Raw genomic sequence first — 43,239 nt, forward strand, 5'->3', positions numbered from 1 at the left:
TTCCTCGCCATGGTGATGCGCCGCCGCAAACGCGCGGCCTGGGCGTTCAACCTGCTGCTCGCCGGCCCCCTGTTCGCCCTCTACCTCGCCGCACTGACCCAGGACCGGTTCCAGGACCACCTCTTCAACTGGCTCTCCGCCGCGCTCACCGGCCTGTTCGTCGCCGCGCTGCTGGTCGGCCGGCGCGAGTTCAACGCCATCGGCGACCGCTCCAACCCCAAGCTGGCCCTCGCCGTCGGAGCCGTCGGCATCCTCGTCAGCTGCGGCCTCGGCACCTGGCTGGTCGACGCCACCAACAAGGCACCGGCCGGCGCCGCCCTCACCGACAAGATCGCCTACACCCTGCTGCGCGGCATCAGCGTGGGCCCGCTCGCCGACCACGTCCCCGCCGTGCACGCGCCCCGCTGGGTGGACATCGCCATCAACGTCCTGATGGCGGCCACCTTCCTCCTCGTCCTGTACGCCTGCTTCCGCTCGCCCCGAGGCCGCGCCCTGCTCACCGACGAGGACGAGAAGCGGCTGCGCGAACTGCTCGACCGGCACGGGGAGCGCGACTCCCTCGGCTACTTCGCGCTCCGCCGCGACAAGGCCGCCATCTTCTCCCCCACCGGCAAGGCCGCCGTCACCTACCGCGTCGTAGGCGGTGTCAGCCTCGCCTCGGGCGACCCGATCGGCGACCCCGAGGCCTGGCCCGGCGCGATCGACGCCTGGCTGGACGAGGCCCGCCGGCACGCCTGGACGCCCGCCGTCATGGGTGCGAGCGAGGAGGCCGGAACCATCTACGCCCGGCACGGCCTGGACGCCCTCGAACTGGGCGACGAAGCCATCGTCGACGTCGCCGACTTCAGCCTGGAGGGGCGCGCCATGCGCGTCGTACGGCAGGCCCACAACCGGGTCCGCCGGGCCGGTTACACCGTCACCGTCCGCCGTCACGAGGACATCCCCGACGACGAGATGGCCCTGCTCGTCGACCGTGCCGACCGCTGGCGCGACGGCGCCACCGAGCGCGGCTTCTCCATGGCGCTGGGCCGGCTCGGCGAGCCCGCCGACGGCCGCTGCGTGATGCTGGAGTGCCGGGACGCCGACGGCGTGCCGCGCGCGCTGCTCAGCTTCGTGCCGTGGGGCGAGCGGGGGCTCTCCCTGGACCTGATGCGCCGCGACCGGGACTGCGAGAACGGGCTGATGGAGTTCATGGTCGTCGAGCTGCTGCTGCGCGCCGGTGAGATCGGGGTCCGGCGGGTCTCGCTGAACTTCGCGATGTTCCGTTCGGTCTTCGAGCGCGGGGCCCGGCTCGGCGCCGGACCGGTGCTGCGGCTGTGGCGTTCGGTGCTCACCTTCTTCTCCCGCTGGTGGCAGATCGAGTCCCTCTACCGCGCCAACGCCAAGTACCGGCCGGTCTGGGAGCCGCGCTTCCTGCTGTTCGCCAAGAGCGCCGACATCCCGCGCATCGGCATCGCCAGCGCCCGCGCCGAGGGCTTCCTCACCCCACCGGCGCTGCCCTCGTTCGCCCGCCGCAAGGAGTCGCGCCCGGCGGACAGCGGGGTCGGCGCCACCGGCTGACCGGCTTCCCCCATCCCCACCGCGCATCGTCGTCCGGCCTGGTCCGATCGGCCTGCTCGGACTGATCGGCCTGCTCGGACTGACCGGACTGACCGGACTGACCGGACTGACCGGACTGATCGGACTGATCGGCCGAGCGGGGGGGATCAGGCCCGCTCGCAGGTCATGGTCCAGGCGACGCCGGCCGGACCCGGACCCGTACCGCCGGGACGCCCGCGCCCCCTGCCGTACCTTGCGGCCGGGGCGCTTCCCCCGCCGCACCTTCCGCATCGGCGGTTCAAGCCCCGCCACGGGTCCCGCCCGACGTCCCCCCACCGTCATGGGAGCCGTGCCCGTGCCCGTGGCCGTGCCCGTGGCCGAGCCCATGGCCATACCCGTGCCCATGGCCATGCCCGTGCCCGTGCCCGGGGCCGCGTTCCCGTTCCCCTTCGACCCCCACCGTGAAGCCGATGACGGCCCCGCCGCCCGGGCGGCGGAAGGCGAACGGCGCGCCCGAGTGGGCCATCGCCACCTCGCGCACGATGGACAGGCCGAGGCCCGAGCCGGGCAGCGAGCGGGCGTCGGCGGCACGGTAGAAGCGGTCGAAGACCCGGATCAGGTCGCCCTCGGCGATGCCGGGCCCGCGGTCGAGGACCTCGACGCGCACGGTACCGGGGCGCGCCGGGCCGGAGACCGCGATCTCGATGGGCGCCGTGCCGCCGCGGTCGAACTTCGCGGCGTTCTCGACGAGGTTGGAGACGGCCCGCTGGAGCATGCCCGGCCGGCCGTCGGTGCTGGTGTCGCCGCTCACGCGGACCACGATGACGCGTCCGGTGCGGCGCCGGGCGAGGCCGGCCACGTCCTCGGCGATGTCGGCGAGGTCGACCCGCTGCGGGGGCTCGGTGTCCGACTGGCCCGCGGCCAGGTCGACCAGTTCGTTGACCAGGTCGGTGAGTTCGCGGGCCTCCTGGGAGAGGTCGGCGACCAGTTCCTCACGGGTGGCGGGCGGCAGTTCGTCGATGCGGCGCAACAGCGAGATGTTCGTGCGCAGCGAGGTCAGCGGGGTGCGCAGTTCGTGTCCGGCGTCCTGCACCAGGCGGCGCTGGTCCTCCTCCGACTGGGCGAGCCGGCCCAGCATGCGGTCGAAGGAGCGGCCGAGGCGGCCCACCTCGTCGTAGCCGGTGACGGGGACGTCGACGCCGAGCCGCCGGGTGCGGGCGACGTCCTCGGCGGCGGCGGTGAGGATGCGCAGCCGCCGGGTGATGCGGCGGGCCAGCCACCAGCCGCACAGGCCGGCCGCGACGACCACGGCGCCCATCAGGATCAGCGTCCGCTGCTGGAGCGCCCGCAGCAGGTCCTCGGTGTCGCTGAACTCCTGGGCGACCTGGACGGCGCCCCGGCCGTCGCCGAGCGCGACGGTCGCGATGCGGTACACGTCGTCGGCGACGACCACGTCCCTGTACTCGACGGTCTTCCCGGCCCGGGCGGCGGCCGCGGTGGCCCGGTCCGCGGCGGTGACGGGGAGCGGGGGGCTGCCGTGGTCGACTATCTGGCCGCGGTCGCCGAGGACCTGGACGTCGGTGCGGCTGGGCCGGACCACCTCGTGCCCGGGCCGGGAGGAGGAGAAGTCCTCGGGCGTCCGGGCGTAGCGCCGCACCTCGTCCTGCACGTCCTGCACGACCTGGGTGAACACCGACTGCTGGTCCACGCGCACCAGCCGGGCGGCGGAGTTGTACGACAGGATGCCGACGACGACGGTGACGACGGCGGTCACCACGGCGAAGGTCACCGCGAACGTGGTCCGCAGCGAGGACAGCCCGGGCCGCGGTCGGTCCAGCAGCCGCGCGAGGCGGCCCACTCAGTCCTCCCGGAGCACGTAACCCACGCCGCGGACGGTGTGGATCAGCTGCGGCGCGTCCGGCTCGTCGAGCTTGCGGCGCAGATAGCCGACGTACACGGCGAGGTTCTTGGAGCCGGGGCCGAAGTCGTAGCCCCAGATGCGGTCGTAGATGGTGGAGTGGTCGAGGACGATCCCGGCGTTGCGGACCAGCAGTTCGAGGAGTTCGAACTCGGTGCGGGTCAGTTCCAGTTCCCGGGGTCCGCGCCACACCCGGCGGGCCTGAAGGTCCATGCGGATACCGGCCGCCTCGACCTGCCGCTCGGGCAGTTGCGGCCCCTTCGCCGGCGCCTGCTCCACGGCGGCGGCCGCCGTGGCGGCGCCGACCGGGCTGGTGCGGCGCAGCAGGGCGCGCAGCCGGGCGAAGACCTCCTCGACGTCGAACGGCTTGACGACGTAGTCGTCGGCGCCGGCGTCCAGGCCCGCGATCCGGTCGGCGGTCTCGACCAGGGCGGTGAGCATGAGGATCGGGGTTCGGTCGCCCTCGGCGCGCAGCACCCGGCAGACCTGGAGTCCGTCGATCCCCGGCATCATCACGTCGAGGACGAGGACGTCCGGCGGCGTGCGGTGGGCCTGGGCGAGCGCCTCGACCCCGTCGGCGACCGCCGTCACCTCGTAGCCCTCCAGGGTCAGCGCCCGCTCCAGGGCGTGGCGGATGGCACGGTCGTCTTCGGCGAGCAGCACAGTCTGGGGCACCCGACCAGTCTGCCAAGGCCACGCCGCCGTGACCTGGGCGAGCGGGCCTACGATCACCCTTTTTACCCGGCTCTCACCGTGTCGGGCGCAACCGCGGCCGGGTGCCCGTAGCCCTCTCGTCGTCGCCGGTCAGGTCCGCAGGGCGGCGAGCTGCTCCTCGAACGGGACCACCGTGAAGCCGTCCGTCCCGCCGCGGCGGTCCGCCGCCCGGCCGGGCAGCCCGGTCATCAGCGCCGCCAGTTCCCCGGCCGCGCGCTCCACGCGCTCGGGCAGCCCCTCCGCGCCCCAGTCCTCCGAGGCGGCGTAGACGCCGGTGGGGACGACCACGGCCCGCAGGTAGGAGAAGAGGGGGCGCAGGGCGTGGTCCAGGACCAGGGAGTGCCGGGCGGTGCCGCCGGTCGCGGCGATGAGCACCGGCTTGCCCGCCAGCGCGTCCTTGTCCCGTGCCCCGAGCACGTCGAAGAAGGACTTGAACAGTCCGCTGTACGACGCCGAGAACACCGGGGTGACGACGATCAGCCCGTCCGCCGCGCTCACCGCGTCCAGCGCGGCCGCCAGTTCCGGGCCGGGGAATCCGCTGGTGAGGTTGTGCGCGATCTCGACGGCGAGGTCGCGCACCTCGATCACCTGGACGTCCGCCGGGGCGTGCGCGGCGGTCGCGGCGGCCAGCCGGTCGCCGAGCAGGCGGGTGGAGGACGGGACGCTCAGTCCCGCCGAGACCACCACGAGCTTCCCGCGGTTCATACGGCGCTCACCTCTTCCGTCGTGTCGCCGGCCTGCTCGTGCCGGCCGTTGCCGTTCTTCCCGCTGTCCCGGACGGCGAGCAGGGAGGCGTGGTTCGGCGCGTCCGGCACTCCGGCCGGGCGGCCCTTGGCGAACTCCTGGCGCAGCACCGGGACGACCTCCTCGCCGAGCAGGTCGAGCTGTTCCAGGACGGTCTTCAGCGGCAGTCCGGCGTGGTCCATCAGGAAGAGCTGGCGCTGGTAGTCGCCGGCGTACTCGCGGAAGGACAGGGTCTTCTCGATGACCTGCTGCGGGGAGCCGACGGTCAGCGGGGTCTGGGCGGTGAAGTCCTCCAGGGAGGGCCCGTGGCCGTAGACCGGGGCGTTGTCGAAGTAGGGGCGGAACTCGCGCACCGCGTCCTGGGAGTTCTTCCGCATGAACACCTGCCCGCCGAGGCCGACGATGGCCTGCTCGGGCGTGCCGTGCCCGTAGTGGGCGTAGCGGGACCGGTACAGCTCGATCATGCGCTTGGTGTGGTCGGCCGGCCAGAAGATGTTGTTGTGGAAGAAGCCGTCGCCGTAGTACGCGGCCTGCTCGGCGATCTCCGGGGAGCGGATGGAACCGTGCCAGACGAACGGCGGCACGCCGTCCAGCGGGCGGGGCGTCGAGGTGAAGCCCTGCAGCGGCGTACGGAACTTCCCCTCCCAGTCGACGACGTCCTCGCGCCACAGCCGGTGCAGCAGGGCGTAGTTCTCGATGGCGAGGTTGATGCCCTGCCGGATGTCCTGCCCGAACCACGGGTAGACCGGCCCGGTGTTGCCGCGGCCCATCATCAGGTCCACCCGGCCGTCGGCCAGCTGCTGGAGCATCGCGAAGTCCTCGGCGATCTTCACCGGGTCGTTCGTGGTGATCAGCGTGGTGGAGGTGGAGAGGATCAGCTTCTGGGTCCGCGCGGCTATGTAGCCGAGCATGGTGGTCGGCGACGACGGCACGAACGGCGGGTTGTGGTGCTCGCCGGTCGCGAAGACGTCCAGGCCGACCTCCTCGGCCTTCAGCGCGATGGCGACCATGGCCTTGATCCGCTCGCGCTCGGTCGGCGTACGGCCGGTGGTGGGGTCCGGCGTGACATCGCCGACGCTGAAGATCCCGAACTGCATGGTCGCTCACCCTCCAAATTGTTGACCGTTCAACTATACCCACAGAACCGTCGCCCGCCCGAAGCTATTCCGCACCTCCCCGCCCGACCCCGCCGTCGTCCCCCGGCCACCGGCCACCGGCCACCGGCTCCGTCCGAGCGAGCGAGCCGCCCGCCTCCCCCGGCCGCCACCGAGTCCGCCCGCCGAGGAGGATCACCGAGGCGGGACACCGGAACCGGCCGCCGCGACCGACAGCCCGAAGCGCCGTCCCCGGACCGGCGCCCGGGAACCGACGCCCAGGACCGACGACGCCCGGGACCGACGGCCGGGACCGACGACGCTCGGGACCGACAGCCGGAAGCCGCGCCCGGGACCGGGTGCCGAAGGCGCGTGCGAAGCTTCCTCCATGTCCACGGTCCTCCGTTCCGCCGCCCTGTTCGTCGTCGCCGCGCTGTTCGAGATCGGCGGCGCCTGGCTGGTCTGGCAGGGCGTACGCGAACACCGCGGCTGGCTGTGGGCGGCCGGCGGCGTCCTGGCGCTCGGCGCCTACGGCTTCGTCGCCACCTTCCAGCCCGACGCCCACTTCGGCCGCATCCTCGCCGCCTACGGCGGGATCTTCGTCGCCGGTTCGATCCTGTGGGGCATGGCCGCCGACGGTTACCGCCCGGACCGCTGGGACGTGACCGGCGCGCTGGTCTGCCTCGCCGGCATGGCGGTCATCATGTGGGCGCCGAGGAACGGCGGCTGACGTTCACCTACGCTGGGCGGAGCCGAGCCGGATACTTTCGAGGAGCAGCCCATGGCCACCGCCGCACCGTCCGCCGCCTCCCGCATCGCCGTCGTCACCGGTGCGAGCAGCGGCATCGGCGCCGCCACGGCCCGGCAGCTCGCCGCCGCCGGCTACCGCGTGGTACTGACCGCCCGCCGCAAGGACCGCATCGAGGCGCTCGCCGAGGAGATCAACGCGGCCGGCCACGCCGCCACGGCCTACCAGCTCGACGTCACCGACCGCGCCGCCGTCGACGAGTTCGCGACCGCGTTCCGGACCGTCGGCGTCCTCGTCAACAACGCGGGCGGCGCGCTCGGCGCCGATCCGGTCGCCACCGGCGACCCGGCCGACTGGCGCACGATGTACGAGACGAACGTCATCGGCACCCTCAACCTCACCCAGGCCCTGCTGCCCAAGCTGGTCGCAGGCGGCGACGGCACCGTGGTGGTCGTCTCCTCGACGGCCGGCCACGGCACCTACGAGGGCGGCGCGGGCTACGTCGCCGCCAAGCACGGCGCCCACGTCCTCGCCGAGACGCTGCGCCTGGAGATCGTCGGACAGCCCGTCCGGGTCATCGAGATCGCCCCCGGCATGGTCAGGACGGACGAGTTCGCGCTGACCCGCTTCGGCGGCGACCGGGAGAAGGCGGCGAAGGTCTACGAGGGCGTCGCCGAGCCCCTGACCGCCGACGACGTGGCGGAGACGATCACCTGGGCGGTGACCCGCCCCAGCCACGTCAACATCGACCTCCTGGTGGTACGCCCCCGGGCCCAGGCGTCGAACACCAAGGTGCACCGGGAGCGGTGACGACGATGCCGGCGGACGGCCCCGAGCGGGCGGAACAGGCGCGACCGGCGCCGCGGACGGACCGGACGGCGGAGCGCGAACGCCTCGCCCTGGAGAAGAAGCGCGAGCGGTACGTCTGGTACTACCTCGGCTACTTCCTCTTCGGCATCCACATCGTGGCGTTCGTGATGATCTACGCGGTACGGCACGCTAAGTGACCCACGGGGCCGGCCCCGTGCGGCACGCTAAGTGACCCACGGGGCCGGCCGCGAGCGGCCCGGCCAGGCGCCCGGCAGCGCAGCCCACCGGTGAACGCGTGGCCCGCGCCTCCCGGGCGTCGGCGGCGGCGCCGGGCCGGCGGGGTTCCCGGCCCGGGACCGCGCGGGTCAGCCCTTCACGCACACCACCTGCTTCAGCTTCGCCACCACCTCGACGAGGTCCCGCTGCTGGTCGATGACCTGCTCGATCGGCTTGTAGGCACCCGGGATCTCGTCGACCACGCCCGAGTCCTTGCGGCACTCCACGCCCCGCGTCTGCTCCTCCAGGTCCTTGGTGGAGAAGCGGCGCTTGGCGGCGTTGCGGCTCATGCGCCGGCCGGCTCCGTGCGACGCGGAGTTGAAGGACTTCTCGTTGCCCAGACCCCTCACGATGTACGAACCCGTGCCCATGGAGCCGGGGATGATCCCGTACTCGCCGGAGCCGGCGCGGATCGCGCCCTTGCGGGTGACCAGCAGGTCCATGCCGTCGTACCGCTCCTCGGCCACGTAGTTGTGGTGGCAGGAGATCTCCTGCTCGAAGGCCGGCCGCGCCTTCTTGAACTCCTTGCGGATTACGTCCTTCAGCAGCGCCATCATCAGGGTGCGGTTGTACTTCGCGTACTCCTGGGCCCAGAACAGGTCGTTGCGGTAGGCCGCCATCTGCGGGGTGTCCGAGACGAAGACCGCGAGGTCGCGGTCGACCAGGTCCTGGTTGTGCGGGAGCTTCCGGGCGACGCCGATGTGGTGCTCGGCGAGTTCCTTGCCGATGTTGCGGGAACCGGAGTGGAGCATGAGCCAGACGGCGCCGGTCTCGTCCGTGCACACCTCGACGAAGTGGTTGCCCGAGCCCAGCGTGCCCATCTGCCGCACGGCCCGCTCCGCCCGGAACCTGACCGCCTCCGCCACCCCGTCGAACCGCCCCCAGAACCCGTCCCACCCCGCGGTGGCCAGACCGTGGAACCGCCCGGGGTCCACCGGGTCGTCGTGCATCCCCCGCCCCACCGGGATCGCCTGCTCGATCTTCGAGCGCAGCCGCGACAGGTCGCCCGGCAGGTCGTTCGCCGTCAGCGACGTCCGCACCGCCGACATCCCGCAGCCGATGTCCACGCCCACCGCCGCCGGGCACACCGCGCCCCGCATCGCGATGACCGAGCCGACCGTCGCGCCCTTCCCGTAGTGCACGTCGGGCATCACGGCCAGGCCCTCGATCCACGGCAGGGTCGCGACGTTGCGGAGCTGCTCCAGCGCCACGCCCTCGACCGCCGCCGGGTCGGTCCACATGCGGATGGGTACCTTCGCGCCTGGCATCTCCACGTACGACATATCGCCCTCATTCCCCCGGAAAAGTTCAGAAGTCTCAGATCGCAATACCGGCGCCAAGGTCGACGAAACAGGACATCGGACCGGCGTCCACGGCAGTGCGTGCGATAGACATTGTCCCCAGGAGACGCCCCCGCCCGGCAAGCGAATAACCGGCGGGGACACCGGACCACCGGACCCCGGAGAAGCCGGCGGACGGGACGACCGTCGAGAGGAGCCTGCCCGTGCTGCGGAAGGCGTACGTATCCGGCGCGGCCGCGTGCCTCGCGGCGCTGCTGCTGGCCGGCTGCACCGAAGGCTCGTCGAAGGGCGGCGAGACCGACAACGCCAACCACGACGGCTCGGGCACCGCGGCGCCCGCGGCCCAGCCGGGCAGGTACCGCACGCTCCCCGAGGCCTGCGGCGCGGTCGGCCACGGCACCCTCGACTCGCTGCTGCCCGGCGTCAGGCAGATCACGGACGTGGACCAGCGGGAGAAGGCGTACGAGGGCGAGGCGACGCTCACCTACGACACCGACCGCAAGGTCGGCTGCCGTTGGAAGGTGGACGCCACGGACGCCACCGACCGCCTCCACGTCGACTTCGAGCGGGTCGTCTCCTACGACAACTCCGTCAGCGACGACAGTCAGGCCGAGTCGGTCTTCGCCACCAAGCGCGCGGCCGCCGACCTGCCCGAGCCCCCCGCCACCGCCACGACGACCACGACCGCCGCCGGCTCCGGGCCGGCCTCCGGCGGCACGCCCTCCTCCCCCGGGGCGCCCACCCCCTCGTCCTCCTCGTCGCCCCCGGCGTCCTCCTCCGCGTCCGGTACGGACACCACCGACCTCCAGCCCCGCCTGCTCGACGACCTCGGCGACGAGGCGTTCCTCGACGACGCGCTCAGCAGCTCCGGGTCGACGGCCAAGCAGCGCACGGTGACTGTGGCGTTCCGCACGTCGAACGTGATCGTGACCATTCAGTACGAGGAACAGCCGGCCGCCGTCGGCGTGCTCCCGGACAGCAAGGAAATGCAGGACAAGGCACGGAAACTGGCGGCCCGACTGGCGGACTCGCTGGGCGGTTGACGTCTCCCGCACGGTACTTGGCGCCGTGGCGCGAAGCCGGGGACGGAAGACCGCACACCTGTCGCACCGCGTACCGTGGCCCCTCGGACCCGATCCCCGACCGCAGGAACCACGAGCCACCAGCGTCATGAGTGAAGGAACCATGCAGCGAGCAGCCCAGCGAGACCTGGGGGAACGTCCCACGCCGTTCAGGCGGTGGGGCAGTGACCCGCGAGCGAAGCGTCTGAACCGCGTCCTTGTCTGCGCGGCGGCCGTCCCCGTACTGTTCCTGGCCGCGGGCTGCTCCTCGGACTCAGGCTCCGATTCCGGTTCCGGCGACGGCGCGAAGTCGACCGCGTCGGCCGAGGCCAAGGACTCGGCGAGCCCGAGCGCTTCGCCGACCGTGCCGCCGGCGGCGTACGCGAAGCTCCCCGAGGCGTGCCGGACGCTGTCGGGCAAGACGCTGGGCGATCTGGTGCCCAAGGGCGCGAAGTCCGCCAAGGAGGGCACCTCCAGCGATGTCTCCGCACGCTCCAGCTGCTCGTGGAACGGCCTGGACAACAACGGCGTGAAGGGCTCCCAGTACCGCTGGCTGAACGTCTCGCTGCTGCGCTTCGACTCCGACGCCTCGCGCGGCGCGGGCGACGAGCAGGCGCAGGTGTACTACCGCAAGCAGGTGCAGGACGCGATGTCCGTGGCGGGCGCGAAGAAGGCGAAGTCGCAGCCGGTGTCCGGGACGGGCGACGAGGCGACGGCGGTGCGCTACGACCTGAAGAAGAAGGAAGGCACCTTCAAGCAGCAGACGGTCGTGGCGCGGGTGGAGAACGTGGTGGTCACCCTCGACTACAACGGCGCCGGCCTGGCCGGTGACTCGGCCCCGGACGCCGACGACCTGGCGAAGGACGCCCAGAAGGCCGCCAAGGAAGTGGTGGCCTCGGTGAAGAAGGCGAACGGGGACGGCGGCGCCGGTTCGCCGGACTCCTCCTCGCCCTCGGCCTCCTCGTCCGGGAAGCCCGCTTCCCCGTCGGCGTCCGCGACGAAGGGGGGCGAGTCGGCGAGTGCCTCGCCGTCCGCCCCCAAGTCGTCGTCGGGCTCCGTGTCCAACGCCGTCGTCAAGCACTGACCGGGCGCCGGCCGGGCGCGCCGACAGGTTCCCGGGCCGGCTCCCGCACGGGGCGGGCCCGGATCCGGCCATCCGCCCCTCGGACGGATGTGCCACTCTGTTGCGCGCAACAACACGCAAGGGGAGGGGAGTACGAGTGGCCGGGCCACTGCAGCTGACTCGGATGCACCGGGTACTCATCGGCGTGGTCGTGACGGGCGCCGTGATCATCGCCGGTATCGGCTTCGCGGGTTCGTACGCGGCCGTCCGCGAACTCGCCATCAAGAAGGGCTTCGGGGACTTCAGTTATGTGTTCCCGATCGGCATCGACGCCGGCATCTGCGTCCTGCTCGCCCTGGACCTGCTGCTGACCTGGATCCGGATCCCCTTCCCGTTGCTGCGTCAGACGGCGTGGCTGCTGACGGCGGCGACGATCGCGTTCAACGGCGCCGCCGCCTGGCCGGACCCGCTGGGCGTCGGCATGCACGCGGTGATCCCGGTGCTGTTCGTGGTCGCGGTGGAGGCGGCCCGGCACGCGGTCGGCCGGATCGCCGACATCACGGCGGACAAGCACATGGAGGGCGTCCGCATCACCCGCTGGCTGCTGTCGCCGGTGCCGACGTTCCTGCTGTGGCGGCGGATGAAGCTGTGGGAGCTGCGCTCCTACGACCAGGTCATCAAGCTGGAGCAGGAACGGCTCGTCTACCAGGCGCGGCTGCGGTCCCGGTTCGGCCGGGCCTGGCGCCGCAAGGCCCCGGTGGAGTCCCTGATGCCGCTGCGGCTGGCCCGCTACGGCGTGCCGCTGGCCGAGACGGCCCCGTCGGGCCTGGCGGCGGCCGGGATCGAGCCGGCGCTGCTCCCGCCGGCTCCGGCTCCGGCGGTGATGGCCGCTCCCCTCGCCGCGGCCCCGGCGGCCGCCGCGCCCGTCCCGCGGCAGCCGGCGCCGGCCGCCGGGCAGCGCCCCGAACTGGCCGGCCGGCCGCACCCGGAGCAGCCGGGCCCCGCCGCCGAGTCCGCCCCCAAGACCGGTCCCGAGCCCGAGCCCGACCCGGGGCCCGCCCCCGGGACCGACGAGAGCCCGTGGTTCAACACCGCCCGCCGGATCGAGTACCAGGGCGGCTACGACCCCACCTACGACCCGGCCGAGCAGTACGCCCAGTGGTACGAGGAGCAGCGGCAGGCCGAGGAGTACCGGGACCAGTACGAGGAGGAGCCTCCGGTCCAGGAGCCCTCTCCGGAGGAGACCGGCAGCTTCCCGATCCCGGTCGTCCCGGGGCGCACCCGGGAGCTCGGCGAGGGCGGCGGCTCGCCGGACGCGGAGCCCGGCGAGGAGGACTACTACCAGGTCTTCCGCAAGTCGATCAACGGCAGCTACCCCACGCCCGGCCAGTTCAGCGACGACGTGGAGGCGACGTTCGGCAGGCGGCTGCCGGCGCGCGAGGCCGAGCGCATGGTCAACCGCTTCACCAACCGCTTCAACGCGGAGCTGGAGGAGGACCACATCGCCTGACCCGGCGCGGGTACGACGAAGGGGGCGCCCGGTTTTCACCGGGCGCCCCCTTCGTCGTCAGCGCCTTCGCGGGGCCGTGGCCGGCTACTCCCCGAGCAGGGTCCGCACCCGGTCCTGGCCCACCGCGAGCAGCAGCGTGGGCAGGCGCGGGCCGGTGTCACGGCCGACGAGCAGGTGGTACAGCAGCGCGAAGAACGTCCGCTGGGCGGTCTTGATCTCCGGCGGGAGCTCCTTGGGCGTGGCGTCGGCGGAGAAGCCGGCCTGGACCTTCGGCACGCCGTAGACGAGATGGGTGAGGCCGTCGAGGGACCAGTGCTCGGCGAGCCCGTCGAGCAGCAGCCGGACCGACTGCCGGGATGCCTCGTCGAGGGACTTCAGAAGCTCGGTGTCGGGCTCGTCGCGGACGATGGTGCGCTGGTCGGCGGGGACGTAGGTGTTGATCCACGCCTCGGCCCGGTCGTACCGGGGCCGGGCCTCGTCCAGGTCGGCCAGCGGGTTGGCCGGGTCCAGCTCGGACAGGATCCGCAGCGCCTGGTCCCGGTGGCCGGCGGTGATGTCGGCGACGGAGGCGAGCGTGCGGTACGGCAGCGGGTGGGCGGTCTTCGGCAGCTCACCGGCGGCGGTGCCCACGGCGCGCGTGTGGGCGGCGACGTCGGCGGGCAGCGCGGAACCGTCGGCGACCTTGGCGGCCAGCTTGTCCCACTCGTCGTACAGCCGCTGGATCTCCTGGTCGAAGGCGATCTTGAAGGACTGGTTCGGCCGGCGCCGGGCGTACAGCCAGCGCAGGATCTGCGGCTCCATGATCCGCAGCGCGTCGGCCGGGGTGGGCACGCCACCGCGGGAGGACGACATCTTCGCCATGCCGGAGATGCCGACGAAGGCGTACATCGGCCCGATGGGCTGCGCGCCGCCGAAGATCCCGACGATCTGGCCGCCGACCTGGAAGCTGGAGCCCGGCGAGGAGTGGTCGACGCCGCTCGGCTCGAAGATCACGCCCTCGTACGCCCAGCGCATCGGCCAGTCGACCTTCCAGACCAGCTTGCCGCGGTTGAACTCCTCCAGCCGGACCGTCTCCGAGAAGGCGCACACCGTGCAGGTGTAGGTCAGCTCGGTGGAGTCGTCGTCGTAGGCGGTGACGGTGGTGAGGTCCTTCTCGCAGTTGCCGCAGTACGGCTTGTACGGGAAGTAGCCCGCCGAACCCGAGCTGCCGTCGTCCTCGGCCGCGGCGCCCGAGCCCTCGGCGGCCTCCAGCTCGGCCTCGTCGACCGGCTTCTGCTGCTGCTTCTTCGCCGGGGCCTTCTTGGTGCGGTACTGGGCGAGGATCGCGTCGATGTCGCCGCGGTGCCGCATCGCGTGCAGGATCTGCTCGCGGTACGCCCCGGAGGTGTACTGCTCGGTCTGGCTGATGCCGTCGAACTCCACGCCCAGTTCGCCCAGCGACTCGATCATCGCGGCCTTGAAGTGCTCGGCCCAGTTCGCGTACGCCGAGCCCTTGGGGGCCGGCACGGAGGTCAGCGGCTTGCCGATGTGCTCGGCCCACGACTCGTCCACGCCGGGGACGCCGGCCGGGACCTTGCGGTACCGGTCGTAGTCGTCCCAGGAGATCAGGTGCCGCACCTGGTGGCCCCGCCGGCGGACCTCGTCGGCGACGAGGTGGGGGGTCATGACCTCACGCAGGTTGCCGAGGTGGATCGGGCCGGACGGCGACAGCCCGGACGCCACGACGACGGGTTTGCCCGGGGCCCGGCGCTCCGATTCCTCGATGACCTCATCCGCGAAACGGGAGACCCAGTCGGTGGTCTCGGTGCTCTGACCCACGATCGGCACGTCCTCTTTCCCTGAATTTCTCCGTGCACAGCCGGTGCGGTCGCACGGCTGACCGCTCCATTGTCCCAGGCGGGGCGGCAAGCACGAAAACGCCTTCTCACCGCGTTGGACGGGCCCCGACGCCACCCGGTTGGGTCCGCGACCGGAAAATTCCCTTTACCCCGCGTGGGATACTGGCCGGGACTATCCATCCCCACGAGGAGAACGGCACCCCTTCCTATGGCCTCGGTCCAGTCCCTCACGTCCGCCGTCCACCAGCGCCTCGCGAACGCCCTCTCGGCAGCCCTGCCGGAGAGCGCCGACGCGGACCCGCTGCTGCGACGAAGCGACCGGGCGGACTTCCAGGCCAACGGGATCCTGGCGCTGGCGAAGAGGGCGAAGGCCAACCCGCGGGAGCTGGCGACACGGGTCGTCGCCCAGGTGAGCGCCGGTGACCTGATCGAGGACATCGAGGTCTCCGGCCCCGGCTTCCTCAACATCACGGTCACCGACCGGGCGATCACGGACAACCTCGCCGCGCGCGCCGCCGACCCCGCCGGCCGGCTCGGCGTGCCGCAGACCGACCACCCGGGCACCACGGTGATCGACTACGCCCAGCCGAACGTGGCGAAGGAGATGCACGTCGGCCACCTGCGCTCGGCGGTGATCGGCGACTCGGTGGTGCAGCTCCTGGAGTTCACCGGGGAGAACGTGGTGCGCCGGCACCACATCGGCGACTGGGGCACCCAGTTCGGCATGCTCATCCAGTACCTGGACGAGCACCCGCACGAGCTGGACCACAAGGCGTCCGAGGTCAGCGGCGAGGAGGCGATGTCGAACCTCGACCGCCTCTACAAGGCCGCGCGCAAGCTGTTCGACGCCGACGAGGAGTTCAAGACCCGCGCCCGGCGCCGGGTGGTCGACCTCCAGGCCGGCGACGCGAAGACCCTCGCCATGTGGCAGAAGTTCGTCGACGAGTCGAAGATCTACTTCTTCTCCGTCTTCGAGAAGCTGGACATGGAGATCCAGGACGCGGACATCGTCGGCGAGTCCGGTTACAACGACATGCTGGCCGAGACCTGCCGCCTCCTGGAGGAGTCCGGGGTGGCGGTCCGTTCCGAGGGCGCCCTGTGCGTCTTCTTCGACGACATCAAGGGCCCGGACGGCAACCTCGTCCCGCTGATCGTCCAGAAGTCCGACGGCGGCTACGGCTACGCGGCCACCGACCTGTCGGCGATCCGCGACCGCGTCTTCAACCTGAAGGCGAACACCCTGCTGTACGTGGTGGACGCCCGCCAGTCCCTGCACTTCAAGATGGTCTTCGAGACGGCCCGGCGGGCCGGCTGGCTGAACGACGACGTGACGGCGTACCAGCTCGCCTTCGGCACGGTGCTGGGCAAGGACGGCAAGCCGTTCAAGACCCGTGAGGGCGAGACGGTCCGCCTGGTCGACCTCCTCGACGAGGCGATCGACCGCGCCTCGACGGTCGTCCGGGAGAAGGCGCAGGACCTCTCGGAGGAGGAGATCGCCGAGCGGGGCGCCCAGGTGGGCATCGGCGCGGTGAAGTACGCGGACCTGTCGACGTCGGCGAACCGGGACTACAAGTTCGACCTGGACCAGATGGTCTCGCTGAACGGCGACACGTCCGTCTATCTCCAGTACGCCTACGCCCGTATCCAGTCCATCCTCCGCAAGGCCGGCGAGAGGGGCCCGGTGGCCCATCCGGAGCTGGCACTGACCGAGGCGGAGCGCGCGCTGGGCCTGCACACGGACGCGTTCGCCGAGACGGTCCGGGAGGCCGCCGCGGAGTACGCCCCGCACAAGCTGGCGGCGTACCTCTACCAGTTGGCCTCCCTCTACACGACCTTCTACGACAAGTGCCCGGTCCTGAAGGCCGAGACGCCGGCCCAGGTCGAGAACCGCCTCTTCCTGTGCGACGTCACGGCCCGCACCCTGCACCAGGGCATGGCCCTGCTGGGCATCCGGACGCCCGAGCGGCTCTGAGCCCTCCCGGACCGGCACACGGCCCGTTCCCTCCCCGACGGGAGGGGGCGGGCCGTGGCATGTCGTGGCGGACGGCCGTTCCGCGGCGGCCGGCCCACTCGCCGGCCTGGATGCGGTGGTGCGCCCCGCCGGAGCCGCGCCGTCACGAGGGACGCGGGGCCACCCGTCCCCGACATCAACGTGTACGCGGCGCTGCGCGGGAGCGCCCCGCCGGATCGACGCGGCGGCGGGGATCGCCGTCCCGCCGCCGCCCTCAGCCGGCCGGCTTGCCGCCCAGCGCCGCGTACACGTTGATGTCGGCGTCCGTCACGTCGTTGATGTCCTGGTGGCGGACCTTCTCGATGTCGTCGAGGGCGGCGAGGTAGGAGCCACGGGACATGGGTCCGCTCCTTCGGTCGGGTCCGGTCAGGGCTTGCGGGCGATGGCCGCGTACACGCTGACGTCTTCGTCCGTGACGCCGTTGATGTCGTGGTACCTGATCCGGTCGATGAGCTCCAGGGAGGCGGCGTACTCGGGGTGGGGCGCCCGCACGACGGGCGCCGCGCCGTCGGGCCGCCAGTGGTTCACGGGGACCACGCCCGGCTCGGCGGGCGTCAGCCCGTTCTCGGTGAAGAACCGCTCGACGCCGTCCCGCGACCGCAGCACGAAGGTCAGCCCGCTCTTCCTGAACGACTCCACCACCTTGACGGTCTCCCCCGGGTTCAGGTCGTCGGCCAGGTGGCTCAGGACGAGCCAGCTCCCCGGGGCCAGCGCGGCCAGCAGTTCCCGGACGATGCCGTAGGCCGCCTCGTCCTCGATGAAGTGCAGTACCGCCACCAGGTTCAGCGCGATCGGCCGGTCGAAGTCGAGGGTCTTCGCGGCCTGTTCGAGGATCCGCGCCGGATCTCTCAGGTCGGCGTCCACGTAGTCGGTACGCCCCTCGGGGCCGCTGGTGAGCAGGGCACGCGCGTGCGCGAGCACCACCGGGTCGTTGTCGACGTACACCACCCGCGACCCGGGGTCGATCCGCTGGGCGATCTGGTGGACGTTCTCGGCCGTGGGCAGCCCGGTGCCGATGTCCAGGAACTGCCGGACGCCCTCGGTCTCCACCAGCGAGGTGACCGCCCGGCGCAGGAAGTCACGGTTGTGCCGGGCGGTGAGGAAGCCGCCGGGGTTGTGGGCGATGGCCGCGGCGGCCGCCTGCCGGTCCACCGGATAGTGGTCCTTGCCGCCGAGGAAGACGTCGTAGACCCGTGCCGGGTGCGGCCTGCCGGCGTCGATCCTCCTTCTCGGCTCGGAGGAGTCGTGGCCGAGGGCATCACCAGGCATGGGGCGCCTCCCTGAGAGGTTCGACTGATCGCCAACAACCTAGCCGCCGGGGCGACTTGACGGCGCCCACCGGGGAAACCCGGCCCGGTAGGCCGCGACCGGCAAGCTCACTCGCCGGAGTACGGCACCCATTCGTTGCCGCCCAGCGGATGGCCGTAGTAGGACTTCTGGGAGCCGCTGGTGCGGAACGGCCGGCCGTGGTCGTCGACGCGTAGGGTGCCGTGCCGGCCACCGCTCGACCAGTCAAGTTCCAGGTACCAGCTGACGTCGTGCCCGCTGGTGTGCCCGTTGACGTAGAACACCTCGGGATCGGACTCGCTCACCTTGTACGGGAAGTCGCGCTGCCCGGCGATCGGGTTCACCAGGGGGTTGCCCAGGTCGAGCGACACGTCGAAGGACGCGGTCTGCACTCCGCCGCCGCAGCCGACGCCCACCGCGTACTTGTTCCAGGTCAGCGGTGCGTCACTGCGGACGACACGCACGTGCAGCGCCTGGAGTACGACGGTCTGCGCGCCGGTGCCCTGCACGGTGAGGGCGACCATCTGGTGGTCCGCGGCGACCCCGCCGAGCGCCGTGGTCCAGCCGACCGCGTCCTGCTGGGTGGGCGGCGGCGGCACGTTCCGCGGACTGCGGTCGACCAGGAAGTCCTGGTCACAGGGTTGATCCCAGTAGTAGGGGGTGGTGGCGACCGTGACCGGCACGGCGGGCGCCCGGGTGGTGACCGCGCGGTCGGACACGGTGCCGGAGGGACCGGCGGCCCGGGTGCCGCGGGGCGAGGCGGTGCCGCTCGCCGGTGCGGTCCTCGTCCCGGGCGGCGTCGGGGAGGCGCTCCTCGTCGTACCGGCCGACGGGCCGGCGTGCGGTGCGGACGCGGTGGCGGGAGCGCTCGCGGCGACCTGGCGGGCGGCGTCGGCGTCATGGGCCGGCCCGTCGGCGTGCCCCGGCACCAGGTTCACGACGAGCGCCGTGGCCACGGCGACCGTCACGATCCCGGCCCCGGCGAGCAGCGCCGCAGACCGCTTCCGGGACGCCCGACGGGGCCGGGGAGCGGCATCGCGGGCGGGATCCAAGGCGCGGGTGGACATGGCGGCGGGTCCGGGACCGCCCTCGGGCCGGAGCTCACGCCCGGGCTCCGGCCCCGGATCGCGCCCCGCGTCCGGACCGGGCCCCGGCTCGGGTACGAGCCCCGGCTCCGGGTCCGGCAGCGCTTCCGGGCGTGGCCGCGACTCCGGCCGCGGACCGGGCTCGGCGGCCGGCTCTGCCCCGGTCGGCCCCTTGGGCCGGGGCACCGTCGGTGCCTCCGGCCGGGCAGCCGGCGGGACCACCTGTTCGTCGGCCGAGTCGCCAGGGCCCGCTCCGGCTCCGGCCGCACTCTCCGCGGGCTTCACCCCCCTGAGCGCGTCCGCGCGGACCCAGCGGCGGTGCAGTTCGAGCAGTTCCTCGGGCGTGGCCCGGCAGATGCGGGCCAGCCGTTCGACGGGGGCGTACTCCGTCGGTACGACGTCGCCGCTGACGTACCGGTGCACCGTGGACGCGCTCATGTGCAGGCGCTTGCCCAGCGCCCCGTAGCTCAGCCCGGACCGTTCCTTCAGCTCTCGCAGCAGTTCCGCGAAGCCGTCCCCCGCCACCGTCTCTCCCTCCCCCGCGTCCCCGGCCGGCATTCCAGGGGAATGCCGTTCTCCCAGGTCAGACCCTATTTGGGTGTTCCGTCGTCCCGCGTGTCCCCGCGCCGCTGGCCCCTGGGACGGATCCTCCCACAAGCTGTTGACCGCCAAGCACGCCGCTCCCGGAACCACCCGGTCGAGCGGCTCCTCATCCTTCACCTCATACGGGGGAACCGCATGTCCGCACGTACCGTGAGCGCCGCCCGCAGGACCCGCACCCGCCTCCTCGCGGCCGCCGCGCTCTCGCTCGCCACCCTGTCCCTGACCGCCTGCGGGGGCACCGACACCGACGGCGCGGGCCCCTCGTCCGCCGCGGTCGCACCGGGCGGCCAGTCCTCCGACGCGCCGTCCTCGCAGGGCGGCGGCTCCACGGGGCAGGACGCCGCCAAGGGCGGTACCGGCTCCGCCGGCTCGGGCGGCGGAGCCGGCACGGCGGGCTCCAGCGGTTCGGGCTCCAGCGGTTCTGGCGGCACCGGGGGTTCGGGCGGCGCCGGCGGCTCGAAGGGGACCGGCGGCGCGGCGGACGGAACCGGTGGCGCCGGCAAGGGCTCCCAGACCGGCGCGTCCTCGGGCAGGCTCGCCAAGTGCGGCGTGGTGAACCTGCGCATCACCGCGACCTCGGTGCCCCGCCCCATCAACCACCTGCTGCTGACGGCGACCAACACCGGCTCGAAGGTGTGCATGCTGCCCGCCTACCCGGCGGCCCGCTTCGGTGAGGCCCAGTCGGTGCCGCCGGTGGCCGAGGCGACCAAGCCCCAGGCGGTGACGACACTGGCGCCCGGCGAGTCGGGGTACGCGGGCGTCCTGCTGTCGGGGGACGGGGACAACGGCCACACCGTCACCAGGCTGACCATCCCGTTCGACGACGGCTCGATCGCCACGGTGCCCCTGCCCGCCAAGAGCGTCTACGTCGACGACAACCTGACGGTGACGTACTGGGAGAGCACCATGGGCCCCGCCGCCGACTTCTGACCGAGGCGCCGAACGTCCCGGGCGTGCCGCAACGGGACGGCGTCCCAGCAGGTCACAGGGGTTCCACCAGCACGGCCCCCGCGCTCAACCAGCACGGCCCCCGCGCTCACCGGCACCCGCGGCGCGGGGCCGTCCGACCGCGCGGCCGCCCGGCCGCGAACCGTGGGCCCGCCCACGGCCTTACTCCACGCGACTCGCTCGCGCTCGTCCACAGGGGGACCCCATGCCCGCACGCACCGCCCGAGCCCGACTGATCGCCGCCGCGGCGCTCGTGCTCACCGCCTGCGCCGCCCTCACGGGCTGCCGTGACGGTCAGGGCGTACGGGACGAGGGACCGTCCTCGGTGTCGAGGTCGCTGGACCGGCCGTGCGCCCACGACCGGCCGACGCGGGCGGGCGCCGGGACGGCCGCGGCTCAGACCAGCTTCTGCGCCGCCTCGACGGCCCAGTAGGTGAGGATGTTGCGGGCCCCGGCCCGCTTGATGCCGGTCAGCGTCTCCAGGATCGCCCGGTCCCGGTCGATCCAGCCCTTCTCCGCGGCGGCCTCGATCATCGAGTACTCGCCGGAGATCTGGTAGGCGGCGACCGGCACGTCCACCGCGTCCGCGACCCGGGCGAGGACGTCGAGGTAGGGCCCGGCCGGCTTGACCATCACCATGTCGGCGCCCTCCTCCAGGTCGAGGGCCAGCTCACGCAGCGACTCGCGCAGATTCGCCGGGTCCTGCTGGTAGGTCTTGCGGTCGCCCCGCAGCGAGGAGCCGACGGCCTCCCGGAAGGGCCCGTAGAAGGCGGACGAGTACTTGGCGGTGTAGGCGAGTACGGCGACGTCCTCGCGCCCGATCTGGTCGAGGGCGTCGCGGACGACGCCGATCTGCCCGTCCATCATCCCGCTGGGCCCGACGAGGTGGGCGCCCGCGTCCGCCTGGACCTGCGCCATCTCGGCGTACCGCTCCAGGGTGGCGTCGTTGTCGACCCGCCCCTCGGCGTCGAGGACTCCGCAGTGCCCGTGGTCGGTGAACTCGTCCAGGCACAGGTCGGACATGACGAGGAGGTCGTCCCCGACCTCCGCCCGCACGTCGCGCAGCGCGACCTGGAGGATCCCGTCCGGATCGGTCCCGGCCGTCCCGGCGGCGTCCTTCTTGGCCTCCTCCGGAACGCCGAACAGCATGATCCCGGAGATCCCGGCCGCCACCGCCTCCGCGGCCGCCTTCTTCAGGCTGTCCCGCGTGTGCTGCACGACCCCGGGCATCGCCGCGATCGGCACCGGGTCGCTCACGCCCTCCCGCACGAACGCGGGCAGGACGAGGTCCGCCGGGTGCAGCCGGGTCTCGGCGACCATACGGCGCATGGCGGGGGTGGTGCGCAGCCGACGAGGACGCGTACCGGGGAAGGATCCGTACTTCGTCATGTCCTCTACGCTACGCCCGCCCGCCTCATGCCTTTGCCGACGCGGAGTCGGACGTGCCGGCGCCGGCCCCGCCGCCGCCCCGGGCGCCCTCCTCGTCGTCCAGGGCCTTGAGGAGTTCCCGGGTCCGGCGGCGCAGGGCCCGCCGGACGGAGTCGGGCGTGAGGACGCGCAACGGCGTGGCCAGGCTCAGCAGATAGCGGGCGAGGCCGTCCGGGTCGGGGCCGCCGACGTCGACGACGGTGGCGTCGGGGCCCTCCGGGCGGTGGGCGCCGACGGTCGACGGGATCAGCCGCAGGGCCTGGTCCAGGCCGACGGGGAGGCGGACGGTGGCGTACAGCGGGTAGGGGCCGGTCGCGGTGTTGCGGGAGACGAGCAGGGCCGGGTCGGGCGGGTCGGCCAGTTCCACCGGCTGCCCGACGCCCTGCAACCGCTCGACCCGGTCGGCGCGGAAGGTGCGCCACTTACCGCGCGTCACGTCCCGCGCGACCAGGTACCAGCGGTGTCCGGTGTGCACGAGGCGGTACGGGTCGACGTCCCGGACGGTGGCCCTGCCCTCCCGGTCGCGGTACGACAGGCGGGCCCGCTCGCCGGCCCGGCAGGCGGCGGCCAGCTCCAGCAGCAGCCCGGCGGTGATCTGCGGTTCGTGGGGGCGGGGCGTGTGCACGAAGGCGGCGTCCACCCCGGCCAGCCGGTCGGCGACCCGGCCCGGCAGCACCTGGCGCAGCTTCAGCAGCGCCGACAGCGCGGCCTGGTCGCCGCCGGCGGCGCCGCTGAGCGCGGTCTCGCGCAGCCCGACGGCCACGGCGAGCGCCTCCTCGTCGTCGAGGATCAGCGGCGGCACGCGGGACCCGGCACGCAGCCGGTAGCCGCCCCACGGCCCCGGATCGGACTCGACGGCGTAGCCGATCTCCCGGAGCCTGGCGATGTCCCGCCGCACGGTCCGCTCCGTCACCCCGGTCCGCCCGGCCAGCTCGGCGCAGGTCCAGGACGGGCGGGTGGCCAGTACGGCGAGCAGTCGCAGCAGGCGGGCGGACGCGCTGATCACGCTTCCGGAGTCTTCCACAGGGACTCCACGACCAGGACCGGAACTGTCCGGGTCGGGTCCTAGCGTGCTCCCCATGAGCGCTGAGAACAGCACGAGCACCGAGACCCCCGCGTTCCGCTACGCCGCGGTCACCTTCGACTGCCCCGACCCCGCCGAGCTGGCCCGCTTCTACGGCGCCGTCTTCGGCCTGCCCGTCGCCTTCGCCTCCGACGACTTCGTCTTCCTCGCCAAGGAGGGCACCCCCGGCCTGGGCTTCAACCGCCTGGCCGACTACCGCCGCCCCACCTGGCCGGACCCCGCCGAGGAGAAGCGGGCCCACATCGAGGTGGGCGTCGACGACCTGGACGCCGCCGAGGCCCGCATGCTGACCCTGGGCGCGACCAGGCCCGACCACCAGCCCTCCCCCGACCGCTGGCGCGTCCTCCTGGACCCCGCCGGCCACCCGTTCTGCGTCACCACCCTGACCTGAGGACGCACCGGGCCCCCCACCCGCACGCGGTGGGGGGCCCGTTGTCCGCCGGGAGGCGGATGCGGATCAGACGCCCGCGATCGACTGGATCCAGGAGCGGTACGCCGTCACGTTGGTGTACGCCGTGTTCGCCTGGCGGTCGCTGGTGGAGGCGACGCCGACCTGGACGCCGTTCGCCATCATCGGGCCGCCCGAGTCACCGCCGGCGGTGATGCCGTTGCCCCAGTAGGCGCAGATCGCGGAGCCGCCGTAGGCGTCGGTGCAGCCGCTCGTGACCTGGACGTTGGCGACCTTCAGGTAGCGGGACTGGCAGTTGATCTCCGAGCCGCACTGGGAGGTTGCGCCCCAGCCGTACACCTGGACGCTCTGGCCGACCCGCACCGTGCCGGGCTGCCCGAGGCTTGCGTAGGTCGTCGACACCGAGCGGTCGAGGCGCACCAGCGCCAGGTCCGCGCTGTGGGTGTACGTCTGGACGCCGTTGGCCGTGGTGCCGCCGCTGTACTGGTCCAGGCTGCCGATGCGGAACGACAGCGCGCCGCCGGCCACGCAGTGCTTGGCGGTGAGGACCCAGGTCGGGGCGATGATCGTCGCCGTACAGGTCTCCTGGCCGTTCGAGTAGAGCCGGGCCGCCCAGGGGCCGCTGGAGGCGTAACCGCCGCCGATGATGGGCTCCGGGGCCTTGGGGAGGGTGGGGGCCGCGGTGGCGGTGGGGGCGAGAAGTGCGAGCACGGAGACCGCCGCCGCGGCGAGAGCGGGCACGAGCCTTGATATGCGCAAGGTTCCTCGATCCGGGAAGACGCGTCGGTCGGACGCGTACCTGTGGGGGACAACGGCCTGACCGGCCGCGCCCACGACGACCGCCGCCCGAAGGCGCACGTAGTCATGGACATGCCCGAAGATCGCACCGGAACGGTGAACGCGGTACTCACACTTGGCCATAACGCGGCGTTATGCCTATCGCGGCATTGACGCGTTCGGGCCACGACTCAGGCCCGCCACCCTCGCGTCCGGGGCCGCGGCCGGCCCGGAACCGTCCATCGCGCCCAGGCCTGCGACCGCCCGCCGCGCCCCACGCCTCCGCCCGCCCGCTCCGGAGCTCGGGAGCGGAAACGCGAGGTGGCGGAACGTGCCCTGGGGCACGTTCCGCCACCTCTCCGCGGCCTCAGGTGGTCGAGCGACGCCTCCGCGCGCCCGGACGGCGCTCGCTCGGCCGCGTCACCGGGTCGCCGGCCTCGACGGCGGCGGCGCGGCGGCGCATGCCGAAGTCGGCCAGCGCCTCGGCCAGCTTGTGGACGGACGGCTCGGGGGCCATCACGTCGACCCGCAGGCCGTGCTCCTCCGCCGTCTTCGCGGTCGCCGGACCGATGCAGGCGATCACCGTCACGTTGTGCGGCTTGCCCGCGATCCCGACCAGGTTCCGGACCGTGGAGGAGGAGGTGAAGAGGACCGCGTCGAAGCCGCCGCCCTTGATCGCCTCACGCGTCTCCGCCGGGGGCGGCGAGGCGCGGACGGTGCGGTAGGCCGTGACGTCGTCGACCTCCCAGCCCAGCTCGATCAGACCCGCCACCAGCGTCTCCGTGGCGATGTCGGCGCGCGGCAGGAAGACGCGGTCGATCGGGTCGAAGACCGGGTCGTAGGGCGGCCAGTCCTCCAGCAGCCCGGCGGCCGACTGCTCGCCGCTCGGCACCAGGTCCGGCTTCACGCCGAAGGCGATCAGGGCCTTCGCCGTCTGCTCGCCCACCGCCGCGACCTTGATCCCGGCGAAGGCGCGCGCGTCGAGGCCGTACTCCTCGAACTTCTCGCGGACCGCCTTCACCGCGTTGACCGACGTGAACGCGATCCACTCGTAGCGGCCCGTTACCAGGCCCTTGACCGCGCGCTCCATCTGCTGCGGCGTGCGCGGCGGCTCCACGGCGATCGTGGGGACCTCGTGCGGGACCGCGCCGTAGGACCGCAACTGGTCGGAGAGCGACGCGGCCTGCTCCTTGGTGCGCGGCACCAGGACCTTCCAGCCGAACAGCGCCTTCGACTCGAACCACGACAGCTGGTCGCGCTGCGCGGCGGCACTGCGCTCGCCGACCACGGCTATCACCGGGCGGCCGCCGTCCGGGGACGGCAGGACCTTGGCCTGCTTCAGCGTCTGCGCGACCGTGCCGAGGGTAGCCGTCCAGGTGCGCTGGCGGGTGGTCGTACCGGCGACCGTGACCGTCATCGGGGTGTCCGGCTTGCGGCCGGCCGACACCAGCTCGCCGGCCGCGGCGGCCACCGAGTCCAGCGTCGTGGAGACGACGACCGTGCCGTCGGAGGCGCCCACCTCGGTCCAGCAGCGGCCGGAGGCCGTCCGGGCGTCCACGAACCGCACGTCGGCGCCCTCGGCGTCACGCAGCGGCACACCGGCGTACGCGGGCACGCCGACGGCACTGGCGATGCCGGGAACCACCTCGAAGGGAACCCCGGCGGCGGCGCAGGCGAGCATCTCGGCGGCGGCGTCCGTGTCGAGTCCCGGGTCCCCCGTCACCGCACGGACGACCCGCCTGCCGCCCCGCGCGGCCTCCATGACAAGATGTGCGGCATCCCGCTTGGCGGGGACCCCGACGGTTGCCGATGTGCCATCGACAACCGTGAGTTGAGGCGTGCCCGTGCCCGGAACAGGGTTCGAAGGATCCGTGTCCGTGGGCACGACGGCGACGCCTTGCCGGGCGTGCGTGCGTACGACGTCGAGCACCTCGTGCTCGGCGACGAGGACGTCCGCGCTCGCCAGCGCCTCGACGGCGCGCAGTGTCAGCAGTCCCGGATCTCCGGGTCCGGCACCGAGGAAGGTGACGTGCCCGCATTCCGGACCGGCGGAAAGGGTGGTGGGGCTCAATGTGCTCGCTCCCCCATCAGACCGGCCGCGCCCTGGGCGAGCATCTCGGTGGCGAGTTCGCGACCGAACGCCATCGCCTCATCGTGCGTCAGGGGCACGGGACCGGTGGTGGACAGCTGCACCAGCGTCGAGCCGTCGGTCGTGCCGACGACGCCGCGCAGGCGCATTTCCTTGACAATCTGCCCGTCGGCATGGGAGTCCCCCCGCTCGAGCGGAGCCGAGAGTGGGGGAAGGTCGGCCAACGCGCCCACAGGGGCGCTGCAACCGGCCTCCAGGGCGGCGAGCAGTGATCGCTCGGCGGTCACGGCGGCCCGCGTGAACGGGTCGTCGAGCTCGGCGAGCGCGGCGGCGAGGTCCGCGTTGGCGGCGGTGCACTCGATCGCCAGGGCCCCCTGGCCGGGGGCGGGCAGAACCGTGTCGACCGACAGGAAGTCGGTCGCCTCGTCGATCCGGCCGATCCGGTTCAGGCCGGCCGCGGCCAGCACGACCGCGTCCAGCTCACCGCTGCGGACGTATCCGATGCGGGTGTCGACGTTGCCCCGGATCGGGACCGTCTCGATGTCCAGGCCGTGCGCGCGGGCGTACGCGTTGAGCTGGGCCATGCGGCGCGGCGCGCCGGTGCCGACACGCGCCCCGCGCGGCAGGTCGGCGAACTTCAGCGCGTCCCGGGCGACGACCACGTCGCGCGGGTCCTCGCGCCTGGGTATGGCGGCGAGCAACAGCTCGTCGGGCTGCGCGGTGGGCAGGTCCTTCAGCGAATGAACCGCGAAGTCCACCTCGCCCCGCGCCAGCGCCTCGCGCAGTGCCGCGACGAACACTCCCGTGCCGCCGATCTGTGCCAGGTGCTCGCGGGAGGTGTCGCCGTAGGTGGTGATCTCGACGAGCTCGACGGGCCGTCCGGTCACCTGGCTCACGGCATCCGCCACCTGCCCGGACTGGGCCATGGCGAGCTTGCTGCGCCTGGTCCCCAGCCTCAGTGCCTTCTCAGTCATGCTGGCCCTCGGTTCTTGCCGTTCTTCGCGAAGTCGTCGGTCTTGTCATTGCCGTTCCCGGCCTGGGAGACGGAGGCCACCGTCTCCGGGTCGAGGTCGAACAGGGTGCGCAGCGCGTCCGCGTACCCGGCGCCGCCGGGCTCGGCCGCGAGCTGCTTGACCCTGACGGTCGGCGAGTGCAGCAGCTTGTCCACGACGCGCCGCACGGTCTGGGTGATCTCCGCCCGGTGTTTGTCGTCGAGGCCGGGCAGCCGCCCTTCCAGGCGGGCGATCTCGCTGGTCACGACGTCGGCGGCCATGGTGCGCAGCGCCACGACGGTGGGCGTGATGTGCGCCGCCCGCTGGGCCGCCCCGAAGGCCGCGACCTCGTCCGAAACGATACGGCGGACCTGGTCGACGTCGGAGGCCATCGGCGCGTCGGCGGAGGCCTCGGCCAGCGACTCGATGTCCACCAGGCGGGCCCCGGCCAGCCGGTGCACGGCCGCGTCGACGTCGCGCGGCATCGCCAGGTCCAGGACGAAGAGGACCGGTTCGGGACGCGGGGGCGCGGCGACCGGCTCGGGCCTGCGGCGCTCCGGGATGCGGCCGACGGTGGCCGCGGTCGCGGCGAGCGCGGTGATCAGCTCGGCGTCGGCGGCGGTGTCGGTCCCGGGCTCCCGCCGCCGCTCGAGCAGGGAGGTGCCTCCGTCCACCCAGGTGCCGTGCTGCTCCAGCGTGGCCGCGTCGATGCCGGCGACGGCGGACTCGCCCAGCAGGGAGAAGCCGGGTTCCACGGTGGCCAGGTCGAGCGGGCAGCCCTCCTCGGCACCGACGGTGGTGGGCGGCAGGGGCGTCTCGCGCACGTCCGTCCGCGCCGCCGTCCGGCCGCTGCCGGCTCCCTGGTCCTCGGTCTCCGACATGGCGGCGGGCGCGCCCGTGCGGCCCTCGACCGCCGCCGCGATGGTCCCGGCGCTCAGCACGAGTCCCGTCGCGCCGGTGCAGGAGACGGCGACGTCTGCACGTGTCAGCTCGGCCGGCACCGCGTCCATCGGTACCGCGCGGGCCAGCACGTTCGTGTCGTCGCCCTCGGTGAGAATCCGTACAAGCCGCTCGGCGCGCTCCCGGGTGCGGTTGGCGATCACGATCTCGGCGACCCCGGCGCGCGCCAGCGTGGCGGCGGCCAGGGACGACATCGAACCGGCGCCGATGACCAGGGCCCGCTTGCCGTTCGCCCAGTCCTGGACGTCGGCGCCCTGGGACAGCTGCTCCAGGCCGAAGGTGACCAGGGACTGCCCGGCGCGGTCGATGCCGGTCTCGGAGTGGGCGCGCTTGCCCACCCGCAGGGCCTGCTGGAACAGGTCGTTCAGCAGCCGTCCGGCGGTGTGCAGCTCCTGCGCACGGGCCAGCGAGTCCTTTATCTGGCCGAGGATCTGGCCCTCGCCGACGACCATCGAGTCCAGGCCGCAGGCCACCGAGAACAGGTGGTGGACGGCCCGGTCCTCGTAGTGCACGTAGAGGTAGGGGGTGAGTTCCTCCAGGCCGACCCCGCTGTGCCGGGCGAGCAGCGTGGACAGCTCGGCGACACCGGCGTGGAACTTGTCCACGTCGGCGTACAGCTCGATGCGGTTGCAGGTGGCGAGGACGGCGCCCTCGGTGGCGGGCTCGGTGGCCACGGTGTCCAGGAGCAGCTTGGTCCGGGCGTCCTCGCTCAGCGAGGCGCGTTCCAGGACGCTGACCGGGGCACTGCGGTGACTCAGTCCGACGACGAGGAGGCTCATGCCGGCATCACGGCGGGGACGTCCCCGTCGGGTCCCTGGTCCGCGGCCGCCTTGCGGGCGGCGGCAGCGGCTCCGGCGGCGGGCAGCGCGCCGTCGGCGGCGGCCTCCTCGCCGGCCTTGCGCTGCTCGTGGAAGGCGAGGATCTGCAACTCGATGGAGAGGTCGACCTTGCGCACGTCGACGCCGTCGGGGACGTTCAGCACGGTCGGCGCGAAGTTCAGGATGGAGGTCACCCCGGCGGCGACGAGCCGGTCGCAGACCTGCTGCGCGGCGCCCGCGGGGGTCGCGATCACGCCGATCGACACGCCGTTGTCCTGGATGATCCGCTCCAGGTCGTCGGTGTGCTGGACCGGGATCCCGGCGACCGGCTTACCGGCCATCGCGGGGTCGGCGTCGATGAGCGCGGCGACCCGGAAGCCACGGGAGGCGAAACCGCCGTAGTTGGCGAGGGCGGCGCCGAGGTTGCCGATGCCTACGATCACAACCGGCCAGTCCTGGGTCAGGCCCAGTTCGCGGGAGATCTGGTAGACGAGATACTCGACGTCGTAGCCCACACCGCGGGTCCCGTAGGAGCCGAGGTAGGAGAAGTCCTTGCGCAGCTTCGCGGAGTTGACCCCCGCCGCGGCCGCGAGCTCCTCGGAGGAGACCGTGGGGACCGAGCGCTCCGACAACGCGGTCAGGGCTCGGAGGTACAGCGGAAGGCGGGCGACGGTGGCCTCGGGAATTCCTCGGCTACGGGTCGCCGGTCGGTGAGTTCGGCCAGTTGCCACGGTGCTCCTGCGGGTAGAGCGGGGCTTCGGGCGGTCATACGTTCCCGGACCGCCCCGTCGAATGCAGGCTATGTCTTTGTGAACGCGTGCACAAAGATGGTGTCCGATTTGCCCGGCCAACGTGACCGGGGTCACGCACCCTCGGCGCTCCGTCGTTGAACCGGAACGCCCGCGAACGCGTTCCTTACTTGTTGGGGGCAAAACCGCACACTCTCCTCTACGATCCCCGCCCCCGAGACCAAGCCGCCGTCGATCCTAAGCTAATTTCGGCCACTTTGTACTCGTCGGTCAGTCAGTGATCCACGGCCGTCGGCCGAGCGGCCGACGCCGGCGGGCCGGCGGACGCGCGAGCGGTGGACCGGTCGCCGCCGGGCGCGGCCCCCCGGCGGGTCGCCGACGGGTGGCCGGCCGTCAAGGGGCGGGTGTGCGGCGGGTCAGCCGGCCAGCGCCCTGCGCAGCCGCTCCTCGTTCACCCGCCAGAAGGTGTGCTGTTCACCGTCGATCAGTACGACGGGGATCTGCTCCCAGTACCGGTCGTGCAGCTCCCGGTCCTCGGTGATGTCCTTCTGCTCCCAGGGAACGCCGAGTTCGGCGCAGACCTTCTCCACGACGAGCTGGGCGTCGTCGCACAGATGACAGCCGGGCTTGCGCACCAGGGTGACGAGCCGGTCCTGGGGCGCGGAGGGTTTGCGGCGGAAGAGGGGACTCATGCCGGTCATTGTCGCCCCGCCGCATGGCCCGCCGCCGCCCTGCCGCGCGACCTTCCGCCGCTCCGCCGGCCGCCCCTCCCGCAGCGTCCCTTCGCCGAGAGTTCACAGCCCCCGAACCTCACGGCTCCGGAACTTCCGAACAGACTGGCTATGCTCACGCCATGGCCGCTCTCGGATGGCTCACCCCCCGTAGGCGCTCCGCCACGGCGCGGAGCGTGTTGGCAGGCGAGGCCTCGGCGGAGGCAGCGCGCAAGTCCAGGCTGGAACAGGAAGCGGACGCCCCGGCCGAAGCCCAGGAGCCGGAGTTCCCGGTGCACGGGGACGACCGCGCCGCCGCCTTCTTCGACCTGGACAACACCGTCATGCAGGGCGCCGCGCTGTTCCACTTCGGCCGGGGCCTGTACAAACGGAAGTTCTTCGAGACCCGGGACCTCGCCCGGTTCGCCTGGCAGCAGGCGTGGTTCCGGCTGGCCGGCGTCGAGGACCCCGAGCACATGCAGGACGTCCGCGACTCGGCGCTGTCGATCGTGAAGGGCCACCGGGTCTCGGAGCTGAAGTCGATCGGCGAGGAGATCTACGACGAGTACATGGCCGAGCGGATCTGGCCGGGCACCCGCGCGCTGGCGCAGGCCCACCTCGACGCCGGCCAGAAGGTGTGGCTGGTGACCGCCGCACCGGTGGAGATCGCCCAGGTCATCGCCCGCCGCCTCGGCCTGACCGGAGCGCTGGGCACGGTGGCCGAGTCCGTCGCCGGCGTCTACACCGGCCGCCTCGTCGGCGAGCCGCTGCACGGCCCCGCCAAGGCGGAGGCGGTGCGCGCCCTGGCGGCGGCGGAGGGCCTGGACCTCTCCCGGTGCGCCGCCTACAGCGACTCGCACAACGACATCCCCATGCTGTCGCTGGTCGGCCACCCCTACGCCATCAACCCCGACGCCAAGCTGCGCCGGCACGCCCGGGAGATGGACTGGCGGCTGCGCGACTACCGCACCGGCCGCAAGGCGGCGAAGGTCGGCATCCCCGCGGCGGCCGGCGTCGGCGCGGTCGCCGGCGGCACCGCGGCGGCCATCGCACTGCACCGGCGACGCCGGTAACGCACCGCACGGGGCCCGGGGCGCACGCGCACCCCACAGCACCCCCGCGGGAACGCGCCCCCGCACCGGGCGCGGGAGGCGGCGCCCGCCACGCCCGCCCCGACCGCGGGCTCCGCACCGCCCGGCGGGGCCACGACCGCGCGGGGCCGGCCGCAGGGCCCCACGCCACGCGCGTGACACCGCGTCAGCACCCGGCCCGCCGCTCCGCCCGGTCCCGGTCCTCACGCGGGGCCCGCCACGGCCGCCGCACCGCCACGGCCGCCGTTCCGGCACACCCGGCCGGTCACCCCACGCGCACCGACGGTCACGGCCGCACGGCGCAGCCGGATTCCGGTCGGACGGCCGAACACACCCGCCCGAGGCCCTGGCCGCCCCCCTTGGCGGTACATCGCCACAACACGCCCGCGACCCAATCCGAACCCGGACCGAATCGATCGGCAAACGGTCACTCTGAGGCACTCAAACGGGCGTCAATCGGTTACGGAAGCGACGCATTCGATGATTTGAGCAACTCGGTGTAGCAGGCCCTGCACGAAGCGTTATTCTCCTCAGACGCAAACCGGTATCTCTCCGTCGCCATGACGGGTGAACGGTTCCGCACTGCACGTGATGGAAGCTCTGCCTCTGGGAGTCCCGTGTACCCACACGTCGGGGTTGACGCCTCGGGCCTGGCTACGCTCCGCGCCGCTGTCCTGGACCTGCTGCGCGGTCTTGTCCCCACCGCGTACGCCAGCCCCGCCCTCGCCACCGCCGCACCCGTCGGCCCGTGCTACGCGCTGGCCGACGGCATGGAGCAGGGGCCCGCGCGCAGCGCCGTGGTCGAGGGGCGGCGGTCCGGCGACGGCCGGACGTCCGGCCGACGGGGACGCCCGGCCGCGGCGGCCACCGTCCGGCGGCCGGCCGCGGACAGCGACAGCGCCCGGATGATGGAGCTCGTCGAGCGTGCCCAGGCCGGCGAGGCCGAGGCCTTCGGCCGGCTCTACGACCAGTACAGCGACACCGTGTACCGGTACGTCTACTACCGGGTCGGCGGCAAGGCGACCGCCGAGGACCTGACCAGCGAGACCTTCCTGCGGGCCCTGCGGCGCATCGGGACCTTCACCTGGCAGGGCCGCGACTTCGGCGCCTGGCTGGTGACCATCGCCCGCAACCTCGTCGCCGACCACTTCAAGTCCAGCCGCTTCCGGCTGGAGGTCACCACCGGCGAGATGCTCGACGCCAACGAGGTCGAGCGCTCCCCCGAGGACTCGGTCCTGGAGTCGCTGTCCAACGCCGCGCTCCTGGAGGCGGTGCGACGGCTCAACCCGCAGCAGCAGGAGTGCGTCACGCTCCGCTTCCTGCAGGGCCTCTCGGTCGCGGAGACCGCCCGGGTGATGGGCAAGAACGAGGGCGCCATCAAGACCCTCCAGTACCGGGCCGTGCGCACCCTCGCCCGTCTCCTCCCGGACGACGCCCGCTGACCGTGTCCGCCGGGCGGCCGCCAACTCCCCTTCGACAGCGGTACGTTGACTTCCCGATTCGAACCCCGGGCGTCCGTAACCGAAGTGCCGAGCCGCTCGTTGTGCGGGATACAGGCTCCCTGCGGTCACGCCTTGGCCCACGCTGATCACTCGATCGGGTGGCAGCGGTCGTGGGCGTGCAACCCTCAGGACCCCTGGGGAGTCGACCGTCATGACGAGAGGAGGTGCCGCCAGTGATCGCGAACGTATCGGCGCACCGGCGGGCGAACGCCTTCGCCCAGGCCCTGGAGGAGCTGTCCGACCAGGGCGCGGCGGCCGAGCAGTCCGAAGGACCGGAACCGGCCCCGGCAGCGCCGGAACGGACCGAGCGGGGCCGGCTCCTGGCCCTCGCCACCGGTCTCGGTGCGCTGCCCCGGCCGGAGCTGGACCCCGAGGTCAAGGTCGTCCAGCGGGCCCGACTGGTGGCCGCGATGGAGGCCATGCTCCAGGAGGGCACCGCCGCGGGCGAGGCGAGTGGCCTTTCAGCGCTGCCCGGTCAGCGCTCCCACCGGGCGGGCGGTGCCCACCGGGCGAGCGGCCTGGGGAAACTGCGGCCGCGTTCGCGGCTGGCGAAGGGCCTGGCGGCGGGCGGGCTCAGCGTCGGGGTGGCCGCTGGGGCCTTCGGCGGAGTGGCCGCCGCCAGCTCCGACGCCCTCCCCGGTGACTCCCTGTACGGCCTCAAGCGCGGCATCGAGGACTTCAAGCTCAACTACCTGGCCGACGGTGCGGACGAGCAGGGGCAGGCCTATCTCGACCTGGCCGCGACCCGCCTCGGCGAGGCCCGCCGGCTGATGGAGCGCGACCGCGGCGGGAACCTGGACCACGAGTCCGTCCGCGAGATCCGCCGCACCCTGTCCGGGATGCGGCACGACGCGGCCGAGGGCCACCGCCTGTTGCACGAGGCGTACGAACGCGACCCCGAGTCCCTGGGCCCCATCCAGGCGCTCTCCGCCTTCTCCCGGTCCCACCGCGAGGCCTGGGGCGCCCTGCGCCAGAGACTGCCCGTGCAGCTCGGCGACGTCAGTGAGCAGGTGTCGTCGGTGTTCGCCGCCATAGACGAAGAGGTCGCCCCGCTGCAGTCGCTGCTCCCCGAGCCCACCGCCCCCGGCGGCGGTGAGGGCGAGCGGCACGGCACCGGCCCCGGTCCGTCCGCCCACCCCGGCCGGACGGCTCCGTCCCACTCCGGCAGTGGCACCCCGTCGAGCGGCCACCACTCCGGCAGCGGCAGCCCCAGCAAGTCGGCCGCATCCGGCGGCGAGAGCGGCGACGGACTGATCGGCGGCACCACCGGCGGCCTGCTCGACCCGCCGAAGCCCAGCGGCAGCACCTCCCCGCCCGCCGGCAAGTCGCCCACCAGCGGCCCCGACGTGACCATCCCGCCCCTCCTCCCCGGCCTGCTGCCGGGCCTCGGCATCGACCAGGAGGACGCGAAGTAGGAGCGGACGCACGACGACGGGGGCGCCCCTCTGCCCGAGGGGCGCCCCGGTCGTCGTACCGCCGCGCACAACTCGGGAGAAGACCGGCCGGGGGACGCGCGGGCCGCCGGCCGCAGGTCCCGTACCGCGCCGGGCCGCAGGACTCAGAAGAACACCGAGCGGCGCTGCACCAGCAGCTTGTAGAGCGTGTGCTGGATCTGTTCGCGGACCTGGTCGGTCAGGTTGAACATCAGCATCGGGTCCTCGGCCGCCTCCGGTGGATAACCGTCGGTCGGGATCGGCTCGCCGAACTGGATCGTCCATTTGGTCGGCAGCGGAATCGCGCCCAGCGGACCCAGCCACGGGAAGGTCGGCGTCAGCGGGAAGTACGGGAAACCGAGCAGCCGGGCGAGCGTCTTGGCATTGCCGATCATCGGGTAGATCTCCTCCGCCCCGACGATCGAGCACGGCACGATCGGCGCGCCCTGACGCAGCGCCGTGGAGACGAAACCGCCCCTGCCGAAACGTTGCAGCTTGTAGCGGTCGCCGAAGGGCTTGCCGATGCCCTTGAAGCCCTCCGGCATCACCCCGACCAGCTCCCCCTGGCCCAGCAGCCGTTCGGCGTCCTCCGCGCAGGCGAGGGTGTGTCCCAGCTTGCGGGCGAGTTCGTTCACCACCGGCAGCACGAACACCAGATCGGCCGCGAGGAGACGGAGGTGGCGGCCGGCCGGGTGGTGGTCGTGGACGGCCACCTGCATCATCAGGCCGTCCAGGGGCAGCGTGCCCGAATGGTTGGCGACGATCAGCGCGCCGCCCTCCTTCGGGATGTTCTCGATGCCCTTCACGTCGACCCGGAAGTACTTCTCGTACACCGGCCGCAGCAGGGACATCAGGACCTGGTCGGTCAGTTCGGCGTCGTAGCCGAAGTCGTCGACCTCGTACTCGCCGGTCAGGCGGCGGCGCAGGAACGACAGACCGCTCGCGACCCGCCGCTCCAGCCCGCCCCGAGCGGCGTCCACGCCCCCGCTCCCGTCCGGGCTCCGCGGTGGCCGTGCCGAGGGCCCCGCGGCGGCCTCACCCGCCGGCGCCGGTCCGTCCTCGTGCGTCGCCGCCCTGCCCGGCAGCGGCTGCACCTCGCCCACCATCGCGGGCTCGCCCCCGCCGGGGCGCCGGCTCCCCGTGCTCCGGCGCCGCACCGGCCGCTGTCCCGCGCCCCCTCGGGACCGGTCGTCGTCGAACGGAATGACCTTGGCGTCCGCCATCGTGCTGCGCTCCTCAGTTGGCGCTCTGCGTCGGGGGGTGACCGCTGCCCCGGTGGGACAGCGCGGCGATCCGGTCCACGGCCCCCGCGAGGGTCTCCGGCGGCAGCAGTCCGGGGCCGCGGCTGCGGACGAAGTCCGCGAAGGTCTCCGCTGTCGTGTACCGGGGCGCGAAGCCCAGCGTCCCGCGCATCTCGTCCGTGGTCACGACCCGGCCGTGGGTGAGCAGTCGGATCTGCTCCGGTGAGAAGTCCGTCATTCCCAGCGTACGCACCATCGAGCCCGCCCAGGTGACCGCCGGCAGCAGCAGCGGAACCGTGGGGCGGCCCAGCCTCCTGGCGCACTGGGAGAGCAGCAGCACGCCGTCGCCGGCGATGTTGAACGTGCCGCTGTTGAGCGTGCCGCGCCGGGCCTCGTGCGAGGCGATCCGCAGCACCTCGATCACGTCGTCCTCGTGCGCGAACTGAAGCCGCGGGTCGTAGCCGAACACCGTCGGCAGGACCGGCAGCGAGAAGTAGGAGGCGAGCGGGGTGTCCGCCGTCGGCCCGAGGATGTTGGCGAACCTGAGCACGCACACGGCCACGTCCGGCCGCCGCCGCGCGAAGCCCCGCACGTACCCCTCGACCTCCACCGCGTCCTTGGCGAAGCCGCCGCTGGGCAGGGACTTGGCCGACGTGGTCTCGGTGAACACCGCCGGGTCCCGGGGCGCTGAGCCGTACACGTTGGTGCTGGACTTCACCACCAGGCGCCGCACGCTGGGGGACTTCTGGCAGGCGCCGAGCAGCTGCATGGTGCCGATGACGTTGGTCTCCTTGACCGTGGCCCGGCTCCCGCCGCCCAGCGCGGTTCCGGTCACGTCCATGTGGACGACCGTGTCGGCGCCCGTCTCGGCGAGCACCCGCGCGATGGTGGGCTGCCGGATGTCCGCCTGGACGAAGTCGGCGCCGCCCAGGTGGTGCTCGGGTGGGACCACGTCCACGGCGACGACCCGGTCCACCTGCGGGTCCCGCTGGATCCGCCGGACGAACCGGCCGGCCAGCCGACGGGCCACTCCGGTCACGAGCACGACCTGTCCCAAGATCAGCGCCTTTCTTCCAGCACCTGGTTCCTGCCGCGTTCCCCGTGTGCGGCCAACCTATCGGTTCCATGTTGCGCTGTGATTGCCGCCGACTGCGGGACGTCACGGCCGTGGCCGCGCCGCCGGACGACACGGAGGGCGGAACGACGTGGCCCCCCACCGGATGCGGTGGGGGGCCACGGACACGCTCTCGCGATGTCGCGCACTAACACGTGGCGACCGGCGTCACTACTTCTTGTTGCGACGCTGGACGCGGGTGCGCTTCAGCAGCTTGCGGTGCTTCTTCTTGGCCATCCGCTTGCGCCGCTTCTTGATAACAGAGCCCACGACTACCCTCGCTCACTTCTCATCACTCGGTGTTTGGGCGCCATGGGCCCACACGACCTACGAGGGGCTAGCCTACCCGCCCGAGTGCTGAGGCCGTTAATCGAGGAGTCCGGAGGGACCCGGCGCTGCCCTGTACGGCCCGTACGGCCCAAACCGGCCGTGCGGCCCGGTGCGGATCCCTCCCGGTCGTCGTCAGGCGGTTTCCACCCCCACATAGCTCTCGCGGAGGTACTCGTGAACCGCTTGCTCCGGGACGCGGAACGAACGCCCCACCCGGATCGCGGGCAGATGACCGCTGTGCACCAGCCGGTACACGGTCATCTTCGACACTCGCATCACCGAGGCGACTTCCGCCACGGTAAGGAACTGAACCTCGTTGAGAGGCCTCTCGCCAGCTGCAGCCATGACACACCTGCACCTTCCGCACTCGACGGCCACCGGCTTCCCCTTCCGGTGACTCTTCGTCGCTGCGTGCTCACTCCCCAGACTAGGGGCGGGTGATGCAAGTGGGGAAGAGGTGCACCCATCGGCGGCCTACTGTGACAGACACGCTCGATTGAGTACGTAGCGGGTGAGTGGGCGGTAGTAGGCGGCCCGCACGGCGTCATCGAGCGGCACCACGACGGACACGCGCCCCTCCGCCTGACCCACGAACAGCGCGGGGTCGTCCGTATCGGCCGGCCCCATGGCCTCCAACCCCAGCTGACCTGCTCCGCAGACCCAGCCGTGGTCCCCGATCACCAGCTCGGGCAGCGGCCCGCCGGCGTCCGCGGCCGCGTCGAGAGCGAGCCGGACCGGCAGCGGCGAATGCGTGTGTGCGCCCGGCTCACAACCGGGGTGTTCGGCGCCGGACAGCCGCACCAGCCCTACTCCCCGTACGTAGTCGAGGCGGTGTGTGCGTAGACCGAACCGGGTCAATATGTCGACACAGCGACCCTGCGCCGGGGTGAGGACAGTACATCCCGCCGCCGACAAGGCGTCCGCCAGCGCGGCGTAGAAACCCAGCAGCCGGTGCGGGTGCCCGGTGCCGAGGAGCACCGCGGCGCCGCGCCGGGCGGCCGCGCCCAGCCGGTCCGCGAAGGCCCCCAGTGCGCTCAGGGTCAGCTCCGGGTCAATCACATCATGGCCGAGGGTGTGCCGAGGATCGGCCGAAACCCCGCACTTCCTGGCCATCAGCTCGATCAGATCCCGCTGCCCCCAGGACCGCTCGGGATCGAGCCCGATCAGCGCACGGGGATCCCGGGCCGCGAACAGTCGGTAACTGCGCAGGCTCGCCTCCCGGGTCGTGGCCACGGGCCCGGCCAGCCGGGCGGCGAGCAGATGGTCGCGCAGTGCGGAGGTGCTCAACACGGGCCGATGGTGGCGGACACCGCCCGCCCGCGGGGCACGAACACGGAAACACCGCACGGTCGGCGTAAGGCGAGCGGCGAACACACCCCGCACCCGCCACACCGGCAGCCCGGCCGAGCCGGCGTCCCCCCGCGGACAGCCCGGACCGACGTCCCCGCGGACCGGCCGAACCGACGGCCCTCGCGCCCCCGACCGAACCTGCGATGCGGCGGACCGTCCGAACCTGCGATGCGGCGGACCGGCTACGCCAGCAGCCCGCGCAGCGGGAACGCCGCCCGCCGCGTCGCCAGGATCGCCTGGTCCAGCCGGTCGGCCGGGTCGTACCCCGCCTCCCAGTCGCCCCAGGACACCGGCCACCGTCCGTCCGTCATCCGCATCGGCGCCAACTGCCGTGTCCGCGCGAACACTTCCTGCCGCCAGCTCTCCGGGATCACCGTCTCCGGCGCCACCGGCCGTCCCGCCGCGATCCCCACCAGGTGCGTCCACGAGCGCGGCACGACCTCCACCACGGCGTAGCCGCCCCCGCCCAGCGCGACCCACCGCCCGCCGGCGTATTCGTGCGCCAGGTCGTGACAGGCCACCTGCACCGCGCGCTGCGCGTCCAGCGACACCGCGAGGTGGGCCAGCGGATCCTCGAAGTGCGTGTCGGCACCGTGCTGCGTCACCAGCACCTGCGGCCGGAAGTCCGCGATCAGTTCCGGCACCACCGCGTGGAACGCCCGCAACCATCCCGCGTCCCCGGTCCCGGCCGGCAGCGCGACGTTCACCGCCGAGCCCTCCGCGGACGCCGCGCCCGTCTCCTCCGGCCACCCGGTCTGCGGGAACAGCGTCCGGGGATGCTCGTGCAGCGAGATCGTCAGCACCCGCGGGTCCTCCCAGAACGCCGCCTGCACACCGTCCCCGTGGTGTACGTCGACGTCGACGTAGGCGACCCGCTCGGCGCCGAGTTCCAGGAGCCGGGCGATGGCGAGCGCGGCGTCGTTGTAGACGCAGAACCCCGACGCGCTCCCCGGCATCGCGTGGTGCAGCCCGCCCGTGAAGTTCACCGCGTGCGACGCGTCCCCCCGCCACACGGCCTCCGCCGCCCCGACCGACTGGCCCGCGATCAGCGCGGAGACCTCGTGCATCCCGGCGAAGGCCGGATCGTCCAGCGTCCCGAGCCCGTACGTCCCGTCCGCCGTCGCCGGAGCCGCCGACGCGGCCTTCACCGCCTCGATGTAGTCCTCCCGGTGGACCAGCCGCAGCGTCGACTCCCCGGCCGGCCTGGCCGCGACCACGCTCACCTCGCGGTCCAGCCCGAGGGCGCCGACCAGTTTCCGGGTCAGGGCGAGGCGGACCGGATCCATCGGGTGGTCCGGCCCGAAGTCATACCCCGTTACTGCCTCGTCCCACATCAGCTGTGCGCGGCCGCTCATGCCCGCCACCGTATCGGTCCGGCCGGGCCGCGAACGAGCCGGCGTATCCCAGGGTCACCAGCACCAACACCATCGGCACCAGCATCGCCCCGCGGTAGCTCCACGCGTCGCCGAGCGCGCCGACGAGCGGCGAGCCGATCAGGAAGCCCACGTAGTTGAAGATGTTCAGGCGCGCGATCGCCGCGTCGGAGGCGCCCGGGAACAACCGGCCGGCCGCCGCGAACGTCTGCGGCACCAGCACACACAGCCCCAGCCCCAGCAGGGTGAACCCGAGCATCCCCACCCAGGCCCCGGGCGCCACGGCCACCACCGCGAACCCCAGCGCCGCCACCAGCGTGCCCAGCCGGACGACCGTCACCGCCCCGAGCCGCCGAACCCCCATGTCCCCGATGGCCCGCCCCAAGAGGGTGGTGACCATGTACACGTTGTACGGCACGGTCGCCAGTTGCTCGGAGCTGCCCAGCGTGTCCTTGAGGTACTTGGCGCTCCAGTTGGAGACCGTCGAGTCCCCGATGTACGCCAAGGTCATCACCAGGCAGAGCGGCAGGAGCACCTTGAAGACGACGGTTCCGGTCCCGTTCGCACCCTCGCCTCCTGCCGCGCCGGCCTCCACGGGCCCGGCCGAGGGGGCCGCGTCGACGTACCACCGGCTCCCCACGAGCACCGCCGGCAGCAGCACCGCCACCACCGGCAGGTACGACACCCACAGCGCCAGGTGCCAGTGCGCGCCCGCCCAGGCCAGCGAGGCGCCCACGATTCCGCCGAGACTGTAGGCGGCGTGGAAGCTGAGCATGATGCTGCGGCCGTAGGAGCGTTGCAGGCTCACACCGAGCATGTTCATCGACGCGTCCAGCGCGCCCACGGCCAGCCCGAAGACGGCGAGTACCGCGCCCGCCCAGACGATCCGGTCCCCGACCCCGACGCCGAGCAGGGCCAGCAGCGCCACGGGCTGGGACCAGCGCAGCACCCGGCTGGGCCGCACTCGCTTCACCAGGTGTTCGGTCGTCACGCTGCCGGCGCCGGCGAGGATCGGCACGGCGGCCAGGAACACCGGGAGCAGGCCGCCGCTGATGCCGTACCGGACCTGGATCGCCGGGATACGCGTCACGAGCAGTGCGAAGGCGACGCCCTGGGCGAAGAACCCGAACGCCAACGAGGCCCTGCCGCGCCGCAGCACTTCTGTCATGGCGGCGAGCGTAGGGCCCCGGGCTACCTGTGGGTAGATTCCGGTAAAGGTGAATTCCACTCAACTTTTCCGTCCGGTCGGGCAGTCGGCCGGACGGCCGGCACTGATGGGCGGCCGGGCGGACGAGTGGTGACCACTGACCGGTGGACCGGGCGTCGACCAGTGACCGGGCGATGGCCGGTGGACCGGGTTGGCGCCTGTCCGGCCGCCCGTTCGCCTCACCGAGCCTGGCCGGGTCTCACTGGGCGAGGGCGAACTCCTCGATGCCGGTCCCGGTCCGCCCGGCCGCCTCGCCCTTCTTCACCTCGGCGTCGAGCAGCCCCATCAGGGGCGCGGCGGCGAGGCCACCGCTGACCACCCAGGTGACCGCCAGCGTCGCCACCATGACGACCGAGCCCAGCCAGACCATGGTGTCCACCGGCAGTGTGTACGCGCCCACGGCCCGCGCGACGCACTCGCCGAGCAGCGCGACGCCCCAGACCAGGGAGAAGGCCCGCTCCTTGGACCGGAACACGGCCGAGCCGTCCGTCGTACCGGACTGCAGCCGCTGCCAGGCCGCCTCCCTCGCCGCGTCGCCCCTCACCAGGAAGGGCTTCATGCCCGCGGTCATCATCGGCCTGCCGAGTGCCACCGAGACCAGGATCCCGATGCCGACGACGCTGCCGACACCGCTGTCCTTGGCCAGCATCAGCCGCGGGTCGCCGGAGACGAAGCTGAGCAGCAGCCCGGCCACGTTCACGACGAGGATGAGCAGGGCGAGCCCGTTGGTCCGCCGCTCGGTGACCGCGCTCCACCCGGTCCGCACGGCCGGCACCACACTGCTCCAGGCGAGCGCCGCGAAGGTGCTCAACCCCAGGGCCTCCTTGAGGAGGTAGTAAGAGCCGAGCGGCACCGCCACGTCCACGATCAGCGGCTTGAGGTTGTCCAGCATGCTCGGGTTCTGGTGGTCGTCGCTCCGGCCCTGGGCCCCCGTGTTCTTCGTCATGCCCCCAGCTTCGCCGCCGGGCGGGGTCCGCCGGTAGGAACGATCGTCCGGAGGTCCGCATGACAAATGTCAGTGCCCGCCGGTGGTCCCGGTCATGCCCGCCCTCATGCCAGCAGGTCAGCCAACTCGCCCATGTCGGTGAAGAGTCGGGTGGCTCCGGTGAGTCGGTCGGCGGGTGTCATGGCGGTGAACCCGTACACGTCCATCCGGGCCGCGCGGGCAGCCCGCACGCCCAGCGCGGAGTCCTCGACGACGACGCATCTGTCGGGTGCGACCCCCGTCCGCTCGGCGGCATGGAGGAAGAGGTCCGGCGCCGGCTTGCCGCGTCCGACGTCCTCCGAGCTGAAGACGCGGGCGTCGTCGAACCACTTGTCGAGTCCGGTCGTCCGGTGCCCCACCCGGATCCGCTCATGGCTTCCGGACGAGGCGACGCAGTACGGCGTGCCGTCCAGGGTCAGCTTCTCCAGTACGTGGGCAGCACCGGGCACCGGCTTCAACTCCCGCTCGAACGCCTCGAAGACCCGGGCGTGGAACACGTCGTCGAAGTCGTCCGGGAGCCGCCGGCCCGTGCGCTCCAGGACGAGGTCGTGGACCCGGTGCATCGCGGACCCCATGTAGTCGCGGATGGAGTCCTCGTAGGAGGTGGGGTGTCCCAGCTCGGTGAGATAGGCGGCCAGCAGCCGGTTGGAGATCGGCTCACTGTCGACGAGAACACCGTCGTTGTCGAAGATGACGAGGTCATAGCGCATACCAGGAGCCTAGACGCAGAAAACCCCGCACCATAAGGTGCGGGGTTTTCCTCAAAATTTGTTCGGCGGTGTCCTACTCTCCCACAGGGTCCCCCCTGCAGTACCATCGGCGCTGTGAGGCTTAGCTTCCGGGTTCGGAATGTAACCGGGCGTTTCCCTCACGCTATGACCACCGAAACACTATGAAACTGACAACCGGAGCCGCAGCAAGGCTACGACGGTTGTTCGTGGTTTCAGAACCAACACAGTGGACGCGAGCAACTGAGGACAAGCCCTCGGCCTATTAGTACCGGTCACCTCCACACGTTACCGTGCTTCCAGATCCGGCCTATCAACC

General features: G+C 72.6%; 40 protein-coding genes and 2 rRNA genes (1 of these 42 running past the window's edge). 14 read left to right on the forward strand and 28 right to left on the reverse strand.

Annotated features, from left to right (window positions below; translation table 11 throughout):
• Positions 1 to 1,560: the 3' portion of a phosphatidylglycerol lysyltransferase domain-containing protein gene (locus ACF061_RS08950; protein WP_392266109.1), read on the forward strand. It extends 252 nt beyond the left edge of the window; 1,560 of the gene's 1,812 nt are visible here — the last part of the coding sequence; its start codon lies beyond the left edge, outside the window; it ends in the stop codon at positions 1,558 to 1,560.
• 277 nt (positions 1,561 to 1,837) lie between these two features.
• Here the strand turns inward: ACF061_RS08950 and ACF061_RS08955 are convergent, their stop codons facing one another.
• The 4 genes from ACF061_RS08955 to ACF061_RS08970 form a co-directional block, all read right to left on the reverse strand.
• On the reverse strand, positions 1,838 to 3,397 hold the full coding sequence (locus ACF061_RS08955; RefSeq protein ID WP_392266110.1) for an ATP-binding protein: 1,560 nt from the start codon (positions 3,395 to 3,397) through the stop codon (positions 1,838 to 1,840).
• A complete protein-coding gene (locus ACF061_RS08960; protein ID WP_392266192.1) occupies positions 3,398 to 4,120 on the reverse strand; it encodes a response regulator transcription factor in 723 nt (240 codons plus the stop codon). It lies immediately after the preceding gene.
• 141 nt (positions 4,121 to 4,261) lie between these two features.
• On the reverse strand, positions 4,262 to 4,876 hold the full coding sequence (locus tag ACF061_RS08965; protein WP_392266111.1) for a CE1759 family FMN reductase: 615 nt from the start codon (positions 4,874 to 4,876) through the stop codon (positions 4,262 to 4,264).
• Positions 4,873 to 6,012 (reverse strand): LLM class flavin-dependent oxidoreductase, encoded by a 1,140-nt coding sequence (locus tag ACF061_RS08970; RefSeq protein ID WP_392266112.1) that lies wholly within the window; start codon positions 6,010 to 6,012, stop codon positions 4,873 to 4,875. The genes ACF061_RS08965 and ACF061_RS08970 overlap by 4 nt, the downstream gene beginning before the upstream one ends.
• 385 nt (positions 6,013 to 6,397) lie before the next feature.
• Here ACF061_RS08970 and ACF061_RS08975 point away from each other — a divergent pair, with 385 nt between their 5' ends.
• From ACF061_RS08975 to ACF061_RS08985, 3 genes are read left to right on the forward strand one after another with little or no spacing between them, the layout of a single operon-like run.
• The gene (locus ACF061_RS08975; protein WP_392266113.1) at positions 6,398 to 6,739 is read left to right on the forward strand and encodes a YnfA family protein; all 342 of its coding nucleotides are present in this window, start codon (positions 6,398 to 6,400) and stop codon (positions 6,737 to 6,739) included.
• 51 nt (positions 6,740 to 6,790) lie between these two features.
• Positions 6,791 to 7,567, forward strand: coding sequence for an SDR family NAD(P)-dependent oxidoreductase (locus ACF061_RS08980; RefSeq protein ID WP_392266114.1), 777 nt, complete (start codon positions 6,791 to 6,793; stop codon positions 7,565 to 7,567).
• Positions 7,568 to 7,572: 5 nt separating this feature from the next.
• Entirely contained in the window at positions 7,573 to 7,764 is a 192-nt protein-coding gene (locus ACF061_RS08985; RefSeq protein WP_392266193.1) for a hypothetical protein, read from the forward strand.
• 168 nt (positions 7,765 to 7,932) lie between these two features.
• Here the strand turns inward: ACF061_RS08985 and ACF061_RS08990 are convergent, their stop codons facing one another.
• The gene (locus ACF061_RS08990) at positions 7,933 to 9,126 is read right to left on the reverse strand and encodes an RtcB family protein (protein WP_392266115.1); all 1,194 of its coding nucleotides are present in this window, start codon (positions 9,124 to 9,126) and stop codon (positions 7,933 to 7,935) included.
• 221 nt (positions 9,127 to 9,347) lie between these two features.
• Between ACF061_RS08990 and ACF061_RS08995 the strand changes: the two genes are divergently transcribed.
• From ACF061_RS08995 to ACF061_RS09005, 3 genes are all read left to right on the forward strand, one after another.
• Positions 9,348 to 10,187, forward strand: coding sequence for a DUF3558 domain-containing protein (locus ACF061_RS08995; protein WP_392266116.1), 840 nt, complete (start codon positions 9,348 to 9,350; stop codon positions 10,185 to 10,187).
• A 142-nt stretch (positions 10,188 to 10,329) separates the two neighbouring features.
• On the forward strand, positions 10,330 to 11,289 hold the full coding sequence (locus tag ACF061_RS09000) for a DUF3558 domain-containing protein (RefSeq protein WP_392266117.1): 960 nt from the start codon (positions 10,330 to 10,332) through the stop codon (positions 11,287 to 11,289).
• 136 nt (positions 11,290 to 11,425) lie between these two features.
• A complete protein-coding gene (locus tag ACF061_RS09005; protein WP_392266118.1) occupies positions 11,426 to 12,778 on the forward strand; it encodes a DUF2637 domain-containing protein in 1,353 nt (450 codons plus the stop codon).
• A gap of 84 nt (positions 12,779 to 12,862) precedes the next feature.
• On the opposite strand, the gene lysS is transcribed toward ACF061_RS09005, so the two are convergent.
• Complete coding sequence (gene lysS / locus ACF061_RS09010; protein WP_392266119.1) at positions 12,863 to 14,605, reverse strand: lysine--tRNA ligase; 1,743 nt, start codon at positions 14,603 to 14,605, stop codon at positions 12,863 to 12,865.
• Positions 14,606 to 14,824: 219 nt separating this feature from the next.
• On the opposite strand from lysS, the gene argS reads away from it, so the two are divergent.
• Positions 14,825 to 16,588: an arginine--tRNA ligase gene (argS, locus tag ACF061_RS09015; RefSeq protein WP_392266120.1), complete on the forward strand. Its 1,764-nt coding sequence runs from the start codon at positions 14,825 to 14,827 to the stop codon at positions 16,586 to 16,588.
• Positions 16,589 to 16,841: 253 nt separating this feature from the next.
• On the opposite strand, the gene ACF061_RS09020 is transcribed toward argS, so the two are convergent.
• From ACF061_RS09020 to ACF061_RS09030, 3 genes are all read right to left on the reverse strand, one after another.
• On the reverse strand, positions 16,842 to 16,967 hold the full coding sequence (locus ACF061_RS09020) for a hypothetical protein (RefSeq protein WP_392266121.1): 126 nt from the start codon (positions 16,965 to 16,967) through the stop codon (positions 16,842 to 16,844).
• 26 nt (positions 16,968 to 16,993) lie between these two features.
• Entirely contained in the window at positions 16,994 to 17,896 is a 903-nt protein-coding gene (locus ACF061_RS09025) for an SAM-dependent methyltransferase (RefSeq protein ID WP_392266122.1), read from the reverse strand.
• Positions 17,897 to 18,003: 107 nt separating this feature from the next.
• Positions 18,004 to 19,524, reverse strand: a complete 1,521-nt coding sequence (locus ACF061_RS09030) for a helix-turn-helix domain-containing protein (RefSeq protein ID WP_392266123.1) — start codon at positions 19,522 to 19,524, stop codon at positions 18,004 to 18,006.
• 213 nt (positions 19,525 to 19,737) lie between these two features.
• On the opposite strand from ACF061_RS09030, the gene ACF061_RS09035 reads away from it, so the two are divergent.
• On the forward strand, positions 19,738 to 20,532 hold the full coding sequence (locus ACF061_RS09035) for a DUF4232 domain-containing protein (protein WP_392266124.1): 795 nt from the start codon (positions 19,738 to 19,740) through the stop codon (positions 20,530 to 20,532).
• Between the two features lie 223 nt (positions 20,533 to 20,755).
• Positions 20,756 to 20,983, forward strand: a complete 228-nt coding sequence (locus tag ACF061_RS09040; RefSeq protein ID WP_392266125.1) for a hypothetical protein — start codon at positions 20,756 to 20,758, stop codon at positions 20,981 to 20,983.
• Here ACF061_RS09040 and hemB read toward each other — a convergent pair.
• Positions 20,947 to 21,939, reverse strand: coding sequence for a porphobilinogen synthase (gene hemB / locus ACF061_RS09045; protein ID WP_392266126.1), 993 nt, complete (start codon positions 21,937 to 21,939; stop codon positions 20,947 to 20,949). The genes ACF061_RS09040 and hemB overlap by 37 nt on opposite strands.
• A gap of 25 nt (positions 21,940 to 21,964) precedes the next feature.
• Positions 21,965 to 22,984, reverse strand: coding sequence for a helix-turn-helix transcriptional regulator (locus ACF061_RS09050; protein ID WP_392266127.1), 1,020 nt, complete (start codon positions 22,982 to 22,984; stop codon positions 21,965 to 21,967).
• Between the two features lie 73 nt (positions 22,985 to 23,057).
• Here ACF061_RS09050 and ACF061_RS09055 point away from each other — a divergent pair, with 73 nt between their 5' ends.
• Positions 23,058 to 23,453, forward strand: a complete 396-nt coding sequence (locus ACF061_RS09055; RefSeq protein WP_392266128.1) for a VOC family protein — start codon at positions 23,058 to 23,060, stop codon at positions 23,451 to 23,453.
• Positions 23,454 to 23,519: 66 nt separating this feature from the next.
• Here ACF061_RS09055 and ACF061_RS09060 read toward each other — a convergent pair whose 3' ends face one another.
• The 6 genes from ACF061_RS09060 to ACF061_RS09085 form a co-directional block, all read right to left on the reverse strand.
• Positions 23,520 to 24,230, reverse strand: a complete 711-nt coding sequence (locus tag ACF061_RS09060) for a S1 family peptidase (RefSeq protein ID WP_392266129.1) — start codon at positions 24,228 to 24,230, stop codon at positions 23,520 to 23,522.
• Positions 24,231 to 24,615: 385 nt separating this feature from the next.
• Positions 24,616 to 26,319 (reverse strand): uroporphyrinogen-III synthase, encoded by a 1,704-nt coding sequence (locus ACF061_RS09065; protein ID WP_392266130.1) that lies wholly within the window; start codon positions 26,317 to 26,319, stop codon positions 24,616 to 24,618.
• Positions 26,316 to 27,311 (reverse strand): hydroxymethylbilane synthase, encoded by a 996-nt coding sequence (gene hemC / locus ACF061_RS09070; RefSeq protein WP_392266131.1) that lies wholly within the window; start codon positions 27,309 to 27,311, stop codon positions 26,316 to 26,318. The genes ACF061_RS09065 and hemC overlap by 4 nt, the downstream gene beginning before the upstream one ends.
• On the reverse strand, positions 27,308 to 29,068 hold the full coding sequence (locus ACF061_RS09075) for a glutamyl-tRNA reductase (protein ID WP_392266132.1): 1,761 nt from the start codon (positions 29,066 to 29,068) through the stop codon (positions 27,308 to 27,310). Before ACF061_RS09075 ends, hemC begins: the two co-directional genes overlap by 4 nt.
• Positions 29,065 to 29,838, reverse strand: a complete 774-nt coding sequence (locus tag ACF061_RS09080) for a redox-sensing transcriptional repressor Rex (protein WP_392266133.1) — start codon at positions 29,836 to 29,838, stop codon at positions 29,065 to 29,067. Before ACF061_RS09080 ends, ACF061_RS09075 begins: the two co-directional genes overlap by 4 nt.
• Before the next feature lie 434 nt (positions 29,839 to 30,272).
• Positions 30,273 to 30,548 (reverse strand): glutaredoxin family protein, encoded by a 276-nt coding sequence (locus ACF061_RS09085; RefSeq protein ID WP_392266134.1) that lies wholly within the window; start codon positions 30,546 to 30,548, stop codon positions 30,273 to 30,275.
• A gap of 161 nt (positions 30,549 to 30,709) precedes the next feature.
• On the opposite strand from ACF061_RS09085, the gene ACF061_RS09090 reads away from it, so the two are divergent.
• The 3 genes from ACF061_RS09090 to ACF061_RS09100 all read left to right on the forward strand — a co-directional run bounded on the left by ACF061_RS09090 (position 30,710) and on the right by ACF061_RS09100 (position 34,574).
• Positions 30,710 to 31,639 carry an HAD family hydrolase gene (locus ACF061_RS09090; protein ID WP_392266135.1) on the forward strand — a complete coding sequence of 310 codons (930 nt, stop codon included), beginning with the start codon at positions 30,710 to 30,712 and terminating at the stop codon, positions 31,637 to 31,639.
• Positions 31,640 to 32,274: 635 nt separating this feature from the next.
• On the forward strand, positions 32,275 to 33,099 hold the full coding sequence (locus tag ACF061_RS09095) for an ECF subfamily RNA polymerase sigma factor, BldN family (protein ID WP_392266136.1): 825 nt from the start codon (positions 32,275 to 32,277) through the stop codon (positions 33,097 to 33,099).
• A 233-nt stretch (positions 33,100 to 33,332) separates the two neighbouring features.
• The gene (locus ACF061_RS09100; RefSeq protein WP_392266137.1) at positions 33,333 to 34,574 is read left to right on the forward strand and encodes a DUF5667 domain-containing protein; all 1,242 of its coding nucleotides are present in this window, start codon (positions 33,333 to 33,335) and stop codon (positions 34,572 to 34,574) included.
• 143 nt (positions 34,575 to 34,717) lie between these two features.
• Here ACF061_RS09100 and ACF061_RS09105 read toward each other — a convergent pair whose 3' ends face one another.
• The 11 genes from ACF061_RS09105 to ACF061_RS09155 form a co-directional block, all read right to left on the reverse strand.
• On the reverse strand, positions 34,718 to 35,815 hold the full coding sequence (locus tag ACF061_RS09105) for a lysophospholipid acyltransferase family protein (RefSeq protein WP_392266138.1): 1,098 nt from the start codon (positions 35,813 to 35,815) through the stop codon (positions 34,718 to 34,720).
• 13 nt (positions 35,816 to 35,828) lie between these two features.
• Positions 35,829 to 36,890 carry an NAD-dependent epimerase/dehydratase family protein gene (locus ACF061_RS09110; RefSeq protein WP_392266139.1) on the reverse strand — a complete coding sequence of 354 codons (1,062 nt, stop codon included), beginning with the start codon at positions 36,888 to 36,890 and terminating at the stop codon, positions 35,829 to 35,831.
• Between the two features lie 228 nt (positions 36,891 to 37,118).
• Positions 37,119 to 37,217: a 30S ribosomal protein bS22 gene (locus ACF061_RS09115; RefSeq protein ID WP_003948845.1), complete on the reverse strand. Its 99-nt coding sequence runs from the start codon at positions 37,215 to 37,217 to the stop codon at positions 37,119 to 37,121.
• 192 nt (positions 37,218 to 37,409) lie between these two features.
• On the reverse strand, positions 37,410 to 37,622 hold the full coding sequence (locus tag ACF061_RS09120; protein ID WP_004984898.1) for a helix-turn-helix domain-containing protein: 213 nt from the start codon (positions 37,620 to 37,622) through the stop codon (positions 37,410 to 37,412).
• Between the two features lie 129 nt (positions 37,623 to 37,751).
• Positions 37,752 to 38,567, reverse strand: a complete 816-nt coding sequence (locus ACF061_RS09125; RefSeq protein WP_392266140.1) for a phosphatase — start codon at positions 38,565 to 38,567, stop codon at positions 37,752 to 37,754.
• A 242-nt stretch (positions 38,568 to 38,809) separates the two neighbouring features.
• Positions 38,810 to 39,982 carry an acetoin utilization protein AcuC gene (locus ACF061_RS09130; RefSeq protein ID WP_392266141.1) on the reverse strand — a complete coding sequence of 391 codons (1,173 nt, stop codon included), beginning with the start codon at positions 39,980 to 39,982 and terminating at the stop codon, positions 38,810 to 38,812.
• Positions 39,933 to 41,168: an MFS transporter gene (locus tag ACF061_RS09135; RefSeq protein ID WP_392266142.1), complete on the reverse strand. Its 1,236-nt coding sequence runs from the start codon at positions 41,166 to 41,168 to the stop codon at positions 39,933 to 39,935. Before ACF061_RS09135 ends, ACF061_RS09130 begins: the two co-directional genes overlap by 50 nt.
• Positions 41,169 to 41,406: 238 nt before the next feature.
• Positions 41,407 to 42,153, reverse strand: a complete 747-nt coding sequence (locus ACF061_RS09140; RefSeq protein ID WP_392266143.1) for a VC0807 family protein — start codon at positions 42,151 to 42,153, stop codon at positions 41,407 to 41,409.
• Between the two features lie 104 nt (positions 42,154 to 42,257).
• Positions 42,258 to 42,902 carry an HAD family hydrolase gene (locus tag ACF061_RS09145; RefSeq protein WP_392266144.1) on the reverse strand — a complete coding sequence of 215 codons (645 nt, stop codon included), beginning with the start codon at positions 42,900 to 42,902 and terminating at the stop codon, positions 42,258 to 42,260.
• Positions 42,903 to 42,962: 60 nt separating this feature from the next.
• Positions 42,963 to 43,079: ribosomal RNA gene (gene rrf, locus ACF061_RS09150) — 5S ribosomal RNA — on the reverse strand.
• An 86-nt stretch (positions 43,080 to 43,165) separates the two neighbouring features.
• Positions 43,166 to 43,239 (reverse strand): 23S ribosomal RNA (locus ACF061_RS09155); the annotation flags it as partial.

Source organism: Streptomyces sp. NPDC015220 (assembly GCF_043079345.1).
GTDB lineage: Bacteria > Actinomycetota > Actinomycetes > Streptomycetales > Streptomycetaceae > Streptomyces.

What these genes read in the sequence shown, in the direction of transcription:
- ACF061_RS08965 (WP_392266111.1), bottom strand. Translation starts at nt 4,876, where the DNA reads ATGAACCGCGGGAAGCTCGTGGTGGTCTCGGCGGGACTGAGCGTCCCG.
- ACF061_RS08970 (WP_392266112.1), bottom strand. Translation starts at nt 6,012, where the DNA reads ATGCAGTTCGGGATCTTCAGCGTCGGCGATGTCACGCCGGACCCCACC.
- ACF061_RS08975 (WP_392266113.1), top strand. Translation starts at nt 6,398, where the DNA reads ATGTCCACGGTCCTCCGTTCCGCCGCCCTGTTCGTCGTCGCCGCGCTG.
- ACF061_RS08980 (WP_392266114.1), top strand. Translation starts at nt 6,791, where the DNA reads ATGGCCACCGCCGCACCGTCCGCCGCCTCCCGCATCGCCGTCGTCACC.
- ACF061_RS08985 (WP_392266193.1), top strand. Translation starts at nt 7,573, where the DNA reads ATGCCGGCGGACGGCCCCGAGCGGGCGGAACAGGCGCGACCGGCGCCG.
- ACF061_RS08990 (WP_392266115.1), bottom strand. Translation starts at nt 9,126, where the DNA reads ATGTCGTACGTGGAGATGCCAGGCGCGAAGGTACCCATCCGCATGTGG.
- ACF061_RS09000 (WP_392266117.1), top strand. Translation starts at nt 10,330, where the DNA reads ATGCAGCGAGCAGCCCAGCGAGACCTGGGGGAACGTCCCACGCCGTTC.
- argS (WP_392266120.1), top strand. Translation starts at nt 14,825, where the DNA reads ATGGCCTCGGTCCAGTCCCTCACGTCCGCCGTCCACCAGCGCCTCGCG.
- ACF061_RS09020 (WP_392266121.1), bottom strand. Translation starts at nt 16,967, where the DNA reads ATGTCCCGTGGCTCCTACCTCGCCGCCCTCGACGACATCGAGAAGGTC.
- ACF061_RS09025 (WP_392266122.1), bottom strand. Translation starts at nt 17,896, where the DNA reads ATGCCTGGTGATGCCCTCGGCCACGACTCCTCCGAGCCGAGAAGGAGG.
- ACF061_RS09035 (WP_392266124.1), top strand. Translation starts at nt 19,738, where the DNA reads ATGTCCGCACGTACCGTGAGCGCCGCCCGCAGGACCCGCACCCGCCTC.
- ACF061_RS09040 (WP_392266125.1), top strand. Translation starts at nt 20,756, where the DNA reads ATGCCCGCACGCACCGCCCGAGCCCGACTGATCGCCGCCGCGGCGCTC.
- hemB (WP_392266126.1), bottom strand. Translation starts at nt 21,939, where the DNA reads ATGACGAAGTACGGATCCTTCCCCGGTACGCGTCCTCGTCGGCTGCGC.
- ACF061_RS09055 (WP_392266128.1), top strand. Translation starts at nt 23,058, where the DNA reads ATGAGCGCTGAGAACAGCACGAGCACCGAGACCCCCGCGTTCCGCTAC.
- hemC (WP_392266131.1), bottom strand. Translation starts at nt 27,311, where the DNA reads ATGACTGAGAAGGCACTGAGGCTGGGGACCAGGCGCAGCAAGCTCGCC.
- ACF061_RS09075 (WP_392266132.1), bottom strand. Translation starts at nt 29,068, where the DNA reads ATGAGCCTCCTCGTCGTCGGACTGAGTCACCGCAGTGCCCCGGTCAGC.
- ACF061_RS09085 (WP_392266134.1), bottom strand. Translation starts at nt 30,548, where the DNA reads ATGAGTCCCCTCTTCCGCCGCAAACCCTCCGCGCCCCAGGACCGGCTC.
- ACF061_RS09090 (WP_392266135.1), top strand. Translation starts at nt 30,710, where the DNA reads ATGGCCGCTCTCGGATGGCTCACCCCCCGTAGGCGCTCCGCCACGGCG.
- ACF061_RS09105 (WP_392266138.1), bottom strand. Translation starts at nt 35,815, where the DNA reads ATGGCGGACGCCAAGGTCATTCCGTTCGACGACGACCGGTCCCGAGGG.
- ACF061_RS09120 (WP_004984898.1), bottom strand. Translation starts at nt 37,622, where the DNA reads ATGGCTGCAGCTGGCGAGAGGCCTCTCAACGAGGTTCAGTTCCTTACC.
- ACF061_RS09130 (WP_392266141.1), bottom strand. Translation starts at nt 39,982, where the DNA reads ATGAGCGGCCGCGCACAGCTGATGTGGGACGAGGCAGTAACGGGGTAT.
- ACF061_RS09135 (WP_392266142.1), bottom strand. Translation starts at nt 41,168, where the DNA reads ATGACAGAAGTGCTGCGGCGCGGCAGGGCCTCGTTGGCGTTCGGGTTC.
- ACF061_RS09140 (WP_392266143.1), bottom strand. Translation starts at nt 42,153, where the DNA reads ATGACGAAGAACACGGGGGCCCAGGGCCGGAGCGACGACCACCAGAAC.
- ACF061_RS09145 (WP_392266144.1), bottom strand. Translation starts at nt 42,902, where the DNA reads ATGCGCTATGACCTCGTCATCTTCGACAACGACGGTGTTCTCGTCGAC.